Origin of the sequence: uncultured Sphingomonas sp. (genome assembly GCF_964021865.1) — a bacterium.
In the GTDB taxonomy this organism is placed as follows: domain Bacteria; phylum Pseudomonadota; class Alphaproteobacteria; order Sphingomonadales; family Sphingomonadaceae; genus Sphingomonas.
On record NZ_CAXIAM010000019.1, the window covers coordinates 1 to 56,264 of the forward strand.

A 56,264-nucleotide genomic window follows, 5' to 3' on the forward strand; every position below is an offset into this window, starting at 1 on the left:
GCCTGCGCGATGAACAGCGCCGCCAGCGTCATGTAGATGTTGGTGCCGTCGAGGTTGAACGAATAGCCGGTCGGGACGACCAGTCCGACCACGCCGCGGTCGCAGCCGGCGGCCTCCAGCTTGGTGAGCAATCCGGGCAACGCCGGCTCCGACGAGGAGGTGCCGAGCACCAGCAACAACTCGCCCTTGAGATAGGCGATCAGCCGCAGGATCGAGAAGCCGTGCAACCGCGCCACGATGCCGAGGATGCCGAACACGAACAGCGCCGAGGTGAGATAGAAGGTCGCGACCAGGCCGCCGAGATTGACGAGGCTGCCGACGCCATATTTGCCGACGGTGAAGGCGATCGCGCCGAACGCACCGAGCGGGGCGACGCGCATCAGGATCGCGACGACGCGGAACACGACGATGTTGAGTCGCTCGATCAGGTCGAGGATCGGGGCGGCGGGCGCGCCGACCAGGCTGAGCGCGACGCCGAACAGGATCGCGACCAACAGCACCTGCAGGATGTTGCCTTGCGTCAGTGCCGAGATCAACGTGTCGGGAATGATGTTGAGCAGGAAGCCGGTCAGCGTCGTGTCATGCGCCTTGGCGGCATAGTCGGCGACCGCCCCGGTATCGAGCGTGGCGGGATTGATGTTCATCCCCGCGCCCGGCTGGACGACATTGGCGACGATCAACCCGACGATCAACGCGAGCGTCGAGAAGAACAGGAAATAGCCGAACGCCTTGCCGGCGACGCGCCCGACCGCACTCAATTCGCGCAGCCCGGCGATCCCGCTGACCAGGGTCAGGAAGATGACCGGGGCGATGACCATCTTCACCAGCTTGATGAAACCATCGCCGAGCGGCTTCAGCGCCGCGCCGAGCTGCGGATAGAAATGGCCGAGGATCGCGCCGGCGACGATCGCGATCAGAACCTGGACGTAGAGATGATGGTGAAGGCGGCGGGGGCCTTCGGCCTCGGGGGGAATGATGGTGCTGTGCATAACCTCTCCTCGCGTCCGCATGCAGCGAACGTCTTGAGGGTGAGGCTAACGCAGATCGTGGGCGGGGCGAAGCATCCCCTAACGGATCAGTAAACCACTGTTATTACGCGGTATTCCTCGTTTCAGCCATGCCCGGTTGCCGGAGATGTGCGGATCGCCGCCAGCGTGAGGACCCGGCTGTGCCATAATCCGCACGTTAGGGTCGTCCGGCGCGCTCCCAGGCGGCGATGTCGGCGATCCCGTCCGCCACGCTGATCCGCGGGGTGAAGCCGGTCGCCTGCATCCGGTCGATCGCATATCGAACCGAGGTGCGAAACCGGGCGACCTCGTCATGCGAGGGGGTGCGCGCGACGAAGCGTTCGAGCGGATCGAGCGACACGCCGGCCCGTCCTGCGGCGGCCCCGATCGCCTTGGCCAGCTTGCGTGCCGCGAGCGTCGGTGCGCCCGGTAGCGAACCGGTGCCGACCGGCGCCTGCACTGCGTCACGCAGCGCCTCCAGATAGGTGTGCCACGTCGGAATGTCGGCGCCGTTGACGTTGAAGGTGCCCGAGACCGGCGTGGCGCTGGTGGCGAGATGCGCGATGAACCCGGCGAGATCGTCGACATGGATCAGATTGGCATCGCCGCGTCCGGCGTCGCCGAGCACCGGCCAGCCGTCGTGCAGGCGGTCAAGATAGGCGGTGGTCCACGCCGCGCTCCGCGGGCCGTAGATTAGGGTCGGGCGCAGGATCGCGACCGCCAGCGCGCCGCCCGCCTGCGCGCAGGCCGCCTCGGCGGCGACCTTCGCCGCGCCATAGGTGCCGTGCGGTCGGTCGGTCGGCGCGTTCTCGTCGATCGTGCCGGTGACATCGCCATAGACCGCGACCGAGCTGAGCTGGATGAAGCGCTTCACCCCGGCGGCGCGGGCGGCGGCCAGCGTGTTGCGCGTGCCGTCGACGATGACGCGGGTGTCGCGTGGGCCGCCGACCGCGGTGTGGACGACGGTTTCGATCCCCGGCATCGTCACCGCCAGCGCCTTGGGCTCCAGCACATTGAGCGCGGTGCCGCCCGGCGGGGGGCGGCGATAGCCGGCGACGACCGGAACGCCCGCTGCCTGCAGCGCCGCGACGACGCGTTGCCCGACGAAGCCGCCCGCGCCCGTCACCAGCACCGTGCCCGTCATGCGTGCCGCTCCTTGAGATGATCCGCGAGCCGCAGCGCCAGCGCGATCGCGGTCAGCGTGGGATTGGCCTGGCTCGACGTCGGCGTGACCGACGCACTCGCGACATAGAGGTCGGCGACGCCGTGCACCCGGCAGTCGCGATCGACCACGCCGTCGCGCGGACTGTCGGACATGCGGGTCGTGCCGCTGTGATGTCCGCCGTAAGCCGCCGAGTCGAGCAGCGCGTCCTCCAGCGCCGCTTCGTCATAGTCGAGCGTGCCGGTCCCGGTGCGCACCAGCTCGTCACGGATCAGCCGGTAGGTGGCGCGCGCCGAGTCGAAGTCGGCCGGGGCGACGCGCCAGTCGACGTGGAGACGGCGCATCCCCAAGGCGTCGCGCTCCGCCGACAGGGCGACGCGGCTGTCCCAGTTCGGCGATTGCTCGCTGACGAACTCGAACGGATAGCGATTGTCGCGCGACGGCAGCGCGATCGACGGGATGCGCCGCGACGCCAGATAGCGCTTCACGCCCCAGGTGCGAACGAAGTTGAACAACTGCACCGGATGGCGCGCAATATTGCCGACATGGCGCAGATACGGGCCGAGCGACCGATCGGCCTCGCGTGCGGCGCGGCTGTATTCGTATTTCACCGCAAAGGCGGCGAGGAACATCAGCGACAATACCGGATCGCCGTGCGCCGGATCGTTGGCATCGCGGATGTGCAGCCGCACGGTGCTGTTGAGCAATTGCCGCGCGCGCTGCGCCGCGGGCGTGGGGGCCAGCCGGCGGCGGATGTAGATCCCCTCCGCATCGCGCTCGTAATCGAAGCCGATCGTCTTGGGATCGCCGGTGAAATGCGCCATGCCGAACGTCGCGGCGAGATGACACATATAGCCGCGTCCGAGCCAGCCGCCGGCGTTGCCGGGGCCGTCGGGCAGCACGTCGTCGGAGGCCAGCAGCAGGCGCGCTGTTTCCAGCCCACCCGCGGCCAGCACGTAATTCGTCGCGCGGATCGGCCAGTTGCTGCCGTCCGGCGCGCGCACCTCGAGATGGTCGACGCTGTTGCCGTCGGCGGCGAGCCGGATCGCGGTGACCGGCGCATGGGTGACGACCCGGACGTTCGGCGCGGCGGTCAGTTGCTGGCCGTAGCGTGTCCAGAAATTGGTCGGGCGGCTGAAGCGTTCGACCGTTGTATGAAGCGTGTCGCCTTCAAGGCCGGGGACGATCGGCGCGGAGGGCATATGGTCGAACGCGCCCGCCTCCGCCGCCTCCATCGCGGCGGGATAGTGAAGCGCGACCTCGTCATAGCCGATCGGCCAGCCCGAATGCGCGACCCACGGCCGCGGCTCGAAGTCGATCGGATCGAACGGGATCGAACGGCCGCCCCACAGCGCGGTCGTGCCGCCCAGCGCGCGCACGCGGTACGTGTCGAGCGGCCAGTGGACGCGCGGATCGGCGACCTGCCCGGCATAGGCGTCCTGCACGGCGGGATCGGCGTTCGGCCCGCCAGCCTCCAGCACCAGCACCTCGAGCCCCAGCGCGGCGCAGCGCGCGGCGAGCGTGAGGCCAGCCGCCCCCGATCCGACGATGCAGACGTCGGCCGGGGCGGGCGGGGCGGTCAATTCGCTGGCATCGGCGCGCACGCTGTCTCCTCCGGGCTCTGCCGGCAGGGCGTAGCATGGTGCGGCGCGGGAGCAAGTATTGCGGCTCCGCCCCCAAAGGGCGGAGCCGTGTCATTTTGGGCGGTTAGAGGATCGCGCGCGCGATCGCCGCGGCCTGGACGTCATAGGCCCAGGCGGCTTCGTGCAGGCTGTCGGCGAACGCCCCGCTCGCCTGCGCGATGGCGCGCCCGCCCAGCATCGCCTCCTCGTCGATGAAGAGGCATTCGTTGTCGAGCGCGAGCGCGCGCAGCGCGCTGCGCCACTGCGCGCGGTTCGCGTCGCTGCCGCCCGCCGCGCCGACGCCGCCGACCGCGGGCCACGTCAGGATCACGCTGCCGCTCGGCCGCGCCTGCTGGACGATCGTGCGGATGTTCGCCAGCCACGTCGTTATGGCCAGCCCCTGCGCGCTGTCGTTCGTGCCCAGATTCACGATCGTCAGATGCGGTGCGTACGTGGCGAGCGCATTGGCGGGGGAGAATGCGTTCGTCATGTCCGCCTGGAAGCCGGAGACGACGCCATAGACGCCGAAATTGACGATCTCGACGCCGGGGCGCGTGCTGTCCCAGGCGATCATCCCCGCCAGTTGCAGATTGCCCGCCGTGCCGGTGCGCGCGATCGCGATCGGTGCGGCGTCGCGGGTGGCGAAGGTCGCCTCCAGTCGGGCGAAGCCGCCGCTCGCCCCCGACGGCGTCAGGGTCACGCTTTCGCTGCCCTTGGTCACCGTGAAGGCGGGCCGGTCGCTGCCGTTGCGGACGAAGACCGAGCAGCGATCGACCGGCCCGCCGGGCTGGAACTGCCCGGGATTGGCGTTGCCCGCGCTCATCATCGCGCCGCCCAACGAATTGCTGCCCCCGCCCCAGCCGGCGAAGCCGCTGCGGCGCGGATCGTAGGCGAGGACGTCGGCGATGCTGCCGAAGCCGGCACAGCCGAAGAAGGCGTCAGTGCGGGTGGTGAGCCCGGCCGCCGCGAGCAACGCCGCGACCCGCGCCGGGCGCGACCGGGCGAAGGCGCCGACGGTGAAGGTGCTCCCGGTGCCCGCGCCGGCCCCGACCGTCTTGCTGTCTCCGACGAAGGCGATGCGCGCGACGTCGCTCATGCCGCTGCGCACGCGGCCGCGCGCCGCCGCCCAGCCGAGCAGCGCGGTCGTCGAGGGTGCCTCGACCGTCGGCACGGGGGCGCCCAGCCGCGCCAAGGCGGCGGCGGTGACCGCGCCGCCGATCGATCCCGAGGTTCGCGTCATCTCAGGCCTCCGCGATCAGATGGGTGGCGGTGGTGCCGGTAGCGCGGACATAAAGCGCGCGTACCGCGACGTAGCTGGCGTCGGGAAGGTTACGGTAGGTGACGTCCTCGCTTCCCTCGACGCCGCGCAGCACGATCGTGCCGCCGCCGCCGACATAGATGCCGCGGGGTACGCTGGGCAGCGGCGCGGTGTCGTCGGGCTGGATCGGATAGGGCGCGGTCGAGGGCGCGCTGGCACTGTCGCTGCTGTTCTGGAACTTGTCGGGCATGTCGTCGTCCTCCTGCTGTCGAGAACGTTCCCTTTATGTTCGGGATGGGCTTGTAGGACAGCCCCGTGTCGTGCCGCGATGGGAGCGCCTTTTTCGGTTGGCGGTCGATCGCTTACCCTTTAGCGTTGCGGCGGTGACGGATCGCCCGGCGATCCGCCGGTTCGCCATGCCCAGGGATTGCGTAACACGATGGCACGATCGCTGACCCTCGACTCTGCCCCGATCGAGGGCACGGAGCGCGCCGCGCGCGCGCCGGCCGAGCGCCGCTCGCGCAACGATGCGCCCGCCGCGCCGCCGAGCTTCGAAGACAAGGTGGTGCTCGCGATCTTCGCGGTCGGGCTGATCGGCAACGTGGTGCTGCAGAAGATCGCTTTGCCGCTGAAGGCCGGCGGGTTCGTGCCGCTGGTGCTGCCGCTGTTCGTCGCGGCGATCGCGCTGGGGCCGATCCTGATCCGGCCGAAGTTCGACGCGGTGCGGATCGGCGGCTTCTTCCTCGCCTTCATCGTCGCGTCCTTCTCCACCTTCTTCCTGGCGCCGCGCTACAGCGCGTCGAGCCTGATGCTGTTCGCCGCGCTCTATGCGCCGTTCATGATCCAGTATGAGACCAGCGCCGCGAATTACCGGCGCTGCATGAACCTGTTCATCACGCTGATGCTGGGATATGTCGGTGTCACGCTGGCGCAGCACATGATCCAGCTCGCGATCTCGTGGCGGGCATGGCCCAACCTGAACCTGCTGCTGCCCAAGGCGTGGCTGATTCCGGACTACGTCTATATCCAGCCGATCATCTACGGCTCCCGCTACATGAAGCCCAACGCGGTGAGCTTCCTCGAAGTGTCGCTCCTGTCGCAGTTCATCGCGCTGGCGCTGGCGTTCGAGCTGACGTTGTTCCGCCGTCCGATCCGGTTGATCGTGCTGGCGGCCGGACTGCTGATGACGATGGCGGGCACCGGCGCGCTGCTGATGGCGCTGACGCTGCCGGTGCTGCTGGGGCGGATGCGGATGCGCAACGCGGTCGTCATGCTCGCGATCCTGCTGGTCGTGTGCGTGATCGCGTTCCGGCTGGGATGGTTCGACATCGTCAGCACGCGCATGGACGAATACAAGCACAACGGCACCAGCGCCAACATGCGCTTCATCCTGCCGCTGGAGCGCTTGCTGGAGTTCCTGCACGATCCGAAAGGATTGATCGCCGGGATCGGCGCGGGGCAGATCGAGAAGGGCGGCAACTTCATCTGGTGGCCGTTCGTCAAGACGGCGATCGAATATGGCCTGGTCAGTGCGATCCTGTTCTACGCATGGGTGATCTACTGCCTGTTCCGGCGCGCGCCGCAGGGGGCGATCGCGTTCGTGCTGATCGTGTGGTTCTCGTTCGAGGGCACGCTGCTGACCGCGCACAACGTGCTGTCGCTGGTGATGTTCGGGACGTTGCTGCGCATCGCGCCCGAGGACTCGCTGCGCCGGCGCAGACAGGAGCCGAAGCCGCAGCCGGATGGCCCGCCGCTGCCGCTCGCGACGACGACGCCCCATCCGGGCCGCACGCCGGTTCCCGACTCGGTGTCCGAGCCGGTGCCCGCCGGCGACGTGAGCGGCGCGGCGCTGGTGCGCGTGCTCGGCACCCCCGACAGCGGCGGCCGGCTGATCTATGCGGTCGGCGACCTGCACGGGCGCGTCGATCTGTTCGACCGGCTGATCGCGCGTATACGCGACGACATCGCGGCGCATCCGGGCGGCTACGACGGCAAGCCGATGGTGGTGCTGCTGGGCGACTATATCGACCGCGGCCCCGCATCGGCGCAACTGATCGACCGCATTCTCGCGCTGCGCGAGGACGAGACGATCGAATGGCGTGCGGTGCTCGGCAATCACGAGGATGCGATGGTCGCGTTCCTCGACGCGCGCAGCAGCGGGCAGAGCTGGGGACGGCATGGTGGCGCGACGACGCTCGCCTCCTATGGCATCGCGGCCCCCGATACGCCCGAGGGCTGGGACGCGACCCGCGAGCAGTTGCGTGCGGTGGTGCCGGCGACGCATGACGCGTGGCTGCGCGGGCTCGATCATTACATCGTGCAGGGCGGGCTGATCTTCGTCCATGCCGGGCTGCGCCCCGGCGTGCCGCTGGAGAAGCAGCGGATGAAGGACATCCTCTATATCCGCGAGGAGTTTCTCGGCGCGCCGGTCGATAGCGACCTGCTGATCGTGCACGGCCATACGCCGCAGGACGAGGCGTATGGCGCGCCGGGGCGGATCTGTCTCGACAGCGGTGCCTATGCGACGGGCGTGCTGACCGCGGCGCGCTTCGACGGCGGGCCGGTCAAGCTGCTGACGTCGCGATAAGCGGCTGACCCGGCGGCGTCAGCGCCGCCGGACCGGGCGCATCGGACGCAGCCGGACCGCGAGGCAGATCACGGTCGGCCAGAACAAGGTGTTGATGACGTCGGGGATCGTGTCCCACCACCGCCAGCTATGATAGTGGAGCCGGTCGAGCACCTCGTTCGCCAGCTCGGCCGCCGCCACCACCGACAGCGGGATGAACGTGCCGAGCGAGCGGCGCGTGACGATCCGCGCGATCATCAGCACCGCCATCCCGGCGTGGATGTGCAGGACCGTGTCGGTGGTACCGGTGCCGTCGCCGATCGCGTTGATGAAGCGGGCGTACAGCCCCGGTACGTCGATCACCGGGTTACTTCTGGCAGGCGACGATCGCGGTCACGACGCTGATGGTTTCCTGCGGATCGCGGACCCGCACGCAATCGACCCCGGCCTCGTGCGCGGGATAGTCGTTGCCGCCCGGGAAGATCGCGTCGCCGATGAACAGCATTTCCGACAGCTCGAACCCGCTCTCCTTGGCGAGCCTGCGCAGGCCATAGCCCTTGTCGACCCCCTCGCGGGTGATGTCGATCGAGGTCGCTCCGCCCATGTTGATCGCCAGCCCCGGCAGCCGCTGGCGCAGGTCGGCCTGGATCACCTTGCGCTTGGCAAAGTCCGGGTCCCAATGTTCCTTGGCCTCGATCGGCGCTTCCTGGCCGAGCGCGGAGAAGGTGATCTGGCTGCCGCGATCCTCGATCCGCTCGCCCCAGGTCTGTTCGGGGACGAAGCCCGTCGCCTCGAGCGACTCACCGAAGGCGGTGATGATCTTCTGCTTTTCGGCGTCGTCGAACAGCTCGGCATAGACCGTCTGCCACGCGCCATGCTTGTGGACATAGAGCTTGGTGCCGGTGGTCGGCATCAGCCACAGCCGCGAACGGTCGGCGCGTTCGGGCAGGCGGCTGGCGACCTGCTTCTCGAACTGCGGCCAGTCGCCGCCAGAGATCACCGCGACGTCGGCGACCGTCAGCAGATCGGCCAGCGTCTCGCCCATATCGTCCTTCAGCGGTTGCTTGCTGAGCGCGAGCGTGCCGTCGAGGTCGAAGGCGACGAGCTTCTTCATTCGGTATCTCCGCGGGGAAGGATGATCGTTTCGATGGCGTGCGCTACGCCATCTTCGTCGTTTGCGCGAGTGGTGGCGTGCGCCTTCGCCTTCACCGCGTCGGGCGCATTGCCCATCGCGATCGACAGCCCGGCGCGCGCCAGCATCGGCAGGTCGTTGGCCTGATCGCCGATCGCGACGGTGTCGGCAAGATCGACCTGCAACGCATCGGCCAGCGCGGCGATGCCGTCGCCCTTGTTCGCGGCGCGTGCGGTGACGTCGAGATAATAGGTCTGCGACTGTGCAACGGTCGCGTCCTTGCCGTAGCGGGCGTGAACGCGTTCGTAGAGCGAGCGGAGCGCCGCCTCGTCATCGCTGACGAACGTGATCTTGTCGGCATGGTCGAGCAGGTCGTCGAACGAGGCGACGACCACCGGCTCCTGCGCGCTGCTGCGGCGCTCGCTCGTCGTGTGCGGGCCGTCGCCGTTGCTGGCAAACCATCGGTCGTCGGCGAAGACCCAGGTGTCGACGCCGTCCGCCATCGCCATGACGCCGCGCGCGATGTCCGCCGGGATCGTGACGTGGCTGACGATCGTGCCGTCGCGCCGGAAGACGATCCCGCCGTTGAACGCCGCGACGTCGCCGTCCAGCCCAAGTGGTTCGAGCAGCGGGCGGATCCCCGACATCGGCCGCGCGCTGATGACCGTGAACGCAATCCCCGCCGCGCGCAGCCGGTCGACGGCGGCGATCGTGACGGGGGTGAGGTTCTTGTCCTTGTCGACCAATGTGCCGTCGAGATCCGACACCAACAAGCGGATCGCCATTATTGCGGCATCTCGACATGGCCGCCGAAGCCGAAGCGCATCGCCGACAGAACCTTTTCGCCAAAGGTATGTTCGACGCGGCTGCGATAGCGGGCGAACAGCGCGGTGGTGAGCACGTTGGCCGGCACCGCCTCCTCCATCGCCGCCTCGATCGTCCACTGGCCCTCGCCCGAGTCGGCGACGTTGCCGCTGAACTTCTCCAGCTTGCCATCGGCGGTGAGCGCGTCGGCGGTGAGATCGAGCAGCCACGACGAGATCACGCTGCCACGCCGCCACACCTCGGCGACATCGGCGAGATCGATGTCATAGCGTTGATCCTCGGGCAGTTTTTCGGAGGCCTTGCCCTTCAGGATGTCGAAGCCCTCGGCATAGGCCTGCATCAGCCCATATTCGATGCCGTTGTGGACCATCTTCACGAAATGGCCGGCACCGGCCGGGCCGGCATGAATATAGCCGTTCTCCGCGCGCGAATCGGCGTCGTCCTTGCGGCCGACGGTGCGCGGGATCGTGCCCATGCCGGGGGCGAGGGCAGCGAAAATCGGGTCAAGATCTTTGACGACCTGCTCGGGGCCCCCGATCATCATGCAATAGCCGCGTTCGAGCCCCCAGACACCCCCCGACGTGCCGACGTCGACATAGTGGATGCCCTTTTCGGCGAGCGCCTTCGCGCGGCGAATATCGTCCTTGTAGAAGCTGTTACCGCCGTCGATCACCACGTCGCCGGCGCTGCCGCCCGCCGCAATCTGGTCGACCATCCCATCGGTGATCGCGCCGTGCGGCAGCATCACCCACCAGATCGCCGGACTGCCCGCCCTGGCGCGCGCATCGTCGACCGAATTGGCCGCGATCGCGCCATCGGCGACAAGCTTTTCAACGGCTTGCGCGTCGCGATCGAAGGCGACGATCTCGTGTCCGGCCCTCATCAGGCGGCGTGCCATGTTGCCGCCCATCCGGCCGAGGCCGATCATCACCAGTCGCATTGCAAACTCCCTCGCTGGCCGCTTAATCACCCGACCATGCGTCAGGTTCCGCTGGCGCAACAACCCCTGGGAGTGCCCGCGCGTTGCATCGGCCCCGCTTGCTCATCGTCTTCGGGACACGACCGGAGGCGATAAAGATGGCGCCGGTGATCGCCGCGTTGCGCGATCGGCCGCAAATCGCCACGCGCGTGCTGGCGACGGGGCAGCATCCGATGCTGCTGAAGCAGGCGCTGGACGCGTTCGGGATCGTTCCGGACGTGAACCTGACGCTGACGCGGGCGGGCGGATCGCTCGATGCCGCCCTGGCGCAATTGCTGGTCGGGATCGGCGGCGCGATCGAACGCGAGCAACCGCAGCGGGTGGTGGTGCACGGCGACACGCTGACGACGCTGGCCGCCACGCTGTCGGCGCACCTGCGCGGGATCCCCGTCGCGCATGTCGAGGCGGGGTTGCGGAGCGGCGATCTGTCCGCGCCGTGGCCCGAGGAGGGCAGCCGGCGGGTCGCAGGGGTGATGGCCGACCTGCACTTCGCGCCCACCGCAGCGGCGATGGCGGCGTTGCGCGCGGAGAACGTGCCGGCGGCGGCGACCCACCTGACCGGCAACACGGTGGCGGACGCGCTTTGCGCCATTCGGGCGCGGATCGCGGCGGAGCCGGCATTGACCGCCGCGGTCGCGCCGGTGCTGGCGCGTTTCGAGGCCAAGCGGATCGTGACCGTCACCGTGCACCGACGCGAAAACCTTGGTGCGCCGCTGCACGGGATCGCCGAGGCCATTGCGCGGCTCGCGATGCGGGACGACATCGGCATCGTCGTGCCGCTCCATCCCAACCCGGCGGTGGCGGCGCCATTGTCGGCGCGGCTGGCGGGATGCGACCGCGTCGCGCTGATCCCGGCGCTCGACTATCCGGCGTTCGTGCGGCTGATGGCGGCGAGCACGGTGGTCCTCACCGATTCGGGCGGCGTGCAGGAGGAGGCCCCCACACTGGGCGTGCCGGTGCTGGTGTTGCGCGACGTCACCGAGCGGCGCGAAGGCGTGATGGCCGGGGGCGTGCTGGTGGTCGGGACCGATGCCGCGCGCATCGCCGCCACGGCGGGTGACGTGCTCGACGACGCGCAGGCCTATGCCGCGATGGCAGTGGCGCGCGATTGCTATGGCGACGGACAGGCGGCGCGGCGGATCGCCGATGTCCTGCTGGCCGCGATGACGGGCGGGACGGGTTGAGCCATCGTCGCCCCAAGCTTTTCTGCGCTTGCTCCGGGCACGAGCCTCGGCGCAGGTATGGCCGATGAACGGGGGCAGGCAGCTTTGGACGCGCTGAGCACGCTGGCGGGATTTCTGGTCGGCACGATCGTCGGGCTGACCGGGGTCGGCGGCGGATCCTTGATGTCGCCGCTCCTGATCCTGCTGTTCGGGGTCGCGCCGACGACGGCGGTCGGCACCGATTTGTGGTTCGCCGCCATCACCAAGATCGTCGGCGGGACGATGCATCACCGGCAGAACAACGCCGACTGGGCGATCGTCAGGCGCTTGTGCTGGGGCAGCCTGCCGGCGGTGGCGATCACCTTGTGGTGGCTGTCGAGCCACGGGCACAAGGCGGAGAGCAACGGGCTGATCGTGCACGTGCTGGGGGCGACGCTGGTGCTCTCCGCCGTGCTGACGCCGTTCCGGGCGACGCTGGCGCGGCGGTTCGCACGTGCCGAGGGGGCGCGGACCGAGGCGATGCTGCGCTGGCAGCCGTGGCTGACCGCGGCGGCGGGGGCGTTGCTGGGGACGCTCATCACGCTCACTTCGGTGGGGGCGGGCGCGCTGGGGGCGACGTTGCTGCTGATGCTGTACCCGTTCCGGCTGAACGCCAAGCGGCTGGTGGGGACGGACATCCTTCATGCGGTGCCGGTCGCGCTGATCGGCGGGATCGGTCATGCCGTGATCGGGAACATCAATCTGCCGCTGCTGGGGTCGCTGCTGCTCGGGTCGGTGCCGGGCGTGATCCTGGGGGCCAGGCTGACCGACCGGCTCCCCGAGCGGGTGGTGACACCGGCGCTGGCGGTGGTGCTGCTGATCGTCGGGGTGCGGTTGTTGATGTAGTTTGGCCGGCGCTGCGAGCGCTCGCAATGACGATCGGGCGAAGGAAGCGGGATCCCGGATCAAGTCCGGGATGACGGCAGGAGGCTTTAGCCCAGCGCCGCCTTCACGCGGTCGGCGAGGCGGAGGATCGCGGCGTCGTGGATGCCGGCGGTGCTGACGAGCACGCCATAGGCGCGCGGATCGGGCTTGTTGAATACGAGGGGCGCGCCGAGCGCGTCGCTGACCGAGGCTCCCGCCGCGCTCGCCACCAGCACCGCGGCGGCGATATCCCATTCGTTGCCCCAGCGCAGCGTTGCGACCAGATCGGCTCGGTCGGCGGCGACCATCGCGACGCGCAGCGCGATCGAATTGGGCTTTTCGACCGCGGTCAGGTCACGATCGACCTTGGGCAGCGCGTCGACGGGGACGCGCGCGCCGGGCAGGGAGGCGCGTCCCCCGGCGGCGAGGCGCACGCCGTTGCGGGTCGCGCCGCCGGGCGCGGTGGCGCACCACACTTCCTCACGCGCGGGGGCGTCGAGCACGCCGATCACCGGGCGGCCGTCCTCGACCAGCGCGATCGACACGCACCAGCCGGCGCGCCCGCGGATATAGTCGCGCGTGCCGTCGATCGGATCGACCACCCAGACGCGGCGGCACGCCAGCCGGTCGGCATTGTCGGCGGTTTCCTCCGACAGCCAGCCGGCATCGGGCAGCAGTGCGCCGAGCCGCGCGCGGAGCATCCGATCGACGTCGAGGTCGACCTCGCACACCGGGCTGCCCTCCGCCTTCTCCCAGCGCGCGAAATCGGTGCGCCACCGCGCGAGCGCCATCTGCCCGGCGTCGCGCGCGACCGCGACGACCGCCTCGACCAGACCGGGGTCGGGGGCGAGAGCAGGAGCGGCGGGATCAGCCACCGGCGACCGTCATCCCGTCGATGCGCAGCGTCGGTACGTTCACCCCCTGCCGGAACACGAGATCGTTGGCGGGGGTGAGCGCGCGGTACATGGTGAGCAGATTGCCCGCGATCGTGAAGCCGGCAACCGGCGCGACGATTTCGCCGCCGCGGATCGCGAAGCCCGCCGCGCCGCGGCTATAGTCGCCGGTGACGGGGTTGACGCCCTGTCCGATCAATTCGGTGACGTAGATGCCGTCCTCGATATCCTCGATCAGCGTCGCGACCGGCACCTTGCCCGCCTCCATATAGAGGTTGCTGGTCGATACGCCCGGTGCGCCGCCGATCCCGCGCGCGGCATGGCCGGTCGGCTCCAGCCCCAATTGCCGCGCCGAAGCGCTGTCGAGCAGCCAGCTTTCAAGCACGCCGTTCTCGATGATGGCGAGCGGCGAGACCGGCAGCCCCTCGCCATCGAACGGGCGCGAGCGCAGCCCGTGCGGACGGTGCGGATCGTCGCGGATCGTCACGCCGGGCGCGAACACCTCGGTGCCGAGCGAATCGAGCAGGAAGCTGGTGCGGCGGGTGATCGCACCGCCGGTGATCGCGCCGCTGAGATGCCCGAGCAGGCTGGCGCCGACGCGCGGATCGAAGACGATCGGCATCGTCCCGCTGCGCGCCACACCCGGATCGAGGCGGGCGACGGCGCGCTCGCCCGCGAGCCGACCGATCGCCTCGGGGGTGTCGAGATGCGCGAGATGGCGGGCGGAATGAAAGGCATAGTCGCGCTGCATCGCGCTGCCTTCGCCCGCGATCACGCTGGCGGAGACGCTGAACCCGGTGGTGGCGTAGCTGCCCGCGAAGCCGTGGCTGGTGGCGAGCGCCCAGACGCTTTCGGACGCCGCCGCGCCGCCGCCTTCGCTGTTGGTGACGCCGTCGACCGCGCGCGCGGCTTCCTCGGCAAGCAGCGCGGCGGTGCGGAGCTGCTCGGGGGTGCAGGCGTGGCGATCGGCGAGGTCGAGCGCCGGCGGGGTACCGTGGAGCAGCCGCTCCGGCGGGGCGAGCCCGGCCCAACGATCCTCGGGCGCTTCGCGCGCCATCGCCACCGCGCGTTCGACCAGCGCGTCCATCGCGGCGGACGACAGGTCGGAGGTCGAGACGCTGGCCGAGCGTTGCCCCACGAAGACGCGCAGGCCGAGGTCCTCGCCCTCCGAGCGGCCAATATCCTCGAGCTTGCCCAGCCGTACCGACACCTCGGTCGAGGCATTGGCGGCGAACACCGCATCGGCGGCGTCGGCGCCGGCGGCGGTGGCGCGGCGGACGATATCGTGGGCGCGGTCCTGCGCTTGGGGGGCTGTGAGCATAGGGTGGACTTAGGGGCGAAAGGTTGCGGTTGCCATATCGCGCAAGAGAACGCCGCCGCGGCGCTATTGGATGCGCGTTCCCACCGCGACGCAGGCGAGGAACATCAGCAGCCCGGCAGTACGGTTGCTGCGGAAGCGGTCGAGCGCGCCGTTGCCGTCATCGTCGCGCAAGGTCGCGACCTGCCAGAACAGCTGGAGCGCGAGCGGCGCGAGCGCGGCGAGGATCAGCGGATCGGCGCGCACCTGCCACAATGCCGCCGCCCAGAGCGCGAGCGCGAGCGCGTAGCAGGCGGTCACCCCGGCGCGGACGTGGCGGCCGAGCGCGAGCGCGGAGGAGCGGATGCCGACAAGCGCATCGTCCTCGCGGTCCTGCAACGCGTAGATCGTGTCGTAACCGACCACCCAGAAGATCGTGCCGGCGTAGAGCGTCAGGCCGGGGAGGGTGAGCGCGCCCCATGTCTCGGTCCAGCCGACCAGGGCCGCCCAGGAGAAGACCAGCCCCAGCCATGCCTGCGGCCACCAGGTGATGCGCTTCATGAACGGATAGGCGGCGACCGGCGCGATCGCGGCGAGCGAGACGATCGCGGCGGGCAAATGGAGCTGGAGCAGCACGACCAGCCCGATCAGGCAGAGCGCGAGCAGCCAGACCCACGCCGCCTTCGCCGACACCGCGCCGCTGGCGAGCGGCCGCGTGCGGGTGCGCGCGACGCTGGCATCGAGATCGCGGTCGACGATGTCGTTGTAGACGCATCCCGCGCCGCGCATCGCGATGCTGCCGATCAGCAGCCACAGGATCAGCGGCCAGCGCTCGACCACGCCGCCGGCGAGCGCGACGCCCCAGGCGCCGGGCCAGAACAGCAGCCACCAGCCGATCGGCCGGTCGAACCGCGCCAGCGACGCGAACAGCCGCGCGCGCGGCGGGAGCAGCGACAGGAGGCCGCGGTGCTGGGTGTCGGGGACGATGTCGGTCACGCGCGCCTCGATAGCGGGGTAGCGCGCGGGCGTCAGCGCCTATCGTGCGTGTCGGCGGCGTCCTGCACGCCGCCGGGGCGACAGCAGTACGGGGCAATGCGGAAGAAGGTGGGGGTGACCGGTTCACGCCACCGTCAGCCGTGCCTACATACGGTGAGACCGTTTTCACCCGAGGTTCGCGCGTATGTTGACCCTTCTCGCCCTGCTCGCCGCCGCCGCCACCGATCCGCTGGCGGGGACGTGGCGCAATGCCAGCGACAGCGTGCGGATCCGCGTCGCGCCGTGCCGCGGCGAGCCGGGGATGTGCGGGACGGTGGTGTCGGCGAGCGACAAGGCCAAGGACGATGCCGCAGCCGGCGGGACCGACCGGCTGGTCGGCACGTCGCTGTTCCGCGGGTTCGAGCGCGATGGCGACGGGACGTGGGCGGGGACGGTGTTCGTCCCCGATATCGGGCGCGAGGTCGATGGGACGCTCCAGCTCGACGGGCGCGACACGCTGGTCGCGCAGGGCTGCCTGTTCGCGGGCTTCGGGTGCAAGGAGCAGCGCTGGACCCGCGTCGCGCGCAAGTGATCCATCTGTCGGTCGCGATCGGCCGGTTTTTCGAGGCGCTGTTCTATGCCATTTTGCGCGTCGCCGGGGTGGTGACGGGCGTGGTGCTGGTCGTCGCATTGGCCGGCGCGCTGCTGTTGGCGATCGCGCGGCTGCTGATCGGACGGGGAAGGAAGAAATGATGGGGGCGGTGCCCGCCTGGCCGCCGCGCTCGACGCCGCGGCTGTTCGTCGAGACGGCGCTCGCGCCCGGTCCGCTGTCGCTGTCGGGGCCGCAGGCGCATTATCTGGTGTCGGTGATGCGTACGAAGCCGGGCGACCCGGTGAAGCTGTTCGACGATGCCAGCGGCGAATGGCTGGCGGTGGCGAGCGCGGTCGGCAAGCGCGACCTGACGCTCGACGTGCAGGAGCGGCTGCGCGAACGCGAGGCGGTGCCCGACCTATGGTTGGTCGCCGCGCCGCTCAAGAAAGGCCGCGTCGACTGGATGGCGGAGAAGGCGTGCGAGCTGGGCGTCGCGCGGCTGGTCCCGGTGGTGACGCGGCGCACGGTGGTCGACAAGCCGAATACCGAGCGGCTGCGCGCGCATATGATCGAGGCCGCCGAGCAATGCGGGCGCACCGCGGTGCCGGAGGTGGCGGAGATGGTGAAGCTGCCCGCGCTGCTGCGCGACTGGCCGGCGGAGCGCGCCTTGTTCTTCGCCGACGAACTGGGCGGAGAACCCGCGGCGGCGGCGATGCGCGCGCGACCGGGGCCGGCGGCGATCCTGATCGGGCCGGAAGGCGGGTTCGACGACGAGGAACGCACCGCGATCCGCGCGCATCCGGCGGCGGTGGGGATCGCGCTGGGGCCGCGCATTCTGCGCGCGGATACCGCGGCGGCCGCGGCGGTCGCGGTGTGGATGGCGGTGGCGGGGGACTGGTAGGCGGGAGGGGGGCACGCGAAGGCGCGAAGACGCGACGAAGAAGGGTGGTTCGCGCGGAGGCGCGGAGAACTTGCCTCCCTCGTCGCCCCGGACTTGATCCGGGGCTCCGCTACCTTTCTGGCGGTCGAAGTAAGAAGAAGCTGGATCCCGGATCAAGTCCGGGATGACGAACGTGGATAGGCGAACCGCGACTCCTGAACGGGAACGATGCCCTCGTCGCGTCTTCGCGTCTTCGCGTGAACGATACCTCGCGCGACCGAGCCTACCCGCTTTACCCATGCCAATCCGATCCACTCTAGCGCAGGTGTTCATCGCGGCGTAAGGCGCGGCCATGACGACCAAGACGGTTTCGGACACGCGCGCGAGCGCCATCGAATCGCGCGACGAATTGATCGCGCGCTTCGCCAGCGGGGAGAAGCCGGCGGAGCGCTGGCGGATCGGCACCGAGCACGAGAAGTTCGTCTACGCCACCGGCGACCATCACGCGCCGTCCTATGACGAACCGGGCGGCATCCGCGCCTTGCTGGGCGAGCTGGAACAGCATGGCTGGCGGCCGGTGGTGGAAGGCGGCAACGTCATCGCGCTGAGCGGGGCGGACGGGTCGGTCAGCCTGGAGCCCGCCGGGCAGTTCGAGCTGTCGGGCGCGCCGCTGGAAAACCTCCATCAGACCTGCGCCGAAACCGGACGGCATCTGGCGCAGGTGAAGGCGGCGGGCGAGAAGCTGGGGATCGGTTTCCTCGGGCTCGGCATGTGGCCCGACAAGACGCGCGCCGCGCTGCCGATCATGCCCAAGGGCCGCTATGCGATCATGCTGCGCCACATGCCGCGCGTCGGCACGATGGGGCTCGACATGATGCTGCGCACCTGCACGATCCAGGTGAACCTCGATTACGCCAGCGAAGCCGACATGGTGAAGAAGTTCCGCGTCGGGTTGGCGCTGCAACCGCTCGCCACCGCGCTGTTTGCCAATTCGCCGTTCACCGAAGGCAAGCCGAACGGCTTCCTGAGCTATCGCAGCCACATCTGGTCGGATACCGATCCGGCGCGGACCGGCATGCTGCCGTTCGTGTTCGAGGACGGCTTCGGCTATGAGCGATATGCCGACTACATGCTCGATGTGCCGATGTACTTCGTGTATCGCGACGGTCGCTATATCGACGCGGCGGGGCTGAGCTTCCGCGACTTCCTGCGCGGCGAACTGTCGGTGTTGCCCGGCGAGAAGCCGACCATCACCGACTGGGACGACCATCTGTCGACCGCCTTCCCCGAGGTGCGGCTCAAGACCTTTCTCGAGATGCGCGGTGCCGACGGCGGCCCGTGGAACCGGATCTGCGCCTTGCCGGCGTTCTGGGTCGGGCTGCTGTACGACGGCGCGGCGCTGGATGCGGCATGGGATCTGGTGAAACACTGGACGCTCGACGAGCGGCAGGCGCTGCGCGATGCGGTGCCGAAGCTGGGGCTATCCGCGCCGATCCCCGGCGGCGGGCAGTTGCGCGACATCGCGGGCGCGGTGCTCGACATCGCGCACGGCGGGCTGAAGGCACGCGCGCGGGTCAGCGCGGCGGGCGAGGACGAGACCGGGTTCCTGGAGCCGCTGCGCGAGATCGTGCGCGCGGGGAAGGTGCCGGCGGAGCGGTTGCTCGACCTGTATCATGGCGATTGGGGCGGCGACGTCTCGCGGGTGTATCGCGCGGCGAGTTTTTAGACCTTCTCCCCTCCCCTTCAGGGGAGGGGCCGGGGGTGGGGCGGTGTCTCACCGAGAGTGACGCTTGCGACTCCCCCACCCCAACCCGGTTGCAGGTAAACGATGCCCCGCATCGGTTAGGTCGTGCCGGGGGCACGACCGACCTGCAACTCCTAAAGGGGAGGGGCTTTATTCCGCGTGGGGCCAGCCTTCCGCGTCCCAGATCAGCCGCTGGATGCGCAACGTCGGCCTCCCGTTCCGCTGCGTGTCATAGGCGTGATAGACGATCCGGTCCCCGCCGGGCTGTTGCAGGACCGCATTGTGGCCACGCCCGACATAGCGGCTGCCGGTCTCTTGTCCGGAGGCGAGCACCGGCGTGCCCCCACCCTTCAGCATCGGCGTCCCGGCGCGATCGACATAGGGTCCGGCCGGCGCAGTCGCGCGGCCGACGACGGTGTTGTAGCTGCTCCTTGCCCCGCGGCAGCAGAAGTCGAACGAGGCGAACAGATAATAATAGCCGCCGTGGCGGATTACGAACGGTGCCTCGATCGCGCCGGGTGACGGACGCGCGGCGAGGCTGCGCAGCGGCGTGTCGGGGCGACGCAGCCCGGTGGCGGGGTCGAGTTCGATCAGCTTGATCCCGCTCCAGAAGCTGCCGAACGCCAGCCATTGCCGCCCATCGGCATCGGTGAACGCAGCCGGATCGATCGCGTTGTAGTCGTCGCCATCGGTCGAACGGATCACCGGCCCGCGATCGACCCAGTTCGCCGCCGGATCGCCGGGGTCGATCCGGGTGGCGGTGGCCAGACCGATCGCCGAGCGGTTCTTCCCGAAGGTGGAGAGCGAATAATAGAGGCGATATTCGCCCCGCGCGCGCGTGATATCCGGTGCCCACATGCCCTTGGTGCCCGGCACCGCCTGTTGCGCCCAGGCGGGCAGCGTGCGGAACGATGGGCCGGCTTGCGTCCAGTGGCGCAGGTCGGTCGAGACGCGCAACGGGAGCAGCCCGGCCGCATCGCCGACATGGCCGGTAGAAAACAGATAATAGCGTCCCCGCTCCGCCAGAATCGCCGGATCATGGACACGCTGGCTGGCCGCAGGGGGGTATTTTGGCGCACGTGCTGCCCCCGTCGCCAGCAATGCCGCGACCAATCCGCACCGGATGCTACCGCGCATCGGAAATGATGCGGCAATAGTCCGACATATCAGCTACGCAACGGGCCGTTGGCGACGGGCGGGTCGAACTGCGGGACGCCGGCCGCATTATAACGGATCGTCTGGACGCGGGTGTGGCGGTTGGGATCGAACAACGGGTCGCCGACGATCTTCTCGTAATCGCGCGCGTGGAAGACCAGCATGTCGCGCCCGCGCTCATCGACGGTGAAGCTGTTGTGGCCGGGGCCAAAAATCTTGTGCGCGCGCGAGGTTTTCATCACCGGCTCGGGTGATTTGCTCCACACCGCCGGGTCCATGATATCGGCGTCGTCGCGCGCGGTGAGCATCCCCAGGCAGTAACGCGCGTCGGTGGCGCTCGCCGAATAGGTCATGAACAGCCGGCCGTTGCGCGCCAGCAGCGCCGGGGCCTCGGCGACCTTGTAGCCGCGGATTTCCCACGGCAGCGTCGGGACGGTCAGCCGCGCCGGCTTCGCCGCGAAGGTCAGCGGGGTGGCGAGCGGGGCGAGGTAGAGGTTCGAGTTGGTATCGATTCCCTCCTCGCGCTGCGCCCACGCCAGATAGCGCTGCCCGCGGTGGACGAAGCTGGTCGAATCGAGATTGAAACTGTCCCACGGCGTCTGGAGCTGCCCCAGCACCGTCCAGTTGCCGGCCATCGGGTCGGCCCCGTCGCAGACCACCGCATGGGTGCGGATGCGGAACACGTCCGCGCCGCCGCCGCTGGGGCCGGCCGCGAAGTACATGATCCACTTGCCGTCGATCAAGTGCAGCTCGGGCGCCCAGAGGAAACCCGAGAGCGGCCCGGTCTTTTCGTGCCGCCACAACACTTTCTCGGTCGCGGTGGTGAGCCCCGCGATCGTCTTCGACCGGCGCAGCACCAGCCGGTCGTATTCGGGGACCGAGCCGGTCAGATAATACCAGCCGTCGGTATGGCGGAACACCTGCGCATCGGCGCGCTGGCGCACCAGCGGGTTGACGATTGCGCCCGCCCCCGCACCGGAACGGGCCAGCGCGGGGGCGGCGGCAAGCGCCGCGCCCCCGGCCACGAACAGACGACGCGAGAGCCGCGCCAGATCGTCGCTCATCAGTTGAGGTCCAGCATCACCACCGATTTCGCCGGCAGCGTGACGGTGAGCTGCCCGCCGTTCAGCTGCGCCCCGTTGAAGGCGGCCGGAACGACGGTGGTCGGCGCGTCGAAGGTGTTGAGCGAATTGATCTTCGGCCCGGTCAGGATCGTGCCGCCGACGCGCGACGCCGTGACCCCGGTCAGCGTCGTCGTGACGGTAATCGTGCGGTTCGGATCGGCGTTGGCGAGCGCGACGTGCGTCACGCCGCCCTTGTCGCGGACCGCCGAGGCGCTGACCGCGGGCATCACCCATTGCTCCTTGTTGTACCACGGCGACTTGATGTCGATCGGCAGCACCGTGCCGTCCATGTACGGCTTGTACATCTTGAAGACGTGGTACGTCGGCGTCAGCACCATCTTGTTGCCGTCGGTCAGGATCATCGCCTGAAGGACGTTCACCATCTGCGCGATCGCGGTCATCTTCACGCGATCGGCGTGCTTGGCGAAGATGTTCAGGTTGATCGCGGCGACCAGCGCGTCCCGCAGCGAGTTCTGCTGGCGCAGGAAGCCCGGGTGCGTGCCCGGATCCTGATCGTACCAGGTGCCCCATTCGTCGACCGCCAGGTACACGCGCTTCTGCGGATCGTACTTGTCCATAATTTCGCTGTGCTTGGTGACCAGCTCGTCCATGCGCCACGTCTTGGCGAGCGTCAGCGCCCAGTCGTTCTCGTCGAAGTCGATCGCCGAGCCCTTCTTGTTCCAGTCGCCCGGCACGGTGTAATAATGGAGCGAGAGGCCATCGAGCATCCCGCCCGCCTCGCGCATCATCACCTCGGTCCAGTTATAATCCTCGACGTTGGCGCCCGAGGCGATCTTCTGGATCTTCGTGCCGGCCGGCGCCTTGATGAAGGTGGCGTAACGGCGCGTGACGTCGGCGGCATATTCCGGCTTCATGTTGCCGCCGCAGCCCCACAATTCGTTGCCGATGCCGAAATAGGGCAGCTTCCACGGTGCCTTGTGGCCGTTCTTCGCGCGCTCGTCCGCCAGTGAGCCGGCGGGCGAGGTGATGTACTCCACCCACTCGGCCATTTCCTGCGGCGTGCCGTTGCCGACGTTGCCGGAAATGTAGACCTCGGCGCCGATCTGTTCGGTGACGTCCATGAATTCGTGCGTGCCGACGGTGTTCGGCTCGGTCACGCCGCCCCAATGGGTGTTGATCTTGACCGGGCGCTTGTTCTTGGGGCCAATGCCCTCACGCCAGTGATATTCGTCGGCGAAGCAGCCGCCGGGCCAGCGGATCACCGGCGTGCCGAGATCGCGCAGCGCGCCGACCACGTCGCTGCGAAAGCCGCGCGTGTTCGGGATCTTGCGATCGTTGCCGACCCACAGCCCGCCGTAGATGCCGTTGCCGAGATGCTCGGCGAACTGGGTGAAGATGCGCTTGTCGTAGACCGGCCCGGGCGTGTCGCCGTGGACCGCGATCGTCGCGCTGCCGGGCGTGGCGGCGTCCTGCGCGGCCGCGGGGGCGAGGGAGGCGAGCCCCAGGGCCAGCGCTCCGGCATAAGCGAACAGACGTGCCTTCATCCTATCCTCCCGAAAGAAGCGCGGCAGGGCATTGCCCGCCTCGCCGTTTTTGCTCATTACTCGGACATTAGGTTTGGGTTACGGTCAATGCAACGACCATTTGCCCCACACCCCACGCTTGCCACGACGCATTAAAGCAGGTCACAAAGGAGAGGTGATGGCGGATCGGGAGAGCGGCGTGCCGCAGCAGGAGGGCGATGCGCCGGTGGGCGGGGGCGAGCCGAAAGAAGCGGCGCGCGCCTCGGTGCGCGGCACTGGGCGGCGGCTGCACGGCGCGATCGCGCACAAGCTGGGCACCGCGATCGTCTCGGGCGAATATATGCCCGGCGACACGCTGTCGGGCGAGGTCGCTTTCTCCGAAGCGCTCGATGTGTCGCGCAGTGCGTATCGCGAGGCGATGCAGGTGCTGGCGGCCAAGGGTCTTGTCGAGAGCCGGCCGAAGGCAGGCACGCGCGTGTTGCCGCGCGAGCGGTGGAATCTGCTTGATCCCGACGTGCTCGCCTGGGCGTTTTCGGGCGCGCCCGACGTGCAATTCGTGCGTGCCCTGTTCGAGCTGCGCGGGATCGTCGAGCCGGCCGCGGCTGGGCTGGCGGCGCAACGGCGCGACCGCAACGACCTGAAGGCGATGAAGGACGCGCTGGCGGCGATGCGGCGTCACACGCTGGCGACCGAGGCGGGGCGCGCCGCGGACAAGGACTTCCACAATGCGGTGCTGCGCGCGACGCGCAACGACGCGCTGATGGTGCTGAGCGCGAGCATCGGCGCGGCGATCCACTGGACCACGCAGTACAAGCAGCGCGCACGGGCGCTGCCGCGCAACCCGATCCCCGACCACGTCCGCGTCCACGACATGATCGCCGCCGGGGACGTTGCGGGCGCAACCGCGGCAATGCGGACGCTGGTCGACCTCGCGCTGGAGGATACGAAGTCCGCGATGGAGGGGTGAGCGGGGGCACGCGGCGCATCAGCGGCCGACCTTGATCCGCAGCGCCACCACCAGCGCGTCGCCGATGTCGCGTCGGCCGCCGGGATGTGCGATCCACTGGGCGGCGGGCTCGATCGTCAGCCAGCGGCGCATGACGCGACGGTAGGCGGCCTCGACGACCAGCTCGCCGGGGCCGACCTGTTCGATCCGGCGGTAGCGCGGGCCGAAGCGCACCGCAGCGAACGAGATGCCGATCTGGTCATCGGCGCGCGCGGCGCCCAGCCCGGTGCGCACCAGCCCGCCGCCGAGATAATGCGCCGCCGGGTTATAGCGGCGATCGGCGAAGCCGTAGCGCAGCCAGCCGCCGACCCCCGTTCCGCCACGCTGCGCGCCGGTGAACTGATGCTCGACCAGCGCATAGGCGCCGCGATTGCCGTCGTCGTTGCGCGGCAAGTCCGCGATCGGCGGCAGCTTCGCGATATAGCGCCAGCTGCCGACCGCCAGCTTGGTACGCGCGCCCAACCGCGCCAACTCGGCGATCACCAGCGCGCCATCGCGGCGCCCGAAGCGGATCGCGGTAGCCGCCGGGCGCGTCGGGTCGCCGGGCACCGCGTCGAGCACCGCGGCGCGCGCCAGCCAATGATCGTCGAGCGCCACCTCGCCACGCACGCCGACCGAGGTGACGGGGAAGATCGACGGGCCGCGTCGCCCCGATTGCGCGATATCGTGGCCGATGCCGTGCGACGACAGCAGGAACAAGGTTCCCGCGAGCGTCGTGTCGAATTCGGAATTAAGGTTGTAGAGCCCGGCCTTGAGCGAAGCGCGCGTGCCAATGTCCTGTTCGACCCACGCCTCGAACAGCCGCGCGGCACGCACCTCGGTTTCGATATTGGAAACGACCTGGAAATCGCCGGTCAGCACCGGCGAGAAGCGCGTGCCGTTATTGTAGATCGCGTAGACGAACGCGCGCGCACCGCGCCAGCCGACCAGGCGATCCGCATCCACCGCGACCTGCGCGTCGAGATTGTCGAGATAGCGGATGCCGCGCGCCGTGCCGCCCGCGGCATTGGCGATGACGTCGGCGGTATAGACGAGCGACCAGGTGACCGGGCCGCCGGAACGCTCGTTCGCGGAACGCGGATAGCCGGTCGGGCGCTGGCTTTGCGCCGCAGCCAGGCCGGGCGACAACAGCACCGCAGTGGCTGTCCAGCAAATCGCCTGATGCGCGATGATCGTCGTCCGAATCATGCGTCCATATGGCCAAGACGCTGGCGATGCGCGCGTCCTTCTGCCACGGAGCGCAGATGATTCCGTTCGCGTTGCTCCTGCTCGCCGCGGCCCCGGTACAAGATACGCCGCCAGACGGCGACATCACCGTCCGCGCGCCGCTGCCCGCCACCCCGCAGACCCCCGCGACGATGGTGGTCGAGCCGGTGGCGATGATGATCGCCGCGTGCGACCGCGACGGCGATGCGAAGGTGGAACGCTACGAGTTGGAGGAGTGCGTCGCGGCGTCGCTGGCGGCGTTCGATCCGAACAAGACCGGCAAGCTGCGCTATATCGCGTTCGGCGACTGGGCGTTGCGTTACCTCGGCGATCGCGCGGCGTTGCCGAGCCCGTATGAGGTGGATCGCGACAACGACGGCGAGGTGACGCTGGCGGAGTTGCAGGACCATTTCTCGCGGCTGTTCGCGCGGTACGACCGCGACGGCGATCACGCGATCAGCCGCGCCGAGCTGTTGACCTATCGCACGATGCCGGTCGATGCGCGCGGGCCGACCGCGGGACGCCGGCCGGAGAAGAAGGACGTTACCCCGGACGCCGATAAGCGAAAGCGCGGGGGGCGGCGATGACGCGCTTCGCCTTTTCGATCGCCGCGACCGACGGTGCGGCGCGCACCGGCGCGATCACGATGCAGCGCGGGGTGATCCGCACGCCCGCGTTCATGCCGGTCGGCACCGCCGCGACGGTCAAGGCGATGAAGCCCGGCGACGTCGAGCGTGCCGGCGCGGACATCATCCTCGGCAATACCTATCACCTGATGCTGCGCCCCGGCGCGGAGCGGGTGGCGCGGCTGGGCGGGCTGCACCGCTTCATGGGGTGGCACAAACCGATCCTGACCGATTCGGGTGGCTATCAGGTGATGAGCCTGTCGGCGCTGACCAAGCGGTCGGAGGAGGGTGTGGCGTTCGCGTCGCATCTCGACGGGACACGGCACATGATCACGCCGGAGCGCTCGATCGAAATCCAGCGGCTACTGGGCAGCAACATCGTGATGGCGTTCGACGAACTGGTGCCGACCACCTCGACGCGCGAGGTGCAGGCGGCGGCAATGGAACGCTCGATGCGCTGGGCAAAGCGCAGTCGCGACGCGTTCGATGGCGGCGGCGATCATGCCGCGCACAACGCGATCTTCGGCATTCAGCAGGGTGCGCTCGACGAAGGGCTGCGCAAGGCGAGTGCCGATGCGCTGACCGATATCGGGTTCGACGGCTATGCGATCGGCGGGCTGGCGGTCGGCGAGGGACAGGAAGCGATGTTCGGCTGCCTCGACTTCGCGACCGGGCAATTGCCGGTCGAACGCCCGCGCTACCTGATGGGGGTCGGCAAGCCGACCGACATCGTCGGCGCGGTCGAGCGCGGGGTCGATATGTTCGACTGCGTGATGCCGACGCGCTCCGGGCGGACCGGGCAGGCGTTCACGCGGGCCGGACCGATCAACATCCGCAACGCGCGGTTCGCCGAGGATCAGGGGCCGCTCGACCCGGAATGCGGCTGTGCGGTGTGCACGACATGGACGCGCGCCTATGTGCATCATCTGGTGCGGGCGGGCGAGATGCTGGGCGCGATGCTGATGACCGAGCACAACATCGCTTTTTACGAGGCCATTATGGCCGACCTGCGCGCCGCGATCGTTGAAGCGCGATTGGCGGCGTTCGCCAATGATTTTCGTGCGCGCTATGACGCGCCAAAAGGAGAGTGACGTGAGCGACGAGCAACCTAACGAGATTCTGGAAGCCGCCGCGGCCGCCAAGGCGCATGAGGAAGCCGGCGCTTCGAGTGCCGCGGCGCATCAGCGCAAGGGGCGGTGGCAGCCGGGGAAGACGTGGCTGGGTGTCGGGATCGGCTCGGCAGCGGTGGCGGCCGCGGTGCTGTTCGCGAACTCGCGCAAGGATGACGGGAAGAAGTAACGCTTCCGGGGCGTTTGGGGCACGCCCTTCGACAGGCTCAGGGCGAACGATGGTGAGCTTCGCTTGCCATACCGGTCCCCTCGCAATGACGATCAAGGATGGCCCGCCCTAAACGGGTTCGGCCGCCGGCGTGGGGGGCACGCCGGCGGCCCCGACTGTCGCAGCCACGGGGCGACCCGAAGGGCTGTTCGGCCGGTACAAGGAGGAAGGGACCGGAACGCAGCCAAATCGCCGCAGCCCGGTCCCTCCCAATTCTTCAATGGCTTGCTAGCCGATCAATCAATGCGTGACCAGATCAAAACGGTCTGCATTCATCACCTTGGTCCACGCCTTGACGAAATCGGCGACGAACTTGTCCTTCGCATCGTCGCAGGCATAGACCTCCGACAGCGCGCGGAGCTGCGAGTTCGAGCCGAACACCAGATCGGTGCGCGAGGCGGTCCACTTCTGCTCGTGCGTGGTGCGATCGGTGCCGACGAATTCCTCATCGCTCTCATCGCTGACCTGCTTCCACGCGGTGTTCATGTCGAGCAGGTTCACGAAGAAGTCGTTGGTCAACTGCCCAACGCGCTTCGTGAACACGCCATGCTCGCTGCCCTGCGCATTGGCGCCAAGGACGCGCAAGCCGCCGACCAGCACCGCCATCTCCGGCGCGGTAAGGCCGAGCAGTTGAGCACGATCGACCAGCAGCTCCTCGGTCGGCACGTTGAACTTTACCTGGAGGTAGTTGCGGAAGCCGTCCGCCTTGGGCTCGAGCACGTCGAAGCTCTCGGCGTCGGTCTGCTCCTCCAGCGCGTCGGCACGGCCGGCGGTGAAGGGCACGGTCACGTCATGCCCGGCGTCCTTCGCCGCCTTCTCGACAGCGGCGGTACCGCCGAGCACGATCAGGTCGGCGATCGACACCTTCTTGCCACCGGTCGCCGCACCGTCGAAGTCGGCCTTTACCTGCTCGATCACGCCGAGCACGCGGGCGAGGTTCTCCGGCTCGTTGACTTCCCAGTCACGCTGCGGGGCAAAGCGGATGCGCGCACCGTTCGCGCCGCCGCGCTTGTCCGACCCGCGATAGGTCGAGGCCGAGGCCCAGGCGGTCTTGACCAGATCCTGCACCGACAGGCGATCCAGCAGCGTAGCCTTCAGCGCGGCGACGTCGGCGGCGTCGACCAGCGGGTGATCGACCGCCGGGATCGGATCCTGCCAGATAAGGTCTTCCTGCGGCACCTCGCTGCCGAGATAGCGGATCTTCGGCCCCATGTCGCGGTGGGTCAGCTTGAACCACGCGCGCGCCCACGCCTCCGCGAAATACGCGGGGTTGGCACGGAATTTCTCCATGACCGCGCGGTATTTCGGGTCGACCTTCAGCGCCATGTCGGCCGAGGTCATCATCGTCGGCACCTTCTTGCCCGGCGTGTGCGCGGCGGGGGCGAGCGTGTCGTCGGGGTTGCCGACCGGCTGGAACTGATGTGCGCCAGCCGGGCTCTTCACGATTTCATACTCGTGGTCGAGCAGCATGTCGAAATAGGTCATGTCCCACGTCGTCGGGGTCGGCGTCCACGCACCCTCGATCCCCGAGGTGATCGTGTGATCGCCCATCCCGCTTTCGTGCGTCGATGCCCAGCCAAGCCCCTGCGCGGCGATGTCCGCGCCTTCCGGCTCGCGGCCGACCAGCTTCGGATCGCCGGCGCCATGCGCCTTGCCGAACGTGTGGCCGCCAGCGGTGAGCGCGGCGGTTTCCTCGTCGTTCATGCCCATGCGCGCGAAGGTCTCGCGCATGTCGCGCGCCGAACCCATCGGGTTGGGGCAGCCGCCCGGCCCTTCCGGATTCACGTAGATCAGGCCGTGCTGGATCGCGGCGAGCGGGCTTTCGAGTGCAAGCCCGGCTTCCTCATCGATGCGGGTCTGCCCGAGCCATTCCTCCTCGGTGCCCCAGTATACGTCCTTCTCGGGCTCGAACACGTCCTTGCGTCCGCCGCCGAAGCCGAAAGTCGGGCCGCCCATCGATTCGATTGCGACATTGCCGGCGAGGATGAACAGGTCGGCCCAGCTAAGCGCGCGGCCGTACTTCTGCTTGATCGGCCAGAGCAGGCGGCGTGCCTTGTCGAGATTGCCGTTGTCCGGCCACGAATTGAGCGGGGCGAAGCGCTGCTGCCCCGCCGACGAACCGCCGCGCCCGTCGCCGGTGCGGTAGGTGCCCGCCGAGTGCCACGCCATGCGGATGAAGAACGGGCCGTAATGCCCGTAATCGGCCGGCCACCACGGCTGGCTGTCGGTCATCAGCGCGGTGAGGTCGGCCTTCACCGCCTTGAGGTCCAGCTTTAGGAATTCGGCGGCATAATCGAAGTCGTCGCCGAACGGATTGCCGCTCTTGCCCTGCTGGTGAAGGATGTCGATCGACAGCGATTCCGGCCACCAATCCCTGGACGTGCGCCCGAGCAGCGTGCGCATCGCGGCGGGCTGCTTCTTGGGATCGTTGATCGGGCTACCTTCGGTGATGGCGTCCATGTCTCGTCTCCTCTCGCGATCGGTGTCCGGATCGGCTGTTGCCGTCACGCACGCGCGCGCACGGCCGCTCCGGCGATCTGTGACACTGGTGGTAGCGGAGCGAGACTGATCGGGAAAATGCGAAAAGTCGGACGGTATGATCGACGGTTTCGATCAGGGCGCGGCGTGGAGCTTGCCCGGCCGGATTGCGCCCGAGGCGGGCAGGGCGACTCCGTGCGCGGGTACGTCGTGGCGGACGAGTGCGCCGGCCGCGATCGTCGCGTCGTGGCCGACGGTGATCTCGCCGGTGACGATCGCGCCGGCATAGATGATCGTGCCGTCCTCGATCACCGGATAGACCGCCTCGTTCGCGGCGCGGCGGCCGAAGGTGACGTTCTGGTAGACGGTGACGTCGGCACCGATCACCGTGTCGGCGCCGATCACGATCCCGACCGGATGCGGCAGGCGCAGGCCGGGGCCGATCTTTGCGCTGGGGTCGATATAGCAGCCGTAGCCGAAAACGATCCGCCGCCAGACCAGTTTCTCGACCAGTCGCCCGAGCGGGCCGCCGCGCAGATAGGCGTAGCGCATAATGCGGTAGAGCGTGACGACCGCGAAGCCGGGATTGAGGAACCAGCCGATCAGCGCGCCCTTCACGCCGCGGCGCGAGGCGTTGGCATAGAGGTCGCGCCGCCAGCTCATCGCGTTGCCACCGCGGCGATCGCATCGGCATAGGCCGCGCGGTTCTCGGCGACGATCTTGTCCTCCGCGAACCAGCCGAGCGCTTGCGGATCGCTGAGTCCGCCCGCCCGCCACGCCGCCGCATTGCCGAGCGCGGTGTCCATCGCGGCGGCGAGCGCCTCCACATCGGTGGGTTCGTAGGTGATCGCATGGCGCGCGAGGTCGGCGATCTCGGGGATGCCGCCCGCCTCGGCACAGATCGCCGACAGGCCGTAGGAGAGCGCCTCGATCAGCGTGCGCGGCAGCGGCTCGGGCCAGACCGAGGCGATCAGCACGGTATCAATCGCGCGGTAGAAATCGCCGGCCTGCGAGAAGCCTAGCCATTCGATGCGCGGATCGGGATAGCGCGCTTTCAGGTTGGCGACATAATCGGGCACGCCGACACCGGCGATGCGCAGCCGCCAGTCCGCGCGGGTGACGCGGGTGGTCGCCTCCAGCACCACGTCGATGCCCTTTTCCGCCTCAATGCGGCCGATGAAGCCGAACACGAACGACGCATCCGGCGTCTTCGTGTCGCGCGGCTGTTCGTCGAGCGGGACGATGTTGAAGATGCGCCGCGCGGGCACGCCGGAGAAATAGCCCTCGGCATGGTGGCGGCGGATGACGTAATCGCTGTTCGAGACGAGCTGGTCGACGCGAGCGGACTCGGTCTTGCCGGGCGCGGTTAGGACACGGCATTCGAGGCAGCGGGTCGTGCAGTTCGCGCCGTTCTTGAACAGCGCCGAGCGCGTGCACATCACGCCGTAATCGCGCAGCGTTTGGACGAGCGGCAGCTTGCGCTTCTTTATTTCGCGCCAGATCGCCGGGCTGAACCCGGTGATGACGTTGCAATGGACGACGTCGGGGCGCACCTCGTCGAGCAGCTTGGCCATGCGACGCGCGGCGGCGCGGTTCCAGCGGTTGCGCGCGTGCCATTGCAGCCGCTTCAGCTTCGGCTGCGCGGGCGCGTCAGGATCGTAGGGCCAGTAGATGTTGTCGATCGGCAAGCGACGGAGCGTCACGCCGTTCTTCACCTCGGTGACGGGCGCGGCGATATCGTCCAGCGTCGCGACCACCACCTCGTCGCCCGCGCGGACCAACGCCTCGGCGAGCAGCGACACCGACTTCTCCGCGCCGCCGATCTTGTGCGGCGGGTAGAGGACGTTGACGATCAGGACCTTCATCGTGCCGCGACCTTCGCGCAGGCATCGGCGAGGATCTGCGCCGAGCCGCGCCACGTGTAACGGGCGACGCGCTGCTTGCCCTTGGCGAGCCGGTCGCGGCGCAGCGCGCCGTCGTGGTCGTCGAGCAGCATTTGCATCAGCCGCGCGAGCGTGGCGTCGTCGTGCGGCTCGAAATAATCGGCGGCGTCGCCGCACACTTCCTGTACCGCCGGCGCGGTGCTGGCGAGCACCGGGCATTCGTTGACGAACGCCTCCAACGGCGGGATGCCGAAGCCTTCGTAGATGCTCGGGAAGATCAACGCGCGCGCGCCTTGCATCAGCCCGGCGACTTCGGCATCGTCGAGCCGCCCGGGGAGCAGCACGTCGGCGCCCGGCTCGGGCAGCCCGGCCGAGCCGAACACCGAGCGGTCCATCCGCCCGACCGCGACCAGCTTCGCGCTGCCCGGCTGGAGGCGCGCCAGCGCGCGCAGCGCGACAGCGAGGTTCTTGTTGCGGGTGAGGTTGCCGAGCGTGAGGAAATAGCCGCCCTTGCTCAGCCCCAATCGTTCGACCACACCCGCATCGGGCGCGATCGAGAGATGCTCGGCGCCGTTGGGCGCCACGACGATGTCCTTCGCCGCGACCGGTAGCACGTCGGCGAGTTCGCGGCGCGAGAATTCGGACACGGTCGCGACGACCGCGCGGCGCGCGAGCAGCCGGTCGAGCCAGCTATGCGCGAAGACATAGGGCTTGCTGAAATGCTCGGGGTGGCGCTGGACCGCGGCGTCGTGGATCACCACCACCTGACGGCGCAGCGCGACCGGCCCAGTCATGGCGAGGCACAAGGCGGTGCCAGCGCGCGCGGTGCGCGCATAGTCGACCTGATCCCAATAATGGCCGGCGCGCTTGCCGATCGTGCGCGTCTCGATATGGCGCAACGGCAGCGTGCGCGCGCCGGGCGGGGTTAGCAGAACGTAGCGCCCCGCGAGTGCGCCGTCGCCGGCCAGCGCGTCGAGCGCGGTGACGATCTCCTGCGCATACCGCTGCACGCCGCTGACCGGCTGGGTCAGGAAGCGGCCGTTGATGAAGACGGTCTGCATCAACGCGTGCCAACCAGTTGACGGTAGAGCCGCTCGGTCTCGTCGATCATGCGCATTCCGTTCACCTCGTTGCTGCGCCGCGCTGCGGCGGCGGCCATCGCGGCGCGCGCGTCCGCATCGGTACCGATCAGCGTCGCGGCGTCGACCAGCCGGTCGACCACCGCATCGTCATTCGCGACGATCATGCCGCAGCCGGTGTCGCCGATCACGTCGTGCGCGCCCGCCACTTCGGTCGTGACGATCGGCACGTGCGCGGCGAGGCTTTCGAGCAGGACGTAGGACAGCCCCTCGTAGCGGCTGGTCATCATCACCGCATCGAAGGCGGGCAGATAGTCCTGCGCCTTTGCGGAACGCTTCCAGATGAAGCGGTCCGCGATGCCGGACGCAGCAAGGTCCTGCTCGACTGCCTCCGCGCATTCGCCGTCGCCCAACAGTACTGCGCGCAGCGTCGGCACCTGCGCCATCGCGCGACGCATCGCCTCGACGAAGCGCTCGGGCGCCTTCTGGTACGACAGGCGACCGACGAAGCCGATCACCGGCGCATCGTCGGGCAGGCCCAGCGCGGCGCGCGCCTGCGCGCGCGTCACGTCCGGAATGGTGATGACGCCGTTGCGGATCAGGTGGCAGCGGCCGTCGGCGATGTGCAGCTTGCGCGCGAACGCCAGTTCCTCGCTCGACACCGCGATCAGTGCGTCGGTGCGCGTCAGGCCGAGCGCGATCTCCGCGCCGGTGAACAACACCCGCGCGGGCAGCGAGGCGCCGGCATCGAGCCCGCGGAAGGCGTGCGGGGTATAGACGCGCTTCGCCCCGCCGACATCGGCGAGCCGGACCAGCGCCCCCGCCTTCGAACTATGGCCGTGAACGATATCGAACGGCCCGGCGCGGCGTACCGCGACGCCCAACGCACGCGCAGAGGCGAGATCGTGCAGTCCGAGCGAGCGGTGCATCTCCAGCGGTTCGGCAGTGATCGGCAAGGCGGCGATCTCCGCCAGGTGCCGCGCCTCGGCGCGCACCGCCGAATAGATCAGGTGAACGTGGTGCCCGCGCGCCTGTAACGCGCCGGCAAGATCGAGGACGTGACGGCTTGCACCGCCGCCGCCCGCCTCGATCACGAGGCAGATGCGCAGGGGCGCTCCCGTCGTCGTCATGCCGCCATCGCCACCACGCGGGGCCCGCCGTCGCTTCGCGACGACATTCCACGCTTGGGCACAACCCGTTGCACCAGCTCAAACTCCCTGCCGTATTATGAACACGGCCGCTCGTCCCGGCGGCAGCCTCGCACGCCCGGCCTTCTAGCCGCGTGGTTCCGCCACGCGCAAGCGCGTAACGATCCGGCGTGTGGTCAGCGCGAGGCGTCGGTGGCGATGCGCGCGGTGTTCGCAGGATCGATCCACACCCCGCTGCCCCCGGCGACATAGGCGCTTTTGGCGGGCAGCCGCGCGACCCCGGCGGCGACGTCGGCGCGATCCGCCATCATCCGCATCGTCCCCGGCTGGCGCCCGAACCGGCTGCAGCTATTGTCCTTCAGCACGACGTCGGCGGCGTTCGATACCGCGATACACCCCTGGTCAACGCCGTCGATCTGGTTGTCGCGGATCAGCAGCCCGGCGTTGAGCGGCCCGGGAGCGAGCGGCGCCTGCCCGCCGGGGCCGTTGCCTGCCAGCTCGCCGAAGACGGTGATCGCTGCCCAGACCCGGCCGGGGCGCGTGTCCTGCCCGGTGTCGGCGATGCGGTTGTTGGCGACGACGACGTTATAGGCGCCCGCGCCTTCCTTCCACGCCGCGCTGGTGAGCAGGCGGATCGCATTGTAGCGCAGTCCGGTGAACTGATTGTCCTTGATCAGCCCGTTGGGCGCCTGCGCCAGCACGCCGTGGCAGATGCAATCCGCCATCCGGTTGCCCACGATCGCATAGCGTTGCGCCAGCAGGTCGAGATTGCGCGCGTAACGGACCGTGCCGGCGTTCACCGGTGTGGTGAAGGTCACGCGCATCCGCCCGGCGGGATCGCGCGGCGCCCGTGTGGCGACATCGGCGGTGCCGAGCAATTGCAGCCCGGCGTCGAACAATGCCAGCCGCGCGCCGGGATAGACGCGCGCCGCGGCACCCGACAGCGTGGCGGTGCGCCCGCCCGCGTCGACGCTGGCGTCGATGATCGGGCTGGCGATGTTGATCGCATCGTCGCCGGTGCCGGTGAAATCGCTGTCCTCGACCAGGATGTCGCCGGCCGCCGCCGTGACGTGGAAGCCGTCGTAGGCGATCGCGCTGCCGCCACCGCCCAGCTTTGCGCCGACGATCGCCAGCCCGCGGCCCATCAGGTCGGCGACGATCCCGCCACCCGACGAGTCGCGCACCGTGATATGGTCGAGAATGATGTCGTGTGAGACGGGCTTGTCGCCCGGATCGCCGATACGGATCGCGCCGCCCTTGTACCAGGTGAGCTTCACCTGCACCGGGGTGTCCGGCGCGAAATCGCCGAGGCCACCGGGCAGCATCCCGCCGGCGCCAAGCGCCTTGCCCTGCTTTCCGAACAGCGTGCGCGCGCCGGCGGGGCCGGCGGCCGAGACCTGATAGATCGGGGCGCCGGCGTCGGGCGCAGGGCCGGAGAAGGCGAGCCGCCCCCCCGAGACGCGCGCCTTTACGACCGGCGGCCGGGCATAGCCGACCGACAGGCCGCGCAACGTGATGCGCGCCGCATTGGAGATGAGGATGCCGTCGCCCCATTGCGCGAACACGAGCTGCGCGCCCGGCCCGTCGATCAGCACGTCGCTGAGCCCGTCGAGCGCCAGCGCCGGCGGCCCGCCCGCGATCGGCCAAGTGCCGGGGGCCAGCCGGAGCGTGCCGCCGCCCGCCGCGCGCAACCGCGCAAGCGCGGCAGCGATCGCGGGGCCGTTGTCGCCGGGGGTCGGATCGAGTGCGATCACCGGCCGGCCCTCGACGCGCGGCGCGAGCACCGCCAGCGTGACCGGGCGCCCGTCCGCCCCCGTCCAGGTGCGGCGCAAGCCCTCGCCGCTGGCAGGGGATTGACGCGGATTGGTCGCCAGCGCCGCCCAATCGGCGGTGGCGCTTTGCGACGGCGCGGGGGTGCAGCAGGTCGCGACCAGCACGGTGAGCGCGGCGGGGAAGCGGAACGCGAGACGACGAGACAAGGGAACCCTCCACGATGGCATCATCTACATAGCGCAGCCCCGGACGTGCGGGCATGCGGACGCTCCGCAGATCGACGGTTCCCTGCGCCGCCTTGCCGCATTTCGTCGAGCGTCCAAATGCGCCAATGTGTCGCGCGGTTGCGTGTATGGTGCGGTGCACGCTATCAGCGGCACCACCAGAAAAAATACGCAAGGACCAGCATATGGCGCTCGTAGGCGGAGACCGACTGCCGTCCGCACGGCGCGCGCCCGCGGGGCGTGCACCCTTCGTGCCTTATGGTACGCGGGCCAAGGCATTCGGCGGCATGTTCGCGCTCCACTTCGCGTTGGGCGCGGCGATCGCGTTCGGCGCGGTGACCGCCCCGTCGGCGGCTTGGGCCTATCTGGCGCTGCTGCTGTTCGGATCGCTCTCGTTCGGGCTGCTGCGGACGTCGCCCGCCACGTTCCTGCTGTTCGTGCCGCTGATCGCATTGCGGATCACCGAGTTCATCTCGGGCGCGGCGATCGAAGGCGGCGCGTACATGGTCGAGACCGAGATCACTGGTCGTGCGACCGGTGCTTTTGCGCGGCTGTTCCTGATCTATGTGCTCTTCTTCCTGACGGCGACCTTCGTGGTTGAGGCGTCGTGGCCCCGATTGAAGCCGCTGTTCCGCGAGGCGCCGACACGCTGGCTGCCGCAAGGACGGCTGATCTCGATGGGGTTGCTGGTCGTGATGCTGGCGGCCACGGCCTATCTGGTGCGGCTGGGCCTCAACAACGGCTTCCCGCTGATCTCGCACCTCGATCGATTCGAATATCTCAACAAGATCGATTCGCCGATCTACTCGGGATGGATGACCAACCGGACGGTGTTGGCGCCGTTCATGGGCGCGCTGTTCTGCGTCCCTGCATACCGGCTGCGTGCCGCGCTGTTCCTGGTGTGGATGCTGGCGCTGTCGGTGCTGTTCGGCGAGAAGTTCACGTCGCTGTTGATGCTTCTCAGCATCTTCGCGATCCCGGTCGGGCTGGTCCATATCGCCAACGATCGTTCGATCCCGACCGGCGCGATCGGCGGGATCGCGGTTGCGGTGGTGGTCATCACGGTACCCGCGGTGCTGATCGCCTATGGCGCGCTCACCAACTTCGACGCCGCCGTCCAGAGGTACGGGCAGCGCGTCGCGTTGCAGGGGCAACTCTGGTACGTCGCCGACGACAAATATCTGGCGACGACCCGCCTCGACGATCGGGCGATCGGCGCGGACGTCGCGTCGTGGATGCAACCGGGTGAGCAGAATGCGGAAGGGGCGGGCACGCGCTTCGGCCTCTATTACGTCATGCAGCGCTTCACCGCGTCACGGCTGTTGGGCTGGGCGATGGAAGGCGGCACCGGATTCGTCTTCTCGCTCTATCCCTATCTGTTGATGACGATGGGGATCATCGGGCTCTTGCTCGTCTCATCGATCATCGCCGCGTTCCACGCCTTCGTCATGCGCATGGTGGCGCAGACGATCGCGGAGAGTAACTGGATCGCCTCGATCCTGTTCGGCCGTGCGATGAGCTCGCTATACGGTGGCTATACAACCGGCTTCATGTGGAATTTCTTCGGGATCAAGAACTTGGTGACGATCGCCGTCGCGTTGTTCCTGACTTGGGAAGGGCAGCGTCGCGACAGCCGCGTGCGCCGGATGATGCAGACGCTGGCCCGCCGCCGCTGACCGTTCGCCCCGGCCCCTGTTCCGGGCCGGGGCGAACGCCGGGCGCGTCAAGACGCAGGCGACGTAGTTAACTTGCCATAAACCTCACTTATAAAGGTGATCGTGGGGTGTGCCTGATATCGGGAGATATCCGGCATGGGTGGGAAGTTTTCGGCATGTTTAGCTCTGTCTACAACGCGTTCAGCGTTGACGATTACTTGAAGGATCAGGCGTGGGCCGGGGGAAAGCTCGACGCAATTCAATTACATGGCGGCACTGCGGGCTGGAAGGACTGGCTTTCGTCGGTGCAGTGGCAGGCCGATATGTTCGCCAATCAGGACGTGTCGATCATGTGGTCGATCCCGTTGATCCCGTACGGCGCCAAGCTGGGCGACGCGGGCGCGGGCAAATATGACGCCAACTACCTGGCGATGGCCAAGCAGCTGGTCGCGGCGTCGACCGGCGACGACAAGATCTATGTGCGGCTGGGCTGGGAGTTCAACGGCAAGGGCTGGAATTCGTCGTCCGCGGTCGGCGAGCCCGACAATTACGCCGCGGCGTTCCGGAAGTTCGTCGATGCGGCGCGCACGGTATCGGACAAGTTCGTCTTCGAATGGTGTCCGGGGCTCGACGTGTGGGACATGAATCCCGAGGATGCCTATCCGGGCGACAAGTATGTCGACGTGATCGGTGTCGATATGTATTACAATACCGCCTGGCACGACAAGGATCCGGTCAAGGCGTTCGACTGGTTCGTGAAGCAGCCCTATGGCCTGCAATGGCAGCAGGACTTCGCCGCGGCGCACGGCAAGGAAACCGCGGTCGCCGAATGGGGCATCAACACGGACTCACCCGAGTTCGTAAAGCTGGCCATGCAGTGGATGGCCGACCACGACATGGTGTACCAGAATTACTGGGATTCGAACGCGGCGTTCCAGGGCGAGCTGAGCCAGGGCCAATACAAGCAAGCCGCGGCCGCCTATCTGTCGATGCTCGATCAAGTCGCCAAGCCGTCCGACGCGGTGACGCGCGTGTCGGCGATCGACAATTACCTGCGCGCGGGCGAAGTCGCGCTGACGTTGACCGGCGATGCGATCAAGGGTTCGGGCAACGCCGACCACAATGTCATCACCGGCAACGCCAGTGACAACGACCTGTTCGGTGGCGCGGGCAACGACAAGATCTATGGCGGCGCGGGCAACGACCGCCTCGACGGCGGCACCGGCGCGGATACGCTGGTCGGCGGCACGGGCAACGACACCTATATCGTCGACCATGCCGGCGACAAGGTGGTAGAGCGCGCCGGCGAGGGGATCGACACCGTTTATTCCAAGGTCGATTACACCCTGGGCGACAATGTCGAGAACCTGTATCTGGTGACCGGCGCGACCAAGGGGACCGGCAACGCACTCGACAACGCGCTGTACGGCACCGCGGCGGGCGACGTGCTGAGCGGGCTGGACGGCAACGACACGCTCAGCGGCTATGCCGGCGACGATGCGCTGTTCGGCGGCAACGGCAACGACAAGCTGTTCGGCAACGAGGGCAACGATTATCTCGACGGCGGCGCGGGCGCGGACACGATGGACGGCGGCACCGGCAATGACACTTATGTCGTCGACGATGCCGGCGACGTCGTGCGCGAGAGCATCGCAGGGACCAGCGGCGGGGTCGACACCGTCTACAGCGCGATCGACTACACGCTGACCGCCAATGTCGAACATCTGTACCTGACCGGCAACGCGCGGGTCGGCAACGGGAATGCGCTGAACAACGGGCTGAACGGCACCGCCGGCCACGACATCCTGCACGGTATGGGCGGTGACGATTATATCTGGGGCAATGCCGGCGACGACCAGTTGTTCGGCGATCAGGGCAACGACTGGCTGTACGGCGGGGCGGGCAACGACCGGCTCGACGGTGGTTCGGGTGCGGACACGATGGACGGTGGCGCCGGCGACGACACCTATATCGTCGAGAATGCCGGCGACGTGGTGATCGAGGGCGCGGGCGCGGGCACCGGCTATGACACGGTCTATGCGCTGGTGAACTACACGCTGAGCGCGAACGTCGAGGCGCTGTATCTGACCAACAATGCGCGTATTGGCACCGGTAACGCGCTGGACAACGCGCTGTACGGCACCAATTTCGCCGACACGCTGTCCGGGCTGGCCGGGAACGACGTGCTGAGGGGCTATGCCGGCGACGACACGTTGCTGGGCGGTGCGGGCGACGACGCGCTCTATGGTCATGAGGGCAACGACTATCTCGACGGTGGCACCGGCGCGGATACGATGGAAGGCGGCGTCGGCGACGACACCTATGTCGTCGACAATATCGGCGACCGCGTGATCGAATATTACACCAACGGCCAGGGTGGCGTGGACACCGTGCTGTCGTCGATCGACTATATGCTGGGTGCCAACGTCGAGAATTTGACGCTGACCGGCGCTGCGCTCAACGCCACCGGCAATGCGCTGGACAATGTCATCCGCGGCAACGCCAAGGACAATGTCATCACCGGCGGTGCGGGTAACGACACGCTGTACGGCGGCGGCGGCGCGGACCATTTCGTTTTCGCGAAGGGTTCGGGCAAGGACGTGATCGCCGATTTCGGCAAGGGCGACCACATCGATCTCGGCGCCTTCGACCTGTCTGCGGCGCCGACCGTCAGCAACGTCCAGGGCGGTACGTTGATCGACCTGGGCGGCGGCGACACGATCCTGGTAGCGGGCGTGACCGCTAACCATCTGGTGTTCAACGACGGAAGCTTCGGCTTCCTCTGAGCCACGCCTCACCCGTGCGGGCGACAACAACCGTCGTTCGCACGGACGGTTCCCGCCGCGAGACACATTGTCGAAAAGCGTCCCGATGTCGGGCAACGTTAATAATAAGCGTTTCTTGTCTGTGATATAGCGCCTCTCCATTCTGTTCGCACAGGTAGCGTAACAGGGATGTGGTGTATGAAGAGGGTCTGGGTGGGCGCTGTCGCGGCGCTGACGATGGCGGCGCCGGCCGCAGCGGCACCGACGACGGTGACGGTCACCGGCTCGGTGATGAGCGGCATCGATTCGGGCGGCCAGTTCGGAGTGGCGGGGGCCAGCCTGGCGGGACGGCCGTTCAGCGCGATCTTTACGATCGATCAGGCGGTGGGCACAACATTGAGCGAGACGGCGACGTCGTCGTACCTGGCGGGCATGGGCGCGACATCGCCGATCAGCGCGGTGCTGACGATCGGTTCGGCGAGCTATCGCTTCGCGGGGTCCTATAACGGGCTGGTGCGCGTCACCGATGCGGCCGGTAATGGTGGCACGGATTCGGCGATGTTCTTCGTCGACGATACCGACCTGTCGCAGAAGCCCAATGACAATACGCTGCTTAGCCTCGGCTTCGATACGCTGCGCAACGTGCTGTCCAGCTCCGGCTTCACCGCGGTGGCGGTGAGCGACCTGAAGCTGTCCGACAATGCCAAGGGCGTGGTCAAGATCGCCAACCGCGACGCGACGACGGGGGCATTCGGCACACCGACGGTGGCCGACCTTTCGATCGAGACGATCCGCGCGACCGTCACCTCACCGGTGCCGGAGCCCGCGACCTGGGCGATGATGGTTGCCGGGTTTGCGATGGCGGGCGTCGCGCTGCGCCGTCGCCGTGTGGACGCACGGATACGCCTCGCCTAAGTCCGTCGGGGCTTGGGAAAGGTCGTCGGTGCGGTTGTTCGTCTTCGGGCTGGGGTATGCGGCGCGCGCGGTCGTGGAGGCGGCGCGCGCGCCGTTCCTCGCCACAACGCGTGAGGGCCGCGACGGCACGATCCGGTTCGATGATGACGGCGCGGTGCTGGCGGGGCTGGCGGCGAGCACGCATGTCCTGTCGTCGGTGCCGCCTGACGACGAGGGCGATCCGGTGCTGCGTCGATACGAGGCGGCGATTGCCGGGCGCTGGCTCGGCTATCTCTCTTCAACCGGGGTGTACGGTGATACCGGCGGCGCGTGGGTCGACGAGACCGCCGCCGCCGATCGCGGACGGCGACCGCTGCGCAATGTCGCCGATGCGGCGTGGTGTGCGCTTAGCGCGCGGGTGTTCCGGCTGCCGGGCATCTATGGACCCGGCCGGTCGCCGCTGGACCGCGTTACGCGCGGCGAGGCGCATCGCACCGGGATCGCCGGGCAGGTGTTCAGCCGCGTGCATGTCGACGATCTGGCGCACGGGGTGATCGCCGGGTTTGATGCGCCTGCGGGTGCCTATAATCTTTCCGACGACGAGCCGGCGGCGCAGGACGCGGTCGTCAGCTATGCCGCGCAATTGCTGGGTGTCGCCCCGCCGCCGATCGTGCCGTTGGAGCAGCTCTCACCGGCGGCGCGCGGCTTTCATGCCGAGAACCGGCGGGTGGCGAACGGCAAGGCCAGGCGGGTGCTCGGCTGGCAGCCGCGCTTTCCCGACTATCGTGCCGGCCTGCGCGCCTTGAGCGCCACGACCAGCCCGACTGCGGCAAGCGCCGCACCGGCCGCGGCGAGCAACGTCCAGCGGTAACCCTCGAACACCGTCGACAGCAGCATCGCGATCACCGGCACAATCACGCCGTTATACGCCGCCTTGGCGGGGCCGATCGTGCGGATGATCTGGAAGTACAGCGTGAAGGCCAGCGCCGAGGCGATGATGCCGAGGTACAGCACGCCCGCGACATAGCCGGGTCGCCAGTCGAACACCGGCGGCCCGGTGGTGATCCATGCCCAGCCGGCGTCGATCGCCGCACCGACCAGCATCGCGGTCGCGAGCGTCGGGATCATCGGATAGCGGGTCGCAGTCTTCGTCGCCTGCATGACGTTGGCGGTCGAGGCCGACAGGATCGCACAGAGCGTGAAGGCGATCCCGATCAACGATTCGGTCGGGCCGCCGGGATCACCGCGCGCTTCCTTGATGAACAGCAGCGCCACCCCGCTCATCGCTACGCCCGACCCCACCAGCAATTGCCGCCCGAGCCGCTGCCCGAGGAAGAGGCGCGCGAACAGGGCGTTGGGGACGAGCAGCAGCGCGAAGATCACCGCCACCAGTCCCGAGGTGATATGTTCCTCCGCGCGGTAGACGAAGTTGAAGTTGAGCACGAACTGGAACACGCCGAGTAAGCCGGCGAAGCGCCAGAAGCCGGGCTGCGCGAACGGCGCGCGGGTGCCGGGCGCACGCTGCCACGCCGCAACTGCCGCCAGCGTGACGCCGGCGACGAGGAAGCGATAGCTGACCGACCAGCTGGCGGGAACCGCGACCATGCCGCCGTGAAGCTGGTCGCGGATCACGATCCACGTCGAGCCCCAGATCAGCACGACCAGCGCGAAGGGCACCAGCACCGCGGCCCGCGTGCTGTTGGGGGGATCGGCGGGGCTCATCCGAGCGCGGCGATCGCGTCGGCGAGCGGGCGGATGTCGTCGGCGCGCTGATTCCAGCTGACCACCAGCCGTGCCTCGCCGACGCCCCAGTCGTAGAAGTCGAAGCCGGCGGAGCGCAGCGCTGCGGCCTCTTCGGCGGTGACGCGCAGGAACACTTCGTTCGCCTCGACCGGGTGGAGCAGCCGCGCGCTTGCCGCCTGCGCGAGCAGCGCCGCACCAGCATTGGCGCCGCGTGCGCAGTCGAGCCACACGTCGTCGTCGAGCATCGCGAGCAATTGCGCCGCGAGATAGCGACCCTTCGACAACAGATGCCCGGCACGCTTGCGGCGGTACAGCGTCGCGTCGGCAAGGTCGTGGTCGAAGAACACCAATGCCTCGGCGTTCATCCCGCCGTTCTTGACGAAGCCGAAACTGAGCGCATCCGCCCCGCCCCGCCACGTCAGATCGGCGGGCGACGCGCCGGTCGATACCACCGCATTGGCGAAGCGCGCCCCGTCGATATGGAAGCCGAGCCCGCGCTCCCTGGCCAGCGTACCGAGCGCGGCGACTTCGGCCGGCGTGTAGACGCGGCCATATTCGGTAGCGTTGGTGATCGACAATGCATGCGGGCGTTGCTGGTGAACGTCGTAGCGCTGGCGATCGAGCATCTCGGCGGCGGTGGCAGGGGTCAGCTTCGCGCCGTCGCCCTCGGCGAGCAGCAGCTTGGCGCCGTGCGTGTAGAATTCGGGCGCGCCGCATTCGTCGTTCTGGATATGCGCCTCGCGGTGGCACACCACAGAGCCGTGCGGCGGGCAGAGCGCGGCGAGCGCGAGGCAATTGGCCGCGGTGCCGCTGGGCACCCACAATACGCGCACCGCGGTCTCGAACAGCGCCGAGAAGCGTTCGTCGAGCGCCTTCGACCAGCGATCGCCGTCATAGGCGGTGTCGAGCGTGTCGGCCGCCGCGATCGCGCGCAGCACGGCGGGGTGAACGGGGGCGGCGTTGTCGGAAAAGAAGCGCATGGCCATTGCCTTCGGCCACGTGCGCCGGCGGGTCAATATGCGCGGGGCGGGGCCGGCGCGCGCTAGCCCCTGTCCAAGCCCCTGCCGCCGGTCAGCGCAGCGTCGCGCTGTCGACCAGCGCGTGGAAGTCGGGGGCAGCGCGGTCGAAATAATGCAGCCGCGGCGCGTCGAGCGTCGCCATGTAGAGCAGGCCCTTGACCAGCGCGGCATGCGCCTCGCCCCTGCGCGGCAGATTGTCGTCGTCCACATATTCATAGGCGAAGCGGATGCCGTCGGTGCCGAGAAAGCGTTCGGGCTTGGCGTCGAGGACGGTGAAGCTGGCGATGGCGCGATCGGTGCGATAGGTCGCCTCGACCAGCTCGGGCACTTCCGCCAGCAACGTCTGGCCGCTGAGCTTGGGCAGCGGCTTGCCCTTCTTGTCGCGCTCGCGGATCAGCGCCTCGCCGGGGGCGATGCCGCCGTAGAAGGTCACCTGATTCAGCTGCTCGCCGTTGAGCGTCCATGCCTCGGCCTTCTTGCCGGGCTTGGCCGACAGCTGGTTCCAGTCGCGCGGCGGCGTCACGGTCAGCGTTGAGGCGGCGACCGCAACCGGCTTGCCATGTTCGCGATAGCCGTGCGCGAGCGTCGGGGCGGCGGCCAGCAGCGCGGCGGCCGACAGCAGGGAGAGCGCGGCGTTCCTGAAGGTCGTCATGGTCAATGGCCCTGTCCTGGGGTGGAAACCAGCATGCCGATCATCGCGGCATCCGGTGCATCGGGTTTGAGGTCGAGATAGCGGCGCAGCGCCTGCGTGCCCTCGGCGCCGTGGCCGGTCTTGAGCAGCGCGAGGCCGAGGCCGCGCTGCGCCTCCGGCAATTTGGGATCGAGCGCGGCGGCGTTGGCGTAGAATTCGGCCGCCGCCACCAGATCGCGCGGGTTGCCGCGCGCGCGATACAGATCGCCACGTGCCACCCACAGCGGCGCGGTGGCGCCATGTTCGCCGAGCATCCCGATCAGATAGTCGCTCGCACCGAAATCGTTGAGCTTGATCTGGTCGTCGAGGAACAAGGGCAGCCACGGGGCCAGTGCCGCGGCGTAGCGCGCCGCCCCGTCGTCGCGCGCCGCGCCATCGGGGGCGGCGAGCGACGCCAGCGTCATCGCGCGTTCCGCCTCCGGCGGATGCGACGCGAAGAAGGGGATGCGATCGTAGCGCGGCCGCGCCTGGCCGCGGGCGGCGGCGCTACGATCCGCCTCGGTCATCATGTTCTGCCACACGACCGACGCCGCCTGCGGGCGGAGCGGGCTGCCGTTCAGATAGCCGATGCCGTGCAGATCGGCGTCGCGTTCCTGATCGCGGTTGAAGCGCGAGAGCCGGCCGTACACCGAGATCTGCATGCTCTGGTAATTGTAGGCGCCGCGCGCATAGGGTGCCATGCTGGCGAGCACCGCCATCCAGCTGAGCATGTCGGTGCTGCTGCGCTTCGCCTTGAACGCGGCGAGCGAGTGGCGCTGTTCGAAATGGCCGAATTCGTGGCCGAGCACCGCGCCCAGCTCCGCCTCGCTGCGGACGCGGAGCAGCAGCCCGCTGAACACGCGCATCGTGCCGTTGGGTGCCATGCTGGCGTTGAAGAGCGGCGTGCGCAGGATGTAGAGCCGCACCGCCTTGCAGCGCTCCGCACCGACGGTTTCGCACAGCACGCTGCGGACATAGGCGTTGAGCGCCTCGTCACGGATCAGGATCGGCGAGTTGGCGAGGATGCGCTCGTCCTCGTCCATCTCCCGCCACAGGCCGATCTCGTCGACGCCCTGCGGCTGATAGACGCCGGCATAGGGCGGCGGGGGTGCGGCAAGGCGCGTGGCCGGTGCCGCCGCCACCGGCGTGGCGGCGAGCAGCGCGGCGCAAAGGCCAAAGCGGCGGCGCATCACGGCTTCGTCGCGACGGGGGTGGTGGCCACCTTGCCGGGAGGCGGGGCGGCGACGCTGCCCGGGAATCCCTCCAGCAATTGCCCGACGCGCTTCTGCGCGCCATCGGCGGTGCGCACGTCGCCGCCCATCGCCATGTCGGCGTTGAGCCACAGCACGTCGCCGGTCTTCAGGTCGACCAGTCCCGCATAGCCGGCATGCTCGCCGGACTTCACCGCGATGCCGGGGCCGAGCAACGCGAAGACCTGCAGGATCTTGCGCCCGGTCGAGCCATAGGCATCCTTGTTGTAGAGGAACAACGCGTAATCGGCGTCCTTCGCGCCGGGCAATGCGGCCACGCCGCTGCCCAGCGACCAGTCGAACACGCCGGCCTTGTTCTCCCTCTTCTTCGTCGGCAGGCGGTTGCCGGGGAAGAATTGATACTGGATCACCGCCTGCGACAATGCGCCGAACAGCGCCTGATATTCCTCGACCAGCCGCGCCTCGTCACCGAAGGCGGTCGGCGCGACGATCACGGTGTTGCCGAGCGCCGCCTGACGTGCGGCGAGCGCGCCGTCCAGATTGGCGCGCGCCTGATCGGTCCAGTCGGCATTGGGTTCGAACATGCCGCCGGTGGATTGCGCGCCGACGCGCACCGTCGGGCGGAACAGCAGGATCTTCTTGCCGCTGTGCGCCGGAAGCTCGAACCCGGCCTTCAATGCGGTATGTTCCTGCGCCACGGCGGCCTGCGCGAAACACGCGGCCAGCACCATGCCCGCCGCAAGGCGTGCCTTCTTCACCATCTAGCAATCCCCCTGTCCGCCCCCGCGGACCGGGCATTGCTATCGCACGATCTGGCGGACGGCAAGGATCAAGGTCCATCATGGACCCTTTCCGCAAAGCCGATCGAGGTCAGGACGCCAGACGGCAAAAACCCCACCGATCCGGGAAGGATGGTGGGGTTTTAGATGGTGGGCGTGGCAAGGATTGAACTTGCGACCCCTGCGATGTCAACACAGTGCTCTACCACTGAGCTACACGCCCTCCGTAGGGGTGCGCCTCTAACGACTGGGTCAGGGGGGCGCAAGCGGCTTTTTACGCTTTTGTTGCCGCAGGCGTCAGATCAGCTCGTTTGCGGTGCCGGTGTCGAACAACCGGTCGACCTCCAGCACCAGATCGCGCAGGTGGAACGGCTTCGACAGGACGCGTGCCTGCGGCATCGCATTGCCCGCCTTCAGCGTTACAGCCGCGAACCCGGTGATGAACATCACGCGCATTCCCGGCGCCAGCTCCTGCGCCTTTTGCGCCAGTTCGATCCCGTCCATCTCCGGCATGACGATGTCGGTGAGCAGCAGGTCGAACCGTTCGCTCTCGAGCAGCGGCAGCGCCGCGGTGCCGCGATCGACCGATGTGACATGATACCCCGAACGCTCGAGCGCCCGCCCGAGATATTCGCGCATCACCGCATCGTCTTCGGCCAGCAGAATCCGTATCATCGCAACCACAACTCCCAATCGCGGCCTAATATGCCCGAGGGACGTTGATTTTTCCACCAGCGGAGATGGTGAACGCCTGACCCACGACGACACGTTGCAGCGGCGGGATGGCTTCCATAGGGTAGGCGGGAATGACGCGCTCCTTCCGCATGTTCGGCGAAATGCTGCCCGAGAGTCCGGTGGTGCTGTCGGTGCCGCATGCCGGGCGCGACTATCCCGCGACCCTGCGGATGGCGTTGCGCGCGCCGCTCGCAAGTCTGGCGGCGCTGGAGGACCGGCACGTCGATGCGATCGCGCTGGCGGCGCGTGAGCGTGAGACGTTGCTGCTCCAGACGCTGCCACGCGCATGGATCGACCTCAACCGGGCCGAGCATGAGCGTGATCCGCTGCTCGACGAGGGCGCGTGCCGCAGCGCGGGCGCCTCCGCGAAGGTGCGCGCCGGGATCGGGCTCGTGCCACGGCGGACCGCCGCGGCGGGCGAATTGTGGCGGTGCCGGCTGAGCGCCGCCGAGGTAGAGGCGCGGATCGCCACCGGCCATCGGCCGTATCACGAGACGCTGGCGCAGGTGCTGGCGGCGGCGCGAGCGCGGTTCGGGTGCGCGGTGCTGCTCGACGTTCATTCGATGCCTCCGATCGCGGGCGGGCGGGCCCGGGTGGTGATCGGCGACCGCTTCGGGCGCGCCGCGGGGGCGCGGTTCGTGGCGCGGGTCGAGGAAGCGCTGGGACGTGAGGGCCTGCACCACCTGCTGAACACCCCTTACGCGGGCGGGCATATTCTAGAGCGTCACGCCGCGCCGCAGATCGGCATCCATGCGATCCAGCTCGAGATCGATCGCGCGATGTATCTCAACCGGCGGCTCGACCAGCCGGGCGCGGGTGCGGTGACGACGGCGCGGATGCTGCGCGCGGTGATCGAGGCGCTGGCGGAGCAGGCGCTGAGCGAGGGTGCGGCGGCACCGCCGATCGCCGACGCCGCCGAGTGAGCGCAGCACATAAAAAAACCACCGGATGCATGCACCCGGTGGCCAAGGTTCAGGGAGGAGACACGCCGAAGCGTGTCATACGGGCCCGCGAAAGGGGGGACACGAGCGCCGTACATGCTTAACTTAGGCAGTCCGCTTTTGGTTGCAAGGGGCCGGCTGCAAAAGGTTGTAAGAGTGCGGCGAACCGCGTCCTTCGTCCATCGTTGCTTCGCTACGCTCACAATGACGGCCGGAGTCAGCGTGCGCCGCGAGGAAGCATCCGCAGCAGCACCGAATCGCGCAGGATCAGGTGGTGGCGCAGCGCGGCGGCGATGTGGAGCACGACCAGTGCGAGCATCAGCCAGCCAAGGATTTCGTGCACTTCATGGCCCGCGCTCGCTCCGGTGGCGTCGACGGGCAGGTAGGGCAGATCGGCGATGCCGAACCAGCTAAGCGGGCGTCGTCCAACGGGGCCGGACACCATCGCCCAGCCCGACAGGGGCATCAACAGCAGCAGCGCATAGAGCGTCCAGTGCGTTGCATGGGCGACCCCACGTTCCCAGGCCGGCGTGAAGGCCGGCAACGGCGGCGGGCGGTGCAGCAGCCGCCATGCGACGCGCAATACGGTGAGCGCGAGGACGGTGATGCCGATCGCCTTGTGGCCCGGCATCCACGCCCGCAGGGCGGGTATCGCATCGTGGCCGATGCCGACGATCAGGTTGACGATCACGAGCAACGCGATCGTCCAGTGGAAGACGATGGCCACCGCGGAATAATGCTCGTTCACGGGCAGTCGGGTGGCCATCGCGTTCCCTTTCGTCAGGCGTTGAGCTGCGGCTGCGGCATTTTGCCCAGCTTGACCTGCCGCGCGAAGATCTCGCGCATCAGCGCCAGCGAGAACAGGTGCGCGTAGAGCAGCGGGAGCATCCCCGACTGCGAGATCTTGCGAAGTTGGTCGCCGCGCAATTCCGACAGCTTCTTCTCGTCGATCATCTGGAAGCCGCGGTACACGAACGGCTGCTCGATGCCGTCCTGCTGGATGGTGACCTCACCCTCCATGAGCAGGTCGAGTTCCTTGATCTCCTTCATGAACTGACCGGTGCGCGCCGCGGCCTGTTCGAAGTTCTCGTTGAACTTGAGGATGTTCTGGGTCAGCTCCGACGGCTGGCCGTCGGTGAATAGCGCGTCGCCCTCATCGAATGCGCCGATCGTTGGCGACGACGGGTCGAAGCACAGCGACAGCTCGTCGGCATCCGGGCGCAGGCGGGCCAACATGTACGGGTAGCGGCGGATATAGGCGGGGACGTAGATCGTGTCGTCGATCAGCCGGCCTTCCTCCGAGATGAAGACGTTGACGCCTTCGTTCAGGCCCATCAGCGCGATCGGGATGGCATCGTCTCCCGACGAGAAGACGATCGGCATATGCCGCTGGATCAGCGGGAATTCCTCGACCGTGACGGGGATCGCATGCTGGTTGACCAGGAACGGCGCGGTGTCGGACGGCTGCACCTTGTAATTGGCGTGAACCTCGCTCGAAAGCGGTTCGAGGCCGTTGTAGAAGAGCGGAAGTTGCGGCGCGCTGGCCATGAGAATCTCCAGAACGGACGGTATCGTGTGCATTCGCGCAAGGGGACGTCACGTCCTGCCGTCCCCCCGGACCGCGCCGGTGCTATTGAATGGGCGCGTCGGGCGCAAGCGTGACGAGCTTTCCGGGGTTGAACAGCTCGTCCGGATCGAACGCGCGCTTGATCGCGCGCAACGCCGCCAGCCGCGCGGGCGGGCCGAGCCGTTCCAGTTCGCGGCGCTTCATCTGCCCGATGCCATGTTCGGCCGAGATCGATCCGCCGGCCGCGACGACGAGGTCGTGGACGAAGGCGGAGACGACCGGCACCTGTTCGGCATACCAACGCGCCGGATCGGTGCCGGGCGCGGCGCGGACGTGGAAGTGGACGTTGCCGTCGCCGAGATGCCCGAACCCCGAGGCGCGCGTGCCGGGGAAGCGCGCGTCGCACGCCGCCGCCGCCGCGATCATGAAGCGCGGCATCGCCTCGACGGGCACCGAGATGTCGTGCTGCGCGGCGGGGCCGGTGGCGCGCTCGGCATCGGAGATCGATTCGCGGATCCGCCAGAATGCCTCCGCCTGCGCCTCGCTGACGGCGAGCGTCGCGTCGGCGGCCAGGCCATCCGCCAGCGCGGTGGCCAGCACGCGCTCGACCAGTGCGACCGGATCGTCGTCGGTCGTGTCGGCGGTGACTTCGAGCAGGACGTGCCACGGATGCTCGCCCGTCAGCGGTGCGCGCGTGCCGGGGATGTGGGTGAGCACCGCGGCGAGCGATTCGGCGGGGAGCAGCTCGAAACTCTCCAGCGCCGGGGTGGCGCGCTGGAAGCGGCGGAGCAGCGTCATGGCGGCAGCGGGGGACGCGACGCCGACCCACGCGACGCAACGCGCCGCAACCGCGGGCACCAGCCGCAGCGTCGCGGCGGTGACGACGCCGAGCGTGCCCTCCGCGCCGATCAGCAACTGGTCGAGGTCGTAGCCGCGATTGTCCTTCTTCAGCGCGGACAAACCGTCGTACAGCGAGCCGTCGGGGAGCACCGCTTCGACCCCCGCGACCAGCGAGCGCATCGTCCCGAAGCGCAGCACCTGCGTGCCGCCGGCATTGGTCGACACCAGCCCGCCGACCGTCGCGACACCCTTCGCGCCCAGCGACAGCGGGAAGCGGCGGCCCTCGGCTAGTGCAGCGGCGTGGAGATCGGATAGGATCACTCCCGCTTCGGCAACCGCAAGCCCGGCGTCGGCATCGAGTGTGCGGATCGCGCTCAGCCGACGCAGCGACAGGATCGCGGCGCGGCCATCGGCGGGCGGGGTCGCGCCGCCGACCATCGAGCTGTTGCCGCCCTGCGGCACCAGCGGCACGCCTTCCTCGCGCGCGGCGGCGACGATCGCCTGCACCTCCGCGACCGAGCCGGGGGCGAGCAGCAGCGACGCGTTGCCGTGAAAGCGCCGCCGCCAATCGGTGAGTAGCGGTGCGATTGTGTCGGCGTCGGTGACGATCGTGCCCGGCGCAACGTGCGGGGCGAGCCGCGCGGCAAGGCGTTGGAGCGCGGCGGAGGGGGCAGAAGCGTCGGTCATGCGATTTCTCTTGGCTGGCGCGCGATGTGCGTTCAATTCATCACGGGTTCAACCGTCGATGGTCAGTGCTGCTGCCCCAAGATGACCTTGCGTAATCCGTCTGTCCTGCTGCTGGCGTCGGCGGCGCCGTTCGTGCTGTCGGCGAGCCCGCCGCAGCTGGACGGTATCGAATATGCGCAGCTGACGATCCACGAACGGCTGATCATCCGCGTGCCGCGCGTCTCGCCCGCACCGATGCGGGGACGGAGCGCGCCGGCGCAGCCGCTGGTGCGGTGGGACGAGAAAAAAGGGCCGGAATGCGTGGCGATGAGCGCGCTGACCGGGGCGGCGGTGGAGCGCGAGGGCGAGGTCGATCTGGTGGTGGGCGGCGCGCGGCGGATCCGCGCCAAGCTGGACGACGACTGCCCGACGCTTGATTTCTATCGCGGATTCTATCTGAAGCCGACCGCGGACGGGCAATTGTGCGCGCGCCGCGACGGCATCCGCTCAAGATCGGGGGCGTATTGCGCGGTCACGCGCTTTCGCGCGCTGGTGCCGCGCAAGGCGAAGAAATAGCCCGTCGCACAGCGGCGAGGGCGCAAATTCCTTGACTTTGCGCCACGGATCGGGAAGCGCGGGGAACGATGGGAACCGCCACGCCGCGCCACCCGACAGCCCGGACATCCGCATGAGCTTTGCCGACCTCGGCCTTTCCGACGAACTCCTTCGCGCCGTCGGCGACACCGGCTATACCGAGCCGACGCCGATCCAGGCGAGCGCGATCCCGCCGGTGCTGATGATGCGCGACATCATCGGCATCGCGCAGACCGGCACCGGCAAGACCGCCAGCTTCGTGCTGCCGATGATCGACATCCTGGCGCACGGGCGCAGCCGCGCGCGGATGCCGCGCAGCCTGATCCTGGAGCCGACGCGCGAACTGGCCGCGCAGGTCGCCGAGAATTTCGAGACGTACGGCAAATATCACAAGCTGAGCATGGCGCTGCTGATTGGCGGCGTGCAGATGGGCGATCAGGTCAAGGCGCTGGAAAAGGGCGTCGACGTGCTGATCGCCACGCCGGGCCGGCTGATGGACCTGTACGGGCGCGGCAAGATCCTGCTGACCGGCTGTTCGATGCTGGTCATCGACGAGGCGGACCGGATGCTCGACATGGGGTTCATCCCCGATATCGAGGAAATCTGCACCAAGCTGCCCGCGCAACGCCAAACGCTCTTGTTCAGCGCGACGATGCCCGCGCCAATCAAAAAGTTGGCCGACCGCTTCCTCAACAATCCCAAGACGATCGAGGTCGCGCGCCCGGCGTCGACCAACATCAACATCACCCAGTGGGTGGTGCCGGTGAAGGGACCGTCCTCGGAAAAGCGCAAGGCGCTGCGCGCGCTGCTGGGGCAGGAGGAGGTGCGCACCGCGATCATCTTCTGCAACCGCAAGACGACGGTGCGCGAGCTGAACAAGAGCCTGCGCGAACACGGCTTTTCCAGCGGCGAGATCCACGGCGACATGGACCAGCCGGCGCGCGTCGCCGAGCTGGAGCGGTTCAAGAAGGGCGACGTCAACATCCTGGTCGCCAGCGACGTCGCGGCGCGCGGGCTAGACGTGAAGGGCGTGAGCCACGTCTTCAACTATGACGCGCCGTGGCATCCCGACGATTACGTCCACCGGATCGGGCGCACCGGGCGCGGCGGCGCGACCGGGATCGCCTATACGTTCGTCGGACCCGACGACGCCGAGAATATCGAGAATATCGAGAAGCTGACCGGTCAGAAGATCGCGCGGATCGCCGACGTGCCCGAGGCGCCGGCCGAGGAAGCGCCGCGGCGCGAGCGTGGTGGCCGGCGGCGCGAGCGGGTGGCCGACGCGTCGCCCCGGACCGAGCCGCGCGCGGAGATGCCGCCGGTCGAGGCGCGTGCGGACACGGTCCGCGACGCGGCGCCGCGACGCGAGCGGACGCGGCGTGATCGCGACGAGCGTCCGCGCGGCGGGCGCGACCGCGAACGCGCGCCGGTGGTGGCCGAGGCGAGCGACGACGGCGGCTGGAACGGGCCGGTGCCGGACTTCCTGCGCGTCGGTCTGCGTTACTGAGAAGCGCCGTTCGTCGGGTTGACCGGCGGCGGTGGTTCGTGGCAGTGACGGCCACGTCGCGGGTATAGTACAATGGTAGTACAGCAGCCTTCCAAGCTGAATACACGGGTTCGATTCCCGTTACCCGCTCCACTTTCCTCGCTGTTTGCTGACGCGTCGTCCGGACAGGGCGATGCGGGTCATGCCATCCTTCGATAGCGGTGACGCGCCATCGGCGACGTGCGGTATCGCGGAAGGATGACGCAATGAACAAGCAACGGATGGATGATCTGCTGGCGCTGTTGCAGGTCGAGGCGCAGCATCGGCAGCGGATCGACAGCATCTGGACGCAATTCAAGGACGCCATGCTGGCGACCCATGCCATGATCTTTGCCGTGCTCGGCGCTTTGGTCGCCGGCCCGGAGCTTAGCGCGGATCAGCGCAAGATGGTGGTGTTCATCACCGTCCTGGTTGAATTCCTGGTCCTGTTTCTCGCCCGCCTCGACGTCGAGAAATCGGCGGCCGAGGTGCAAGCAGATTATGTTGCGGATTACCGTGCTCTGACCGGCACCCACCCGCCGCGTCCGCTCTACAGCAGAGCCCTGAAGATGCGGCGGGTGCCGCGGCGCACGGAAGGCGACACGCTGCTTCCGTTGATCGAAACCAGCGGGGAAAGCGCTTGACATCGTCACGCTGATTGAGTACAAAACAGGAACATCGAGATGGTGTCAGACGGGCCGGGCGGCCCGGGGCTTCGGCCCCGGTCGCGCCGGCCCGTTTGCGTTGCGATGCGGGTGGCAGCGGGCGGGAGGGTGCAGATGGGTGAGGTGGCGGGAACCGGTGGCGCGTCGGTGGCCAGCGCGGCGGTTGCAGGTGCGGCCAAGAGGTCGCAGCGGTGGTCGCGCGAGGATCGGCTGACCTTCTTCGATCATTTCGCGATCAGCGGCGATGTCGCGAAGGCGGCGGCCGCCGCGGGGAAGACGGCGCGGTCGGCCTATGCGCTGCGCCGTCGGAGCACGACGTTCGGCGCGCAGTGGCGGCTGGCGCTGGACGACGCCTATGAGCGGATGGAGGCCGCGCTGGTGCGGCAGGTGCTGGGCGATACCGACACGAAGCTGGACGTGTCGGCCGCGCTGCTGCTGTTGGGGCGGCGGCCGCCGGCGGTGATCGACGTGGCGACGACGCCGCGCAAGGTCGCCGATCGCAACAGTCCGCGTGCGAAGGCCGAGCGCGAGTTGTTGCAGCGGTTGCAGGCGATGTCGAAGCGATCGCGCCCGAAGGCCGCGGAGTGAACGGCGCGGATCATGGCGGTATCCGCGGGATACGATGGCTGCTGGACCTTGGTAAAGCCGAGCAACAGGCGGTGCTGTCGTCGCTGAGCCCCGAGGCGATGCTGGAGCTGAAACAGCATTGGCCGTTGTGGGCGCACGACGGACAATTGCCGCCGCCGGGCGACTGGCGGGTGTGGTTGATGCAAGCCGGGCGCGGCTTCGGCAAGACGCGGGCCGGCGCGCAATGGGTCGGCGCGATGGCGCGCGCGGTGCCCGGCGCGCGCATCGCGCTGGTAAGCGCGACGAACGAGGATGTACGCAAGGTGATGGTCGAGGGACCGAGCGGGGTGGTCGCGGTGGCGCGCGACGACGATGCGGTGGTGTGGCGACCGTCCAGCGGCGAGGTGCGGTTCGGCAACGGCGCGGTCGCGACGCTGTATTCGGCGGCGGCGCCGGAGAAATTGCGCGGGCCCGAACATCATTTCGCCTGGGCCGACGAATTGGCGAAATGGAGCCATGCCTCGGCATGGGACAATCTGACGATGGGGCTGCGGCTGGGCGCGCTGCCGCGGGTGCTGGTGACGACGACACCGCGATCGACCGCGTTGATGCGGCAGGTGCGCGCCGGAACGGGGACGGTGGTGACGCGCGGGAGCACGCGCGACAACGTCCACCTTCCCGACGCCTTCGTCGCGGCGATGGAGGCGAGCTATGGCGGGACGCGGCTGGGCCGGCAGGAGCTGGACGGCGAACTGATCGACGAGGTGGCGGGAGCGCTGTGGCCGCGCGCGTTGATCGAGCGGCAGCGGGTGCGCGCAGTGCCCGAACTGACGCGGGTGGTGGTTGGGGTCGATCCGCCCGCGGGGATCGGCGGCGACGCGTGCGGGATCGTCGCCGCCGGGCTGGGTTGCGACGGGCACGGCTATGTGCTGGAGGATGCCAGCGTGACGGGCGCGAGCCCCGAGCGTTGGGCCAATGCGGTGGCGGCGTGTGCGGCGCGGGTATCGGCGGAGCGCGTCGTGGCGGAGGCGAACCAGGGCGGGGCGATGGTCGAGCAGGTGCTGCGCGCGGCGCAGGCGTCGCTGCCGATCCGGCTGGTCCATGCGACGCGCGGCAAGGCGGCGCGCGCCGAACCGGTCGCGGCGCTCTACGAGCGCGGGCGGGTGTGGCACGCGCGGGCGTTTCCCGCGCTGGAGGACGAGCTGGCCGGGCTGATTACGGGCGGCGGGTATGAGGGGCCGGGGCGGTCGCCGGATCGCGCCGATGCGTGCGTGTGGGCGCTGACCGCGTTGATGCTCGATCGGCAGGGTGAGGTGCGGGTGCGGACGGTTTAGGGGAGCCTTCTCGTCATTGCGAGCGTAGCGCGGCAATCCAGGGCGTCCTGATCCGGCACTGGATTGCTTCGCTACGCTCGCAATGACGGCGAAGTGTGGGCGACTGTTGCGCGCTATCAGGTGCTTCGAGACGATGATCGGGTCGGATCGTCCCCCGGACGATCCTGAACATGCCGGGGGCATGTCCACCCGATCATCTCGGCTTCGCTCGATGCCTCCTCAGCACGAACGGCATTCTTGAGATAACTTTCTCGGAGAATTCACATGGCTTGGTTCGGATGGAAGTCCGGGCGCGCGGCGGCGCGTCCGGCGTTGGGGCGTGTCGCGGGCGTGGCGCCGGTCGGGGCGTGGCCGCAAGGGTATGAGGCGCAGGTGCGCGCCGGCTATTGCGCGAATGCGATCGCGCAGCGCGCGGTGAAGCTGGTCGCGGAGGGCGTCGAGGGCGCGCCGCTGGATGCCGACGACGCGCGGTTGCGGGCGCTGGCGGGCGGGCGCGGGGTGCTGGAGGCGGTGGCGGCGCAATTGCTGCTGCACGGCAATGCCTTCGTACAGGTGCTGCGCGACGGCGACGG

Annotated in this window: 51 protein-coding genes, 2 tRNA genes and 2 pseudogenes; 23 read left to right on the forward strand and 32 right to left on the reverse strand. The window is 68.6% G+C overall.

Translation table 11 applies throughout. The features are described from left to right. The 5 genes from AADI75_RS07060 to AADI75_RS07080 form a co-directional block, all read right to left on the reverse strand. Positions 1-989: cation:dicarboxylase symporter family transporter (locus tag AADI75_RS07060; RefSeq protein WP_341208337.1), on the reverse strand; the 989-nt coding region annotated here is incomplete at its 3' end. 196 nt (positions 990-1,185) lie between these two features. Beyond that, positions 1,186-2,151 (reverse strand): NAD(P)-dependent oxidoreductase, encoded by a 966-nt coding sequence (locus AADI75_RS07065; RefSeq protein WP_341208338.1) that lies wholly within the window; start codon positions 2,149-2,151, stop codon positions 1,186-1,188. Next, complete coding sequence (locus AADI75_RS07070) at positions 2,148-3,773, reverse strand: GMC family oxidoreductase (RefSeq protein ID WP_341208339.1); 1,626 nt, start codon at positions 3,771-3,773, stop codon at positions 2,148-2,150. Before AADI75_RS07070 ends, AADI75_RS07065 begins: the two co-directional genes overlap by 4 nt. A 103-nt stretch (positions 3,774-3,876) precedes the next feature. Continuing rightward, positions 3,877-5,031 carry an SGNH/GDSL hydrolase family protein gene (locus AADI75_RS07075; protein WP_341208340.1) on the reverse strand — a complete coding sequence of 385 codons (1,155 nt, stop codon included), beginning with the start codon at positions 5,029-5,031 and terminating at the stop codon, positions 3,877-3,879. 1 nt (position 5,032) lies between these two features. Then, positions 5,033-5,299, reverse strand: a complete 267-nt coding sequence (locus AADI75_RS07080; RefSeq protein WP_341208341.1) for a hypothetical protein — start codon at positions 5,297-5,299, stop codon at positions 5,033-5,035. Between the two features lie 189 nt (positions 5,300-5,488). Here AADI75_RS07080 and AADI75_RS07085 point away from each other — a divergent pair, with 189 nt between their 5' ends. After that, positions 5,489-7,636: a metallophosphoesterase family protein gene (locus tag AADI75_RS07085; protein ID WP_341208342.1), complete on the forward strand. Its 2,148-nt coding sequence runs from the start codon at positions 5,489-5,491 to the stop codon at positions 7,634-7,636. A gap of 18 nt (positions 7,637-7,654) precedes the next feature. Here AADI75_RS07085 and AADI75_RS07090 read toward each other — a convergent pair whose 3' ends face one another. Genes AADI75_RS07090 through gnd form a run of 4 tightly spaced genes read right to left on the reverse strand, consistent with a single transcriptional unit; the run spans position 7,655 to position 10,512 of the window. After that, positions 7,655-7,978: a hypothetical protein gene (locus tag AADI75_RS07090; RefSeq protein ID WP_341208343.1), complete on the reverse strand. Its 324-nt coding sequence runs from the start codon at positions 7,976-7,978 to the stop codon at positions 7,655-7,657. 4 nt (positions 7,979-7,982) lie between these two features. After that, positions 7,983-8,729: an HAD-IIB family hydrolase gene (locus tag AADI75_RS07095; RefSeq protein ID WP_341208344.1), complete on the reverse strand. Its 747-nt coding sequence runs from the start codon at positions 8,727-8,729 to the stop codon at positions 7,983-7,985. Further along, the gene (locus AADI75_RS07100) at positions 8,726-9,532 is read right to left on the reverse strand and encodes a Cof-type HAD-IIB family hydrolase (protein ID WP_341208345.1); all 807 of its coding nucleotides are present in this window, start codon (positions 9,530-9,532) and stop codon (positions 8,726-8,728) included. The genes AADI75_RS07095 and AADI75_RS07100 overlap by 4 nt, the downstream gene beginning before the upstream one ends. Beyond that, a complete protein-coding gene (gene gnd / locus AADI75_RS07105) occupies positions 9,532-10,512 on the reverse strand; it encodes a phosphogluconate dehydrogenase (NAD(+)-dependent, decarboxylating) (RefSeq protein WP_341208346.1) in 981 nt (326 codons plus the stop codon). Before gnd ends, AADI75_RS07100 begins: the two co-directional genes overlap by 1 nt. An 83-nt stretch (positions 10,513-10,595) precedes the next feature. Here gnd and wecB point away from each other — a divergent pair, with 83 nt between their 5' ends. Further along, on the forward strand, positions 10,596-11,735 hold the full coding sequence (wecB, locus tag AADI75_RS07110) for a UDP-N-acetylglucosamine 2-epimerase (non-hydrolyzing) (protein ID WP_341208347.1): 1,140 nt from the start codon (positions 10,596-10,598) through the stop codon (positions 11,733-11,735). A 57-nt stretch (positions 11,736-11,792) separates the two neighbouring features. Next, positions 11,793-12,599: a sulfite exporter TauE/SafE family protein gene (locus AADI75_RS07115; protein WP_341208348.1), complete on the forward strand. Its 807-nt coding sequence runs from the start codon at positions 11,793-11,795 to the stop codon at positions 12,597-12,599. 86 nt (positions 12,600-12,685) lie between these two features. Here AADI75_RS07115 and AADI75_RS07120 read toward each other — a convergent pair whose 3' ends face one another. The 3 genes from AADI75_RS07120 to ubiA form a co-directional block, all read right to left on the reverse strand. Continuing rightward, complete coding sequence (locus AADI75_RS07120) at positions 12,686-13,492, reverse strand: 3'(2'),5'-bisphosphate nucleotidase CysQ (RefSeq protein ID WP_341208349.1); 807 nt, start codon at positions 13,490-13,492, stop codon at positions 12,686-12,688. After that, positions 13,485-14,831, reverse strand: a complete 1,347-nt coding sequence (locus AADI75_RS07125) for a TldD/PmbA family protein (protein WP_341208350.1) — start codon at positions 14,829-14,831, stop codon at positions 13,485-13,487. Before AADI75_RS07125 ends, AADI75_RS07120 begins: the two co-directional genes overlap by 8 nt. A gap of 63 nt (positions 14,832-14,894) precedes the next feature. Then, positions 14,895-15,803 (reverse strand): 4-hydroxybenzoate octaprenyltransferase, encoded by a 909-nt coding sequence (gene ubiA, locus AADI75_RS07130; RefSeq protein ID WP_341208351.1) that lies wholly within the window; start codon positions 15,801-15,803, stop codon positions 14,895-14,897. A 184-nt stretch (positions 15,804-15,987) separates the two neighbouring features. Between ubiA and AADI75_RS07135 the strand changes: the two genes are divergently transcribed. From AADI75_RS07135 to AADI75_RS07150, 4 genes are all read left to right on the forward strand, one after another. Next, complete coding sequence (locus tag AADI75_RS07135) at positions 15,988-16,374, forward strand: DUF2147 domain-containing protein (RefSeq protein ID WP_341208352.1); 387 nt, start codon at positions 15,988-15,990, stop codon at positions 16,372-16,374. Further along, positions 16,371-16,535, forward strand: a complete 165-nt coding sequence (locus tag AADI75_RS07140; protein WP_341208353.1) for a hypothetical protein — start codon at positions 16,371-16,373, stop codon at positions 16,533-16,535. The genes AADI75_RS07135 and AADI75_RS07140 overlap by 4 nt, the downstream gene beginning before the upstream one ends. Further along, positions 16,535-17,275, forward strand: coding sequence for a 16S rRNA (uracil(1498)-N(3))-methyltransferase (locus tag AADI75_RS07145; protein WP_341208354.1), 741 nt, complete (start codon positions 16,535-16,537; stop codon positions 17,273-17,275). The genes AADI75_RS07140 and AADI75_RS07145 overlap by 1 nt, the downstream gene beginning before the upstream one ends. A 331-nt stretch (positions 17,276-17,606) precedes the next feature. Continuing rightward, complete coding sequence (locus AADI75_RS07150; protein ID WP_341208355.1) at positions 17,607-18,980, forward strand: glutamate--cysteine ligase; 1,374 nt, start codon at positions 17,607-17,609, stop codon at positions 18,978-18,980. A 168-nt stretch (positions 18,981-19,148) separates the two neighbouring features. On the opposite strand, the gene AADI75_RS07155 is transcribed toward AADI75_RS07150, so the two are convergent. From AADI75_RS07155 to AADI75_RS07165, 3 genes and pseudogenes are all read right to left on the reverse strand, one after another. Beyond that, positions 19,149-20,135 carry an arabinan endo-1,5-alpha-L-arabinosidase gene (locus AADI75_RS07155; protein ID WP_341208356.1) on the reverse strand — a complete coding sequence of 329 codons (987 nt, stop codon included), beginning with the start codon at positions 20,133-20,135 and terminating at the stop codon, positions 19,149-19,151. A 41-nt stretch (positions 20,136-20,176) separates the two neighbouring features. Next, a pseudogene (locus AADI75_RS07160) lies at positions 20,177-21,217 on the reverse strand (glycoside hydrolase family 43 protein); the annotation flags it as partial. After that, complete coding sequence (locus AADI75_RS07165) at positions 21,217-22,782, reverse strand: alpha-L-arabinofuranosidase C-terminal domain-containing protein (protein ID WP_341208357.1); 1,566 nt, start codon at positions 22,780-22,782, stop codon at positions 21,217-21,219. The gene AADI75_RS07165 and the pseudogene AADI75_RS07160, both read right to left, overlap by 1 nt. 157 nt (positions 22,783-22,939) lie before the next feature. Here AADI75_RS07165 and AADI75_RS07170 point away from each other — a divergent pair, with 157 nt between their 5' ends. Beyond that, positions 22,940-23,728, forward strand: coding sequence for a FadR/GntR family transcriptional regulator (locus AADI75_RS07170; protein ID WP_341208358.1), 789 nt, complete (start codon positions 22,940-22,942; stop codon positions 23,726-23,728). An 18-nt stretch (positions 23,729-23,746) separates the two neighbouring features. Here AADI75_RS07170 and AADI75_RS07175 read toward each other — a convergent pair whose 3' ends face one another. Continuing rightward, on the reverse strand, positions 23,747-24,955 hold the full coding sequence (locus AADI75_RS07175) for a carbohydrate porin (RefSeq protein ID WP_341208359.1): 1,209 nt from the start codon (positions 24,953-24,955) through the stop codon (positions 23,747-23,749). A gap of 8 nt (positions 24,956-24,963) precedes the next feature. Here AADI75_RS07175 and AADI75_RS07180 point away from each other — a divergent pair, with 8 nt between their 5' ends. The 3 genes from AADI75_RS07180 to AADI75_RS07190 are packed head-to-tail and all read left to right on the forward strand — an operon-like array spanning position 24,964 to position 26,898. Next, positions 24,964-25,560, forward strand: a complete 597-nt coding sequence (locus AADI75_RS07180; protein ID WP_341208360.1) for an EF-hand domain-containing protein — start codon at positions 24,964-24,966, stop codon at positions 25,558-25,560. Then, a complete protein-coding gene (gene tgt, locus AADI75_RS07185) occupies positions 25,557-26,690 on the forward strand; it encodes a tRNA guanosine(34) transglycosylase Tgt (protein ID WP_341208361.1) in 1,134 nt (377 codons plus the stop codon). The genes AADI75_RS07180 and tgt overlap by 4 nt, the downstream gene beginning before the upstream one ends. A 1-nt stretch (position 26,691) precedes the next feature. After that, complete coding sequence (locus tag AADI75_RS07190) at positions 26,692-26,898, forward strand: hypothetical protein (protein ID WP_341208362.1); 207 nt, start codon at positions 26,692-26,694, stop codon at positions 26,896-26,898. Between the two features lie 279 nt (positions 26,899-27,177). Here the strand turns inward: AADI75_RS07190 and katG are convergent, their stop codons facing one another. The 6 genes from katG to AADI75_RS07220 all read right to left on the reverse strand — a co-directional run bounded on the left by katG (position 27,178) and on the right by AADI75_RS07220 (position 35,504). Beyond that, positions 27,178-29,397 (reverse strand): catalase/peroxidase HPI, encoded by a 2,220-nt coding sequence (katG, locus tag AADI75_RS07195; RefSeq protein ID WP_341208363.1) that lies wholly within the window; start codon positions 29,395-29,397, stop codon positions 27,178-27,180. Between the two features lie 153 nt (positions 29,398-29,550). Further along, positions 29,551-30,078 carry a serine acetyltransferase gene (locus AADI75_RS07200; protein WP_341208364.1) on the reverse strand — a complete coding sequence of 176 codons (528 nt, stop codon included), beginning with the start codon at positions 30,076-30,078 and terminating at the stop codon, positions 29,551-29,553. Then, entirely contained in the window at positions 30,075-31,280 is a 1,206-nt protein-coding gene (locus AADI75_RS07205) for a glycosyltransferase family 4 protein (RefSeq protein WP_341208365.1), read from the reverse strand. Before AADI75_RS07205 ends, AADI75_RS07200 begins: the two co-directional genes overlap by 4 nt. After that, positions 31,277-32,359 (reverse strand): glycosyltransferase family 1 protein, encoded by a 1,083-nt coding sequence (locus tag AADI75_RS07210; RefSeq protein ID WP_341208366.1) that lies wholly within the window; start codon positions 32,357-32,359, stop codon positions 31,277-31,279. The genes AADI75_RS07205 and AADI75_RS07210 overlap by 4 nt, the downstream gene beginning before the upstream one ends. Continuing rightward, complete coding sequence (locus AADI75_RS07215) at positions 32,359-33,507, reverse strand: glycosyltransferase (protein ID WP_341208367.1); 1,149 nt, start codon at positions 33,505-33,507, stop codon at positions 32,359-32,361. Before AADI75_RS07215 ends, AADI75_RS07210 begins: the two co-directional genes overlap by 1 nt. A 194-nt stretch (positions 33,508-33,701) precedes the next feature. Then, positions 33,702-35,504 carry a right-handed parallel beta-helix repeat-containing protein gene (locus AADI75_RS07220; RefSeq protein ID WP_341208368.1) on the reverse strand — a complete coding sequence of 601 codons (1,803 nt, stop codon included), beginning with the start codon at positions 35,502-35,504 and terminating at the stop codon, positions 33,702-33,704. A gap of 203 nt (positions 35,505-35,707) precedes the next feature. Between AADI75_RS07220 and AADI75_RS07225 the strand changes: the two genes are divergently transcribed. From AADI75_RS07225 to AADI75_RS07240, 4 genes are all read left to right on the forward strand, one after another. After that, the gene (locus tag AADI75_RS07225; RefSeq protein WP_341208369.1) at positions 35,708-37,198 is read left to right on the forward strand and encodes a DUF6418 domain-containing protein; all 1,491 of its coding nucleotides are present in this window, start codon (positions 35,708-35,710) and stop codon (positions 37,196-37,198) included. 155 nt (positions 37,199-37,353) lie between these two features. Then, on the forward strand, positions 37,354-39,963 hold the full coding sequence (locus tag AADI75_RS07230; protein WP_341208370.1) for a glycosyl hydrolase: 2,610 nt from the start codon (positions 37,354-37,356) through the stop codon (positions 39,961-39,963). A 177-nt stretch (positions 39,964-40,140) separates the two neighbouring features. Further along, on the forward strand, positions 40,141-40,857 hold the full coding sequence (locus AADI75_RS07235; RefSeq protein ID WP_341208371.1) for a PEPxxWA-CTERM sorting domain-containing protein: 717 nt from the start codon (positions 40,141-40,143) through the stop codon (positions 40,855-40,857). 28 nt (positions 40,858-40,885) lie between these two features. Next, positions 40,886-41,707, forward strand: coding sequence for an NAD(P)-dependent oxidoreductase (locus AADI75_RS07240; RefSeq protein ID WP_341208372.1), 822 nt, complete (start codon positions 40,886-40,888; stop codon positions 41,705-41,707). On the opposite strand, the gene AADI75_RS07245 is transcribed toward AADI75_RS07240, so the two are convergent. The 7 genes from AADI75_RS07245 to AADI75_RS07275 form a co-directional block, all read right to left on the reverse strand. Further along, the gene (locus AADI75_RS07245) at positions 41,617-42,558 is read right to left on the reverse strand and encodes an EamA family transporter (RefSeq protein ID WP_341208373.1); all 942 of its coding nucleotides are present in this window, start codon (positions 42,556-42,558) and stop codon (positions 41,617-41,619) included. The genes AADI75_RS07240 and AADI75_RS07245 overlap by 91 nt on opposite strands. Beyond that, positions 42,555-43,559 (reverse strand): beta-eliminating lyase-related protein, encoded by a 1,005-nt coding sequence (locus tag AADI75_RS07250; protein ID WP_341208374.1) that lies wholly within the window; start codon positions 43,557-43,559, stop codon positions 42,555-42,557. The genes AADI75_RS07245 and AADI75_RS07250 overlap by 4 nt, the downstream gene beginning before the upstream one ends. Before the next feature lie 91 nt (positions 43,560-43,650). Then, positions 43,651-44,250 carry a hypothetical protein gene (locus tag AADI75_RS07255; RefSeq protein ID WP_341208375.1) on the reverse strand — a complete coding sequence of 200 codons (600 nt, stop codon included), beginning with the start codon at positions 44,248-44,250 and terminating at the stop codon, positions 43,651-43,653. 2 nt (positions 44,251-44,252) lie between these two features. Continuing rightward, the gene (locus AADI75_RS07260; protein WP_341208376.1) at positions 44,253-45,458 is read right to left on the reverse strand and encodes a M48 family metalloprotease; all 1,206 of its coding nucleotides are present in this window, start codon (positions 45,456-45,458) and stop codon (positions 44,253-44,255) included. Next, a complete protein-coding gene (locus AADI75_RS07265; RefSeq protein WP_341208377.1) occupies positions 45,458-46,240 on the reverse strand; it encodes a hypothetical protein in 783 nt (260 codons plus the stop codon). The genes AADI75_RS07260 and AADI75_RS07265 overlap by 1 nt, the downstream gene beginning before the upstream one ends. 166 nt (positions 46,241-46,406) lie before the next feature. Beyond that, positions 46,407-46,481 (reverse strand) — tRNA-Val (locus AADI75_RS07270). Between the two features lie 74 nt (positions 46,482-46,555). Then, on the reverse strand, positions 46,556-46,933 hold the full coding sequence (locus tag AADI75_RS07275; protein ID WP_028967597.1) for a response regulator: 378 nt from the start codon (positions 46,931-46,933) through the stop codon (positions 46,556-46,558). 131 nt (positions 46,934-47,064) lie between these two features. Between AADI75_RS07275 and AADI75_RS07280 the strand changes: the two genes are divergently transcribed. Continuing rightward, a complete protein-coding gene (locus tag AADI75_RS07280) occupies positions 47,065-47,916 on the forward strand; it encodes an N-formylglutamate amidohydrolase (protein ID WP_341208378.1) in 852 nt (283 codons plus the stop codon). A 235-nt stretch (positions 47,917-48,151) separates the two neighbouring features. On the opposite strand, the gene AADI75_RS07285 is transcribed toward AADI75_RS07280, so the two are convergent. The 3 genes from AADI75_RS07285 to AADI75_RS07295 form a co-directional block, all read right to left on the reverse strand. Beyond that, positions 48,152-48,700: a cytochrome b gene (locus tag AADI75_RS07285; RefSeq protein ID WP_341208379.1), complete on the reverse strand. Its 549-nt coding sequence runs from the start codon at positions 48,698-48,700 to the stop codon at positions 48,152-48,154. 14 nt (positions 48,701-48,714) lie between these two features. Beyond that, the gene (locus AADI75_RS07290) at positions 48,715-49,482 is read right to left on the reverse strand and encodes a SapC family protein (protein ID WP_341208380.1); all 768 of its coding nucleotides are present in this window, start codon (positions 49,480-49,482) and stop codon (positions 48,715-48,717) included. Between the two features lie 82 nt (positions 49,483-49,564). Continuing rightward, positions 49,565-51,028, reverse strand: coding sequence for an FAD-binding oxidoreductase (locus AADI75_RS07295; protein ID WP_341208381.1), 1,464 nt, complete (start codon positions 51,026-51,028; stop codon positions 49,565-49,567). An 87-nt stretch (positions 51,029-51,115) separates the two neighbouring features. On the opposite strand from AADI75_RS07295, the gene AADI75_RS07300 reads away from it, so the two are divergent. From AADI75_RS07300 to AADI75_RS07330, 7 genes and pseudogenes are all read left to right on the forward strand, one after another. Beyond that, positions 51,116-51,583 (forward strand): hypothetical protein, encoded by a 468-nt coding sequence (locus AADI75_RS07300; protein ID WP_341208382.1) that lies wholly within the window; start codon positions 51,116-51,118, stop codon positions 51,581-51,583. Positions 51,584-51,695: 112 nt separating this feature from the next. After that, positions 51,696-53,108: a DEAD/DEAH box helicase gene (locus AADI75_RS07305; protein ID WP_341208383.1), complete on the forward strand. Its 1,413-nt coding sequence runs from the start codon at positions 51,696-51,698 to the stop codon at positions 53,106-53,108. 58 nt (positions 53,109-53,166) lie between these two features. Then, positions 53,167-53,240: transfer RNA gene (locus AADI75_RS07310), tRNA-Gly, on the forward strand. Positions 53,241-53,353: 113 nt separating this feature from the next. Further along, on the forward strand, positions 53,354-53,770 hold the full coding sequence (locus AADI75_RS07315; RefSeq protein WP_341208384.1) for a hypothetical protein: 417 nt from the start codon (positions 53,354-53,356) through the stop codon (positions 53,768-53,770). Positions 53,771-53,905: 135 nt separating this feature from the next. Next, positions 53,906-54,379, forward strand: a complete 474-nt coding sequence (locus AADI75_RS07320) for a hypothetical protein (protein WP_341208385.1) — start codon at positions 53,906-53,908, stop codon at positions 54,377-54,379. A gap of 83 nt (positions 54,380-54,462) precedes the next feature. Then, entirely contained in the window at positions 54,463-55,692 is a 1,230-nt protein-coding gene (locus tag AADI75_RS07325; RefSeq protein ID WP_341208386.1) for a terminase family protein, read from the forward strand. Positions 55,693-55,956: 264 nt separating this feature from the next. Further along, positions 55,957-56,264: pseudogene (locus AADI75_RS07330) on the forward strand (phage portal protein); the annotation flags it as partial.

Excerpts from the sequence above, each read along its gene's own strand:
- AADI75_RS07065 (WP_341208338.1), bottom strand. The coding sequence starts at position 2,151 with ATGACGGGCACGGTGCTGGTGACGGGCGCGGGCGGCTTCGTCGGGCAA.
- AADI75_RS07075 (WP_341208340.1), bottom strand. The coding sequence starts at position 5,031 with ATGACGCGAACCTCGGGATCGATCGGCGGCGCGGTCACCGCCGCCGCC.
- AADI75_RS07080 (WP_341208341.1), bottom strand. The coding sequence starts at position 5,299 with ATGCCCGACAAGTTCCAGAACAGCAGCGACAGTGCCAGCGCGCCCTCG.
- AADI75_RS07085 (WP_341208342.1), top strand. The coding sequence starts at position 5,489 with ATGGCACGATCGCTGACCCTCGACTCTGCCCCGATCGAGGGCACGGAG.
- AADI75_RS07095 (WP_341208344.1), bottom strand. The coding sequence starts at position 8,729 with ATGAAGAAGCTCGTCGCCTTCGACCTCGACGGCACGCTCGCGCTCAGC.
- AADI75_RS07100 (WP_341208345.1), bottom strand. The coding sequence starts at position 9,532 with ATGGCGATCCGCTTGTTGGTGTCGGATCTCGACGGCACATTGGTCGAC.
- gnd (WP_341208346.1), bottom strand. The coding sequence starts at position 10,512 with ATGCGACTGGTGATGATCGGCCTCGGCCGGATGGGCGGCAACATGGCA.
- AADI75_RS07115 (WP_341208348.1), top strand. The coding sequence starts at position 11,793 with ATGGCCGATGAACGGGGGCAGGCAGCTTTGGACGCGCTGAGCACGCTG.
- AADI75_RS07125 (WP_341208350.1), bottom strand. The coding sequence starts at position 14,831 with ATGCTCACAGCCCCCCAAGCGCAGGACCGCGCCCACGATATCGTCCGC.
- AADI75_RS07135 (WP_341208352.1), top strand. The coding sequence starts at position 15,988 with ATGTTGACCCTTCTCGCCCTGCTCGCCGCCGCCGCCACCGATCCGCTG.
- AADI75_RS07145 (WP_341208354.1), top strand. The coding sequence starts at position 16,535 with ATGGGGGCGGTGCCCGCCTGGCCGCCGCGCTCGACGCCGCGGCTGTTC.
- AADI75_RS07150 (WP_341208355.1), top strand. The coding sequence starts at position 17,607 with ATGACGACCAAGACGGTTTCGGACACGCGCGCGAGCGCCATCGAATCG.
- AADI75_RS07155 (WP_341208356.1), bottom strand. The coding sequence starts at position 20,135 with ATGCGCGGTAGCATCCGGTGCGGATTGGTCGCGGCATTGCTGGCGACG.
- AADI75_RS07165 (WP_341208357.1), bottom strand. The coding sequence starts at position 22,782 with ATGAAGGCACGTCTGTTCGCTTATGCCGGAGCGCTGGCCCTGGGGCTC.
- AADI75_RS07170 (WP_341208358.1), top strand. The coding sequence starts at position 22,940 with ATGGCGGATCGGGAGAGCGGCGTGCCGCAGCAGGAGGGCGATGCGCCG.
- AADI75_RS07175 (WP_341208359.1), bottom strand. The coding sequence starts at position 24,955 with ATGATTCGGACGACGATCATCGCGCATCAGGCGATTTGCTGGACAGCC.
- AADI75_RS07180 (WP_341208360.1), top strand. The coding sequence starts at position 24,964 with ATGGCCAAGACGCTGGCGATGCGCGCGTCCTTCTGCCACGGAGCGCAG.
- tgt (WP_341208361.1), top strand. The coding sequence starts at position 25,557 with ATGACGCGCTTCGCCTTTTCGATCGCCGCGACCGACGGTGCGGCGCGC.
- katG (WP_341208363.1), bottom strand. The coding sequence starts at position 29,397 with ATGGACGCCATCACCGAAGGTAGCCCGATCAACGATCCCAAGAAGCAG.
- AADI75_RS07200 (WP_341208364.1), bottom strand. The coding sequence starts at position 30,078 with ATGAGCTGGCGGCGCGACCTCTATGCCAACGCCTCGCGCCGCGGCGTG.
- AADI75_RS07205 (WP_341208365.1), bottom strand. The coding sequence starts at position 31,280 with ATGAAGGTCCTGATCGTCAACGTCCTCTACCCGCCGCACAAGATCGGC.
- AADI75_RS07210 (WP_341208366.1), bottom strand. The coding sequence starts at position 32,359 with ATGCAGACCGTCTTCATCAACGGCCGCTTCCTGACCCAGCCGGTCAGC.
- AADI75_RS07215 (WP_341208367.1), bottom strand. The coding sequence starts at position 33,507 with ATGACGACGACGGGAGCGCCCCTGCGCATCTGCCTCGTGATCGAGGCG.
- AADI75_RS07225 (WP_341208369.1), top strand. The coding sequence starts at position 35,708 with ATGGCGCTCGTAGGCGGAGACCGACTGCCGTCCGCACGGCGCGCGCCC.
- AADI75_RS07230 (WP_341208370.1), top strand. The coding sequence starts at position 37,354 with ATGTTTAGCTCTGTCTACAACGCGTTCAGCGTTGACGATTACTTGAAG.
- AADI75_RS07235 (WP_341208371.1), top strand. The coding sequence starts at position 40,141 with ATGAAGAGGGTCTGGGTGGGCGCTGTCGCGGCGCTGACGATGGCGGCG.
- AADI75_RS07245 (WP_341208373.1), bottom strand. The coding sequence starts at position 42,558 with ATGAGCCCCGCCGATCCCCCCAACAGCACGCGGGCCGCGGTGCTGGTG.
- AADI75_RS07250 (WP_341208374.1), bottom strand. The coding sequence starts at position 43,559 with ATGCGCTTCTTTTCCGACAACGCCGCCCCCGTTCACCCCGCCGTGCTG.
- AADI75_RS07255 (WP_341208375.1), bottom strand. The coding sequence starts at position 44,250 with ATGACGACCTTCAGGAACGCCGCGCTCTCCCTGCTGTCGGCCGCCGCG.
- AADI75_RS07260 (WP_341208376.1), bottom strand. The coding sequence starts at position 45,458 with ATGCGCCGCCGCTTTGGCCTTTGCGCCGCGCTGCTCGCCGCCACGCCG.
- AADI75_RS07265 (WP_341208377.1), bottom strand. The coding sequence starts at position 46,240 with ATGGTGAAGAAGGCACGCCTTGCGGCGGGCATGGTGCTGGCCGCGTGT.
- AADI75_RS07275 (WP_028967597.1), bottom strand. The coding sequence starts at position 46,933 with ATGATACGGATTCTGCTGGCCGAAGACGATGCGGTGATGCGCGAATAT.
- AADI75_RS07280 (WP_341208378.1), top strand. The coding sequence starts at position 47,065 with ATGACGCGCTCCTTCCGCATGTTCGGCGAAATGCTGCCCGAGAGTCCG.
- AADI75_RS07285 (WP_341208379.1), bottom strand. The coding sequence starts at position 48,700 with ATGGCCACCCGACTGCCCGTGAACGAGCATTATTCCGCGGTGGCCATC.
- AADI75_RS07290 (WP_341208380.1), bottom strand. The coding sequence starts at position 49,482 with ATGGCCAGCGCGCCGCAACTTCCGCTCTTCTACAACGGCCTCGAACCG.
- AADI75_RS07295 (WP_341208381.1), bottom strand. The coding sequence starts at position 51,028 with ATGACCGACGCTTCTGCCCCCTCCGCCGCGCTCCAACGCCTTGCCGCG.
- AADI75_RS07305 (WP_341208383.1), top strand. The coding sequence starts at position 51,696 with ATGAGCTTTGCCGACCTCGGCCTTTCCGACGAACTCCTTCGCGCCGTC.
- AADI75_RS07315 (WP_341208384.1), top strand. The coding sequence starts at position 53,354 with ATGAACAAGCAACGGATGGATGATCTGCTGGCGCTGTTGCAGGTCGAG.
- AADI75_RS07320 (WP_341208385.1), top strand. The coding sequence starts at position 53,906 with ATGGGTGAGGTGGCGGGAACCGGTGGCGCGTCGGTGGCCAGCGCGGCG.